Genomic DNA, 57,671 nt, shown 5'->3' on the forward strand with positions numbered 1-57,671 from the left:
AATTGTGAATTGGTATTATCCCTTAGGTGATTTGCGAAAAGGCAATTACCCATCTTGTTGCTGTAGTGGGCAAGATGCCCACACTACAACAATTTTCGGTACATTATTTCCTGGAAATCTCCTTAACAAAGTTCCTGGTTTGTGGTACTGGGGTGCAAAAGATTATCTGCTTCACAAAAACCAATGTCACATTAGCAAGCGGGAAAACATAAACTTATAACACGGATGACGAAAACGCTTCTCAAATAAACAAACTTGCATATATAAACCCAGACAAAAGGCTATTTTGACATCCTGCAATTAACTGCAACTAACTGCAACCGGAACTGAAAATATGACACCAGCAGAGTCAGCCACAGCCCAATCACTCGAACAGCAGTTTACAGAGTTAAACGATAACAACAAACTGATAGTTCTACGTCATTTTTATCGCTTGCGCTTGCGACAGTATAGATTACTCGGAAAATACGAACCAGATGATATTCTCAATGAGGCAATATCACGTTTAGATAAAGCAGTTAAATTGGGTAAGATAATTTATAATGTATTGCCTTGGTTACGTCAAACGGGATTAAATATTATTAATGAGTGGAGTCGAGAGCATCATAAATACCGACTAATAGATAGTCCCAAATTAGATTTAGAATCGATTTTATCCAGTGAAGAGAATCATTATGAGCATGATGATTGTGAACTCTATATGCAATTATATCAAGCACTACAACTTTTGGATATAGATGACAGAAGACTCGTGATATTACGTTTTTACAAGCAGTTGTCATGGCAAGATATTGTTAAGAGGTTAGCAGAAAAAAATATTCACCTCTCAGAAACGACACTGCGTAAAAGGGGTTCACGAGCATTAGCGACATTGCGAAAAATTTTTCAGGAGCAAATTCTACGATATTAGGATGTTGTTGATAACAGATAAATTGGTATCTGAGCGAACTAGTAAATTCTATATGCGTAGACTGATAGATAATTTTTGAGAACGAGTAATAATTGGGTTGGGAATATAGCGAAAAATTTGAGGTCTATTGGGAAAATTGTGGTACTGTGTAAATACCATTTTTTGCATGTCTCCCAACATTTACAACCTGAAAAATTATCGAATTTAATAGTGAATATTCATATTTTGAAATTATCTCAACTGAGAAGTAGAAAATCACTGAAAATTAATCATAAAATTCAAAAAAATAATCCAATAATTCAAATAATTCACACTAATTATAAGGTGAGATTGGGAATATTCTTCTAAGTTTCAATTTAATACTCAAGAAGGTGAAGATGTAGTTGAGATAGGAGTAGTTAAACTAGTCTGACTTTCTAATAGTTTTTCAGTTGCATTCACAATAATTTGAGCTACACCTGTAAAAAAAGCCTTGTCTATATTTGTCAGTTTGTCGCCAGGTTGATGATAGTGAGGGTTGCGTAAATTAGCTGTATCGGTAATGAGAACTGCACCTATTCCTTGATACCAAAAAGGCGCATGATCACTACGAAGTGTATCGGGAGTAAATATTCCCTTCAGTGGTATGGGTACAGTTAAAACCGTAGGTAAATTTGTTGTTTGAGTAGCTTTGGAATTAGAGTTTTGCCAGTGAGAATTTGGAAATGAATTGATTTGAAATGAACTTAAAAGAGGTAAATGCTCAGTGTCTCCAATTACCGCAATAAAATCACCTTTATTACTAGGAGGTTGAATGGGTAAACCGGTTGGGTAATTCTGACATCCAGGATTGTGACAAGTAAAACCCAGCATATCTAGAATAATAACCCCACGTAAATCCTTGAGGTGGGATTTTTGAGCCACAAAAGCTCGACTTCCCAATAATCCTGTTTCTTCTTGATCAAATAAAGCCAGTTTAAGAGTGCGGGGAGTAGTTCGCGAGCCGAACAGCTTCGCTATTTCCAGTACAACAGCCACACCAGTACCATTATCATCTGCACCAGGCGATCGCACAACGGTGTCATAATGCGCTCCAATGAGAATGGCTCCAGCTTTTTTGTCACTTCCCAAACGTTCGGCAACAATATTAATCCCCCCAGGAAAGGATTCTTGCTGGGGCTGAAAGCCATATTTTTTGAGTTCGCTAGTAATATAATTGCGGGAACGGAGACGTTCAGTATTGGTGTAGCGCTGAAAATTTAGCTTTTGAATATGAGCTAATAAACGTTCACGGGAAACCTGGGGAGTAGTTACAGGAACTGCTAATTTTTGTGGTGTCGAAGAACTAGAAGCACTCGAAGAATTGCTAGGATTGTTGACTCTAATTGTCTCAGTCGCAGGTTGTAAAGGCTGTTCAAAAAAACTCTTGCCACCAACAATACATAAGGCTACCAAGATAAATAAAAATAACCAAAGCAATTTTTTCATATCACCTGCTTTTGACTTCATCCCCGAACTTTTTTCATAACTTTTACACATTGTCTTTTGACAGAAGTAAAGAAATCACTTAAAGTTCCCATTAGTATTCATGCTGGTATTTCCCAATACTTCCCAAAATTCATGATCTAATAATTTCTATTCCCCACTCAGCACCCATAACTCATTACCTATGACTCTCAATAATGCTTGATTTTTGGTTGATTGCAACACTGGGATTTTTAGGAAGCTTTGGACACTGTATTGGTATGTGTGGTCCTTTGACTGCGGCTTTTTCCCTATCAGGAAATAAACAAAATTGGCAACAACAATTGCAGTTTCATTTATTGCTAAATTTTGGCAGACTACTTAGTTATACTCTAGTTGGTGCTGCGATTGGGGCAATCGGTTCTGTCTTAGTGGCTAGTGGGCAAATTGCTGGTGTAGGTAGTGAATTACGCCGTTGGATGGCAATTATTACGGGTTTGTTGTTAATTTGGTTTGGTTTACGACAAATTAATCCTGAGTTATTACCTCGTGTACCATTTTTACATCCTTTTTTACAAGGTAGTTTGCATAATCGCCTCAATGCCAGGATGATTAAGTGGTCGTTTAAATCTACATGGTGGACACCGGCGTTACTGGGGGTGACATGGGGCTTCATGCCTTGTGGGTTTTTATATGTAGCTCAAATCAAAGCTGCGGAAACTGGTAATTTATTCCAGGGCGGGTTGACAGTGCTGGCATTTGGTTTGGGAACCTTACCAATGATGTTGGGGGTAGGAGTTTCGACTTCGTTTTTGAGTCAAGATAAACGCAGTCAGTTGTTTCGTTTGGGTGGCTGGGTGACGCTGGTAATTGGGGCTATTTCCCTGTTGCGAACTGGCGACACAATGGTTGATTATACAGGTCATGGAGCATTATTCTGTTTAATTTTAGCTTTGATTGCTCGTCCGATTAGTGACTTTTATGCTGCACCTTTACGTTATCGTCGGGCTTTGGGTGTAGGTGCTTATGTACTAGCGATCGCTCATACTCTGCATATGATGGAACATTCATTACAATGGAATTTACAGGCATTTTGGTTTTTGCCGTTAGAGTTTCAATGGGGAATAGTTGCTGGTGGGGTGGCGTTGCTATTGATGACTCCGGCGACGCTGACTAGTTTTGATTCGCTCCAAAAAAAATTAGGTCAATCTTGGCGAAGAATTCATTTATTAACGATTCCGGCTTTAATTTTGACTGCTATTCATGCGGTTGTGATTGGTTCCCATTATTTGGGCGCACTGCAAACCACTTGGTGGAATCAATTTGCTGCGGGTTTATTGGGGATAGTAGTGATGGGGGTTTTGTTGTTGCGATCGCGAAATCCCCAATAATCAGCAATTATATTTCCTAGATGAGATGCAAATTATTAATTCCCGCAATCCCGCAATATTAAATAATACAATGAAAAATATTTTTTACCCTTTACTATTTTCATTAATTCTGACTTCCCCTGCATTTGCCCACAAAGTCCAAGTCGCTGACGATGTTGGAGCAACACTGCATATTGAACCTAATGATAATCCCCGTGCTGGTGAAGTTGCAGAAGTTTGGTTTGCTCTGACTCGTAAAGGCGGAAAAGTAATTCCGCTTGGGGAATGCAATTGCCAACTTGCTGTGTATGCTCAACCCCATAAACCTGGAGCAACAGCATTATTACAACCGAGTTTAAAAGCTATTGCGGCGGAAAAGTATCGAGGTATTCCGGGTGCAGATATTATTTTTCCTCAGCCTGGCGCTTATTTGTTGCAGCTAAATGGGAAACCTGGCAAAGATGGGGATTTTAAACCTTTTGAATTGAAGTTTGCTGTCACTGTGGCGGCGGGAAGTTCTCAAGTCAATTCCGGTGCAGTTAAAAGCCCTAGTCCGGGATTGGCAGTGCAATCTGCAAATGTCAAAAGTGATAATTCACGCTTTTCACCCACTATTCTAGTTGTTGCTTTGATATTAGCGATCGCTACAATTTTGGTGATCAGTTTTAGGTGGAGAAAGCGAAATTAATTTGGGGGAAAGGAGGGAAATAATGGGGAAATTGATTCTTTTGATGTTATAATAATTTTAAAGTTGAAATTTATTATAATCGGGCATAAACTAAATTTTTAAAATAAGCTACATCCCATTATATTAAAAACTAAGTTAATTATCCAACACAATCCGGCAATTTCTTCAAATAACCGAAAAATTTTTACAAAAAAATACAATAACAGCTTCAACAAAGAAGTTCAGAATTCAGGAACAGAAAGTAATCATTTATCTGGACAAAAGCTTTTCAGATATCTTAGATAAATCCTGAATTCTGAATCCTGAATCCTGTTATTTATGTCTTTTTTGATGCCAAGACCAAGCGTGAGTAAGTATATTTTCGAGGTCAGGATATTGAGGTTCCCAACCTAAAATTTGTCGAGCTTTATCGCCGCTACCAATCAATGCAGGCGGGTCTCCGAGACGGCGATCGCCTTCAATAACTTTGATTTCTTTGCCAGTAACTTTTTTAGCTGTATCAATTACTTCTCTTACGGAGAAACCATTACCATTACCCAAATTAAACACAGCACTATCGCCACCTTTTAACAAATATTCCAATCCTAAAACGTGGGCATCCGCCAAATCGCTAACGTGAATATAGTCGCGAATGCAAGTACCATCAGGAGTAGGGTAATCAGTACCAAAAACCGCAACCGATTCACGCTTACCCAAAGCAGTTTGCAAAACCAAGGGAATGAGATGAGTCTCCGGGTTGTGGTCTTCACCTAAATTACCATTTGGGTCAGCACCTGCGGCATTAAAATAACGAAAACGTACCGATTTTAAACCATAAGCAACATCAAAATCAGAGAGAATCCGCTCAACCATTAACTTAGTGGCACCGTAGGGATTAATCGGATTTTGGGGATGATCTTCCGGAATAGGAACTTGAGTGGGAACACCATAAGTTGCACAAGTTGACGAAAATACAAAATTTTTAATTGATGCAGCTTCCATCGCCTCCAGCAAAGTCAGCGTACCAATGACATTATTACGGTAATATTTTGCCGGGTCACTTACCGACTCACCTACGTATGCATATGCCGAAAAATGCATCACCGCAGCAAACTGTCTGCTGGTAAAAAGCTGATCAAGTAAGGCACGGTCATTAGTGTCACCCACTACTAACTCCACCTGTAAAACCTGCTCAACCAAGTCACGGTGTCCGTACACCAAGTTATCAAGTATTACCACCTCATAACCCGCTTTTTGCAAAGCAAGTACCGTATGGGAACCAATGTATCCAGCTCCCCCTGTAACAAGAATGGTAGGCTTTCCAGACGACATAGTTTTTCCTTTAATGTTGACGACACTGTAATTAATCTAATTTACCTAATGAAAAATACCGAATGAGAAAATTACAAAATACGGGCGAAGTTATAAAATATGCTCTAAAATCACTACGATGGTAGTCTTTGTGTGTGGGTGTGAGGAGTATTTGCAGTCATGTATAAGTCCTATTACAATTTGACGGTAATATAAATCAACTGCCCAAAACCTATTGGCTGACCGCAATAGCAGATTTGAGAGAGAATCTTATGTTTGTAATGTTAAGCCGGGTACTACTGTGGCTGCTTCTCGGTACTATCATTTTTTCCTTGTTCCAGAAGTTCTATCCTTCTGGAAGTTTTGTCGGGAGACTGATTTTAGCAGTTCTATTAATTGTTCTGGTACTGTCATTCTTTAATCCTGGTGGTTCAGCAACAGTCGTTTCTCCAATCTGGCAAGTGGTATCATTCCCACTCAAGCCATTGGGAGCATCAATTTTATTGATGATTGTTGCTGCACAAAGGATGAAGGGAGGGGGAATTGACAAACCAGGGGGATATTTACTGGGTTGGGCTTTGACAATTTTGTTAATCGCGAGTACCCCAGCATTTGCTTACTTCTTGGTTAATCCTCGTTTAACTGCAATGATTCCAGAAGGACAACCAAAGCAAACTTTAATCGCATTAACATCTCCTGGCGATATTGCTGGTATATCTCTCAGTAGTATTCGCAGCGATGTTCCTACTTTCTTGATGCAGACAACACCTGCGGATATTGCCCGCCGTGGAAGGGTAGCGCTGGAGGATTTTGTTCCGAATGCACAAACTTTGTCGCAAACCACATCCGCTTGGGAAGCTTATCTTAACCAAGTGAACATTTTTCTGCGCGGTCGATAATTTCCATTATCGTCCTCAAATATCCAAATTTAATACCCAATTAGATTTTTACTTACAGCCACGCCTTCGTGGCTTGTTTTGTTTAGCGATCGCATTTAATCTAATCTTGTTGTTTGTAGATATTTTTGTATATATTTTTGTATATATTTTTGTATATATTTTGGTCTTGCTAACTCATAAAAATCAAAATTAAAACCAAAATCAAATCTAATATCAAGTCCGGCTAATCAGTTGTTATTAATTTTTCTTTGCGTCCCCCCGTCTCCAAATCTCCGCGTCGGTTTTATCGTGAGTCAGAGTTGAAACTCCCACAACTATATTATTTATAATCAGTAGAATCGGGACTAAAACTAGTACAAACTCCAAAGGGGAAGTAGCGAAACTGCTGCAATGGCAACATCAAAAAGACTGGCAAAACTGGGTGCTTACCTGCTTCCGCATTGGCGCGAAGCAACTCTAGGAATTATGGCATTGTTAACTGTAAATGGTTTGGGTGTTTACATCCCTCTATTGATACGTTCCGCAGTTGACAAGCTCTCTGGAGGATTTACGATTAACCAAGTGCTAAATTATGTCGTACCAATTGCTTGTTTAACCTCGGCAATGTGGTTAATTCGCATGGCTTCGCGGATTTGGTTATTTGGTGTCGGTCGTCAGGTAGAATTTGACCTGAAGCAAAAAATCTTTGAACATTTGCTGACATTAGAGCCTGCTTATTTTGCAATTAACCGAGCCGGTGATTTAATTAGTCGAGCCACAAGTGATGTTGATAGTATTCGCCGCTTACTCGGATTTGCTGTCTTAAGTTTGGTTAATACCATATTTGCTTACATGCTGACATTACCAGTAATGTTAAGTATTAGCTTGGATTTAACTTTGGCATCCTTGGCAATATATCCTTTTATGTTTTTACTGGTACATCTGTATAGTGATAAGCTGCGTAACGAACAAGCGAAAGTCCAGCAGAAAATTTCAGATATCAGTGAACTCATCCAAGAAGATATCAGCGGTATTTCCTTAATCAAAATTTACGCCCAAGAAGACAATGAACGTCGGGCTTTTGCACAAAAAAATAAAAATTTACTCGCAGCTAATTTACAACTTGCCAAAAGTCGTAATACTCTATTTCCCCTAATTGGGGGTTTAGCTAGCATTAGTTCGCTGATAATTATTTGGTTAGGTGCAAATCGGATTGCAGATGGTAGTCTTACCGTCGGCAACTTTGTCACCCTCTTAATCTACGTCGAAAGATTAGTCTTTCCCACCGCACTATTAGGATTTACAATTACCGCTTACCAACGGGGAGAAGTAAGTATAGATAGGATTGAAGCCATTCTGTCAACCAAACCCCAAATTGTTAACTTACCCGACGCAGTTCATCTCAACCTCCCACAAGTCCAAGGAAAAATCCAAGCCAAGCTTTTCAGCTTTAGCTATCCCGGTAGCCAAACACTAGCCTTAGACGACTTAAGTTTCACCATTGAAGCCGGAGAAAACATTGCGATTGTCGGGGCGATTGGTTCAGGAAAAACAACCCTAGCAAACTCCTTACCGCGACTTTTAGATATTGCCCCAGGACAGATATTTCTCGATGGTGTAGATATTACCAAAATTGCCTTAGAAGACTTGCGAAGTGCGATCGCCTATGTACCCCAGGATAGCTTTTTATTCAGCACCACGATCAAAAATAATATCCGTTATGGTGATCCAATTGCAGAATTTCCAGAAGTAGAAAATGCCGCAAAAATTGCCCAAATCCACCCGGAAATCAGCAATTTTCCTCAGCAATATGAAACCATTGTTGGCGAAAGAGGAATCACCCTTTCGGGAGGACAAAGACAGCGTACAGCCTTAGCCCGTGCCATGCTCATCGATGCCCCAGTCTTAATTTTGGATGATGCCCTTTCCAGTGTCGATAATCAAACTGCTACGGCTATTTTAAATAATCTCTCAGGAGGAACACGGAAAAAGACAGTAATTTTTATCACCCATCAACTCGCCGCCGCCGCCGCAGGCGATCGCATTTTTGTGATGGATAAAGGGCGCATTGTCCAGATTGGTACCCATATGGAACTAGTCCAACAACCGGGGTTATATCGGACACTATGGAGTCAGCATCAGGTGGAGGAATTGTTAAAATAAGTCCCGTTGTTCAACAACAGCAACTAAAGATTGCAAGTCAAATTTGTCATCTTCTCCGCTCAAACAAATACCCGCACTAATTACTGTCAAATCATCTTTAGAAATAGCACTGGTATGATATTCTCCATCACCAGTTATCCATTCTATTACCCAATGGTCTTGGCGATCGCGAAATTCCCGCAATTCACCACCACCCAATTTTAAGGCAGCCCGCAAGCGGTTTTCATCACGTGTTTGTTGATGCAAGGCATCAAATTCTTGAGCTTTTTGGGAAACAAGATGGTAAACAGTTCGCATTTCTGGGGTAATACCTGGGAAATGTAATTGTTTGGGTAAAATTGCCCGTTTGATATTAGCCTTTAATTGTTCTACCACAAATGGATCAGAACGGCGATCGCACTCATCAAACCACCATGTCGCTCCATCAGTTCGAGCAATAATGACATCAAACCGAGTTCCATCGCTAACTAAATTTACTGCCACAGGTTTACAAATACCGTAACGCTGTTTCATATCAGCTTCATTGATGGGATATGCGAGCCAAGTTTGTCCCTGTAATACATGGGCTAGTCGCAATTTCAATGGTTGAAAATGCTGTAAATATTCACCAATCTGGGGTAAGCTGGCTTCCTCAACAACAACTGCTGTTTGTATGTCTACAGGTTGAAATATTCCCCATCCCTGAAAATTAAGCGGTTTGGGTGTGAAGGTGTAAATCATGCCCGACATTCGCGTGCGAACCTTTCCCCCAGCTACACATGGTGCGACAAATTGAGTCTGTGGTAGCTGTTTTTCTTGGTTTGCTAGTTCATTTAATAGTTTGCGAATGTTAGTCATGAAATTCGTAATTAGTTCATGGTTAAGACTGAACAATCCTGGTTTCTGATTCAGTCAGTACGCTCATACTTGACTTTTGACTCCGAGAAGCCGGGTTTCCCCTAAATCCCAGGATTGTTGAGCTTAATTGTCTCTTGATTATTTATTGGTTGTTTCAATCATATACTGGTCATAACTACAATTGTACTACAAATATTTTTTGTAGTACACATATCTGTTGATGTCGCGAATATGTTATTCAGTTAATTTAGAAGATAATGGTGGACTACTTCTTGTTTTTAGAACAGTTTGTAGATTGGTCTTGGACAACATTAGTCACGTTATTAATTTTGATGCGATTGCGATTGCCAATATTTGTAGCGTTGATTGCGGTATTGGTTGCATTTCCTTGAGTTTGGTTGCTGGGAGCTTGACACAACAGCTTTCTTGCTCTTCTTCCTTGTGATTGAATCACGTAGGTTCTGTTGATAATACGAATTCTGTTACCTTTACCAACATTAGTGGCGTTGATATTGGTATTCTCGGTGTTTCCCTGTATTTGTTCGCCTGCAAACGCCGTAGGTGCAATTGCCATTGCCGCCAGTAAACCGAGAATCAAAGATTTCTTGAACATTTTGACATTCCTCGTTAGTTGTATTTTCTTCGACAAGCTAAATCCAGTTGCAGACTATCAAATCTGTATATGTACATAACTACACTCATTATTTTTACTTAACCGGATTTAATTAAAATATTTTAGTTAAATAACTTGAGTGCTGGCAGTACCAAAAAAACCTCTGAAAGTCAATGTTGCCGTGCCATTAACTCAAAGGGAAAATGTTGTGGTTGTAACAACTTGAGCTACAGAATGGGATGGGGTGATTCCAGATGAACTGAGTTCAATTATCTTTATTCTGTTGACATTTGGGCATGTAATGTCATATCCGCTTAAATACTGCTCATGAAGACTGACACAGAAACTTAGAGACGCGGGGACGCGGAGAACTTTGATCGTAAGTGATTAGACGGATATGATGTGAGTTTTGCAGAAGCTAGTATCTTGAGTAGCTTGCACAGTTGTGCGATCGCATAGATATAGCAGTAATAAATACAATATTTATGCACTATAAACTTAGTATTAATACTTAAATAAAGTAAATGTGCAAATGGCTGTAAATTCCCTAGGTTCAGTAATTAATGGGAAGATTTTTCCATCACAATTCGATGTAGTTCAGCCTCTTTCTGTACAAAAAATAACCAGGCAACAGGGAAAAAAGTCATGTAGCGATTATAAATTTCTAGTCCAACCAACTCTAATGCTCTTGCTTGATTTTCAACCAACCGTTCATACCATGCCCTTATAGTTGGCTTATAGTCGTGGATTGAGTCATGAGTAATCCGAAAACCAACACTTTCTGCCGCCTCAATATGATGACGATGAATGACTAACAGAGAACCTGGGAAAAACAGTTGCAATAATATTGCAGAAGCTGGGTAAGGTTCACGCTCGAAGGAAAAAAATTGATGTACTGCTAGCCCTTGTGGAGCGAGAGCATCATATATTTTCTGATATAACTGTTGTAACTCCTTTGGTCTGACATGTTCCAAGGCTCCAATCGAAAGGATGCGATCATAAAGTGCATTCTCAAATGGAGCAGTAATAAAGTTAGTCAGGGAAACATTAAGACCTAATTTTTCCCTAGCATATGTTAGCTGTTCTTTTGATAACGTAAATCCAGTTAACTCACCCCAATGACCTGCATCTTGAAGATATCTCAGCATTGCACCCCAACCACATCCCAAATCCAAAATTTTCTCACTACCACTAATATTCAACAGAGAAAGTAGGTATTTAGCCTTGTTCTCTTGTGCTTCTTCCAAGGTTTCTGTATCGCTGAGAAATTCAGCACAAGTATAAAACCTGTACTTAGTATCTAGGAATAAGCCGTAAAACTCATTTGAGATATCGTAATGAGCTTCAATCCCATTAGCATGATCTTGTGCAAGCATAGAATCCAGATATGCCTTTCGTCTGGAGCTTGGAGGATAAGCTCTCACTAACGACTCAAACCAAGACGATTTTTGATCATTCCAAAACTTCCAGTTTTCTGCCGCTTCTAAAGGAATGGGTGAATGAATTCTGGCATTCGCGATCGCATATAGTGGACCTTGAACGACCATATTTGAGGCAAACTGAAATAATCTGTTGAGATTATTCATTCTGTTTATCCGTGGTTGGGATACTCAACCAGTGTTAAAAGAAATTAATCAACTATTGATCTCACACTAACATGTCTCTGAATGAAGCACTATGGCTGAGATTATTTTGCTTTTAGGGGTATGTTAAATCAACCTTGAGAAAAAGAGCGATCGCCTAAACTCAAGTAAACTCTTTCCATCTTATAACTATTGTTGATGCCGAAGATAATCCTGAATTATCAGGAAAGAACTATTTGCTTGCTGCACATTTTTGTAAATTATTCAATCTGGCTTTTGCTTGTTGCATTTCATTCAATGCACCTAACTCTTTGTATATAATCACAGCTTTCTGATAATCTTGTTTTGCAGCCTGTTTATCACCTAATGAACAATTGACAACGGCACGATTCATATAAGCAACAGGAGATTCAGCAGGCATATTTATCACTTTTGTATAATCCTGAATAGCTGCTTGATAATTTTTGAGGTAAGTCAAGGCATTACCTCGTCCAATATATACATCAATATTGTGAGGTTGAGTTTTCATTACTTGTGTAAAGTCATGCACCGCTCCTTGATAATCACCTTTGTCAAACTTAATCTCTGCTTGGGCAAAAGTTTTATTAGCGGCATGATTTGCAGCAATTCTCACAAAAATTGCTATTGATGCAGCACTAGCCATTATCAGAGCGATCGCACTAATTTTCACAGCACAATTATATCCGATTGCAAAAATGTTTCTAATATCTTTTGTTGTTTTTTTGGAAATCACTGATTGTTCAATTTTAATAATATCTTCATTCTTTAATCCTAAATATTGTTGAATTAGCTGTAAATTTCTACGGTCTTCATTTGCTAATCTCTTTTTATTTTTCAAGAAATGAATTAATTCTTGTTTATATTGTTGTAACTTATAGCTATATTCTTGCTTGGCTTGAGTAATAATTTCTTGTTCAATTAATTGAGAGTCAGCATCTTTGATTGCTAAATATTTTTTGATATCGTTTAAATTATTGACTGCTTGACTACTTAGTGGAAATTCTTGTTGAATAGTAGAGGAAACACTAGACTTATACTCTTGCAATCGTTCCTGATATGTTCTGATTTCTTCAACTACTGCTTCTATGCCGCGAAATATATCTTTAAAGGCAGCATCATGACTTTGCCAACTTTGAACGGGCATCCCATTTTTTGGTAGAGGGGTAAAGTTGCCTAATAAATTTTGCCAACCTTGAATCCGATCTAAAAGTATGGGGATGGCGACAATTTCCCCAAGTTCATGTTTTTCTTTTAATTTAATTATTTCGCTATTCCAATCAACTTGATTTTGAATTAAAGTTAAAAAATCGCCACTAACCAACAGCACAATAATATCGGCAGTATGCAATTGATGAAAATTTTCGTAGGGCGCAAAATTGCTGAGATTTTTGCCATTTTCAGAAGCTAGTGATTTTTTGTGTTGTTCAGGTTTTGGATGCTGATACCAATAAACAACTACATTTTTGTTTTGCAGTGTTTCTAATTGCTTTGCTAAAAGTTGCTTTAATTGCTCATCTTGATGGGAAGGAGAATAAGCAACAAAAATCTTAATAGTTTTAAGCGATTCTGGCATTAGGAACATAGTAAGACAATAACCCTGGTTGTTAAGGTAATATTTGATTTGATGCAGTGCCAATAAACTGAGAGTCTTTTTCAAGGAATCTTGATGTGCTTTCACCCACCTTCTGATAATAAAAAGTGATAGAAATATTGCAGCAAGAACATCCACACTACAGTTTTGCCGTTCCTATTTCATGATTTAATACTTATTCTCTAAGCATACTTCAGATAAATTTCTTACTTTGACAATTACCAAAAATTACTGTTGAATGCAATATATTTAGTAGCTATTAATACACGAAAATATCAAAAATTTAGAATTATAGGCGTATTTCTTGTTAAAACTTTAATATATAATGCTCAACCTCGTCCATATCTTTGCGTCAGTTGAATCCAACTTTTGAGGACAAAATCTCTTGTAATTTTGCCACCATTTCTGCTCTTGCTGATACTTCCAACTTCCGAAACATCCGTTTCAATGCCTGTTTAACAGAATTTTGGGTAATCCAAAGTTTTTCGCCAATTTCACTATTTGTTAACCCTTGCGCCACCAATTCCGCAATTTCTAATTCGCGGGGAGTTAACCGACTTGCCAAAGCCGAATTATTTAATGTGACTTTTGATTTTGCCCGTAATGATGCCAACTTTGCTGACAGATGTAAACACAAAGCACTCAAATCAGCCAAATCGTTAGCTGTAAAAGCCGGATTACCAGTAGCGCGGGCTAAATTTAACGTACCAACGAGACAACCATCAGCCACAATTGGACCACTCATCACATGGGCATGGTCATCTCTTGTACAGAAATCCTTCCAATCCCCCCCCGGTAAGATTAATTGTTCATGGGCGGGTGCGTGCCGCTCAACGACGTACTTACCAACAGGATTACCCCGCAAGCAAACCTCTGGGATATCGGCAAAACCTTGAGCATTTACCCTAACTTGCGGTTGCTCATCAAAAAGGTAAATCCCCCAGCGTTGTACGTCAAAATGTTCGCCAACCGTTTCCATGATGGCGATTTGCAATTCTCGTTCGGTTGTGGAAGATGCGATCGCACCTAAAACTTTTTGCAGGGAATTTGCCATATGTGTACCCAGTTGGGGTCTAGGCTAGGTGAGTCAATTACTTCTATCCTAATAACAGAAGCAAGTAAAAAGCTAACATAAACAACGGTCTATAGGAGAATGACATGACAGCAACACAAGTATCTGCTCAGGAACTATTTCGTGCTGCCTACGAAAATCGCTATACCTGGGATCAAGATTTTCCTGGTTACACTGCGGATATTACTTATAAATATGATGGCAAAGAATACCAAGGACAGGTAAAAATTAGTGCCAATTTGAAGGCGGAAGTGCTGGGTGTCACCGACGAAGAAGCACAAAAAGCTATCCACGGGCAAGCTTGGGAAATCGCAGTTCACCGCGTCCGTCGCACTTTTGAACAAACCCACGGTGAAAACAGTTTCCGTTATGGTGCTACTGATGCTGATGGTGCTGTGGAAATCCTCATGGGTGGAAAAGCTGAAGGCGACAAATATAAACTTCGCAACAATGAAGTCAGCTTGGTTCACCGTCATATTCATGGTGTAGTTGTCACAATCAACACCTTCAGTAGCCATCAAACAGGTGAAGGTTATTTATCTCACACCTATGACTCTGTGTATCATGACCCCAAAACAGGTGAGCAAAAGGGTGGGAAGAGTGATTTTGTGGACGAATATGAAAAAGTAGGTAAATACTATATCCTCAATCGTCGCGAAATTACTACTGATGTTGATGGTAAACCTTCCGTTCAAGAGTTTATTTTCTCGAACATTAAATTAATCGAAAATTAGGTAATTGGGGATGGGAATTGTTTCCTGTCCCCTACTCAAATTAAAGCGGGCGTTGTGTGGGTACACCGACTGCACGGGGGTATTGGGCGGGGGTTGATGCAATTTTGCGTATGTGCAGGCAGTGACGAATGCTATGAGTTAGGGGTGTGGCAAATTGATCGATACATTCTATTTCACCACCCAATTCGGGTACGGCATTTGCCAAAGCGGTGTTCTCCTCATCTCTCCAAGTTCCCCGATAAATAATTGCCAAACCACCTTTTTTGATTAAAGGTAAGGCGTATTCAGCGCAAACTGTCGCAGAAGAAACAGCACGTATTAAAGCTATATTGTACTGCTGACGGTGCGATCGCAATTGTCCAATTTCTTCTGCCCTCCCAACAATGGTTTTCGCATTATCTAACTTGAGTTCTGTTAGTACTTGATCAATAAAAGTAATTTTTTTCTGAGTAGAATCGAGTAAATCAACTGTACTGTTGGCAATAGTAACTGCCGCAGGAATACCAGGAATACCGGCACCAGTACCAATATCAATTATTTTTAGGGCAGAAGATGCTAAGGCATCTTCTGCTTTTTTGTTTAACAAAACTTTAAATCCCCGTACAGAGTCCCATAAATGCTTTTCCCAAAACTCATAAGCTTCAGTAATACGGGTGAGGTTCAGTTTTTGATTCCCGGCGAGAATTAATTCGTAAAGTTGCTGAAATAATGCTTGCTCTGTGGTACTAGGTTGCCAATTCAAAGTATCTTGCCAGATATCCAGCATTTCTGGCAATACAGGAGAAGTTAATTCGTCCACTGAGTTGGAAATTGCTACAAATCTATCGTTCTCAGTTGTCACTGGGCTTAATTTCTAAAATATTTAACAAATGATTACTTAATAGATAACACGAATTATATCTGAGAGATTCACAAACTTTACCATTATTTTGCTACGACCAAAAGAAAATTCCGTATCTTTTCGCAGGTGAGATCAGATAACTTGCTCATAAATTAGAAGAACAGCAACAGAGAGCTTACTCAGAAATATCTTAAAAAAAACTCTATTTTGTTTTTGCAAATAGACATTTAAAGTCCTCTTGCTTGTATTCACTTATCACATTTTTAAACAAAATTTAGGAGATTTTGGACATGTCTAAAGTGTTGAAATTATTTATGGCAAGTGCAGTTCTTTTCGCTTCGGCTTTACCTGCGAGCGCAGCACAAACTACTGCTTACAGTCATGCTAATCCCGGTGGATATGGTGTATCTAAAGTTAGTAATGGTACATTAGTGAGCCAAGCTACTTATCTTCGAGTTTGTATTAGCAGTGGTTACCTCAATGTACGTGGGAATGCAGGGACAAGTTATGGTTCTATCGCCACACTCAGGAACAATGTTCGGGTACGCTACTTCGACTATGCAACGGGTGATGATGGTTATACATGGTATTTAGTTGGATTTGGCAGGGGTCGTGGTTGGGTACGTGCTGACTATTTGTGCAGTTCATGATCCCTCAGACTTTGGTACCACAAACTGAGACAATTTGAGAGAGATAGCGTTCATTTAAATTAATCATCAAAGCGACTTTTACCATTGGGGGTAAAGTCGTTTTTTATTAGTAATTTGGTAGAAAATATAGCAAATACTCCTCTCAATTTGCTATCAATAATTGGGGATATTAAAAGGGAGCATTCCAATTTTGCAAAAATACAATTTAACGAAGCGATATAAACTACAGTTCTGTAAATAACTGTGCTAATACGACATTAGAAAATAAAAAACCTTCTGGATCAGTCAACCGCAATCTTTGGTCTCTCATCTCGACCCAACCTTCGCTAAAATATGGCTGTAAAATCTTTAATATCTCCCTTTCCTTCTCTTCGCCAAATCCCTGTTTTATCTTCTCTAAACTTACCCCCTCCGCTAACCGTAATCCCAGCATTAACGTATCTAATAACTCCTCATCTGCTGGTGTGGCATCGCAATCAACAACAGCACCCGCTTCCACCCAAGCATAATATTCCTTAGTCTTACGAGGACGGCTAAACCGCTTACCATCAATATAACTGGCAGCACCCATCCCAAAACCGTAGTAAGGTCGATTTTCCCAATAAACTCGATTATGGCGACATTGATGACCTGTTTTGGCGTAATTAGAAATTTCGTAATGTGTGTACCCAGCACTAGTTAAAATTTGTTGTGCCATGCGATACATATCAACCGTCATTTCATCACTAGGTAAGGGCTGATCCCCTGGCTTGTAATAACGCCCGAAAGCTGTTCCTGGCTCAATAGTCAGGTCATATATTGATATATGTGTTGGCAATAAAGCGATCGCTTTCTTTAACGAATCTTGCCACATTTCTAGACTTTGTTTCGGTAAACCGGAAATTAAATCTAAACTAAATTCCGGCATATTGACTTGGCGAATCAGCTGTGCTGCGGAGTAAATATCTGCAACATGATGAGAACGACCACATATTTGCAATAATTCTTCTTGAAAAGCCTGAACTCCAAAACTAACCCTTGTCACCCCAGCATGACGATAGCCTTGGATATGTCCGAAATCAAAGGTTCCTGGATCCATTTCCATCGAAATTTCTGCATTCGCCGCAATCCCAAACCCCATTTCTAAAGCTGAGATAATCCGGTGTAATTGTTCTGTCGAGAGAAGCGAAGGAGTTCCACCACCAAAAAAAATTGTCGTTAAAGGTGGATGATGTGTTGGTGTAGGACTCCCAGAGGAACTAGCTGTGGCGATCGCAATTTCGTGACATAATACTTCAACATAATGGGCAATCACACTAGATGTTTCCCCACGCTTACTATCACCTACAACTGAAATTGGGAAATCACAATAAAAACACCGTCTCCGGCAAAATGGGATATGCACATAAGCGGAAGTTGGAGGATTAATCATTCAGAAAATAAATAAAACTTAAGTTCACAATTGTTTATCTACAAGATAATGAAAAGCTAAAGAATATAAAGAATATAGCTCTTTAGTTATAATGTTTGCAGATACAGACATATTTCAATGCCCAATAAGTAGATAGAGTGTCAGTAAAGGTGACAAAAATGACCCCATAATCGTCATTTTCAGTTAGCCAAATAGTTTCACCTCTATTTGTGCAACTAACAAAACTAAACTAGACTAAATTTAGATAAATATTTATGAAATATTTCCACCTCTAATCTGCCAATGATATAAAAAGCACTCAATATTATTGATAAATTACGGTTGCAGGAAACCAATAGATACCATGCTAGATGCCATTATTATATTCTCATTCATCCTGGCAGCTGCGGGGGTAGGGTTTTTCAGTACCGACTTACTTCCGGAAGGGACACTAAGTCGAGTATCGAATCTGGAGGCTTTACGCTTTGTTGTTGCTGCATTTGCCGCTATTATTGGCGGTGCGTTCGGACTCAGAATTCAAACAGGGTATCGACGACTGGAAGCCCAAGTCCGTGAAATGCCAGTTGAAGCCATTGTAACTCGTGCGATCGGTCTTATTGTTGGCTTGTTGCTTGCCAACTTGATGCTGGCACCTCTATTCTTACTTCCCATCCCCTCTGACTTTAGTTTCATTAAACCCCTGGTTGCAGTCGTTGGTAGCATTGTACTGGCGTACACTGGGATGAACCTCGCTGATACCCACGGACGTGGTTTGATGCGTTTCATTAATCCTACTAGCACTGTCGAATCAATGTTGGTTGAGGGAACTATTAAACCAGCTAGCACCAAAGTTTTAGATACTAGTTGCATCATTGACGGACGAATTGAAACGCTTCTAGAAACTGGATTTTTGGAAGGACAAATCATAGTACCCCAATTTGTCTTGCAGGAGTTACAGCAAGTCGCAGATGCTAGCAAAGATCAAAAACGGGTACGGGGAAGGCGGGGACTGGAAATACTCAATCGGATTAAAGAAACTTATTCCGAACGAATTATTATTAATCAATCCGATTATGATGATATCGCCACAGTTGACGCTAAATTGGTAAGATTCGCCCAAGATATTAACGGGACACTGTTAACAAATGATTACAATTTGTCTAAGGTTGCCAGCGTTCAAAAAGTACCAGTGTTGAATGTAAATGACTTGGTGAATGCAGTACGCCCCACTTACTTACCGGGCGATAATATTGATATTAAGATACTCAAGGAAGGTAAAGAACCGAGCCAAGGTATTGGTTATCTTGATGATGGCACAATGGTTGTTGTCGAAGAAGGTAGCGGTTATGTCGGTGGTGAAGTTCGAGTTGTTGTCACCAGTGCTTTACAGACTTCCGCAGGTAGAATGATTTTTGCGAAACCTCAAGCATCTGCTTTTGCTTAAGTTTTTTCTCAGGAAAATGATAGCGTCATCAATCGTTTTTAAACCGATGTAGTTCAACTACGTCGGTTAATTTATTGGCGTATTCGGATTTGCTCACTTGATGTTACAAGGGTTGTATCCATATGGACTTGATCACAATTTTAGGACTAGTAGCTGCGACTTTGACTACATTTTCCTTTGTGCCACAAATGCTAAAAACATGGCAAAGAAAATCAGCACAAGATGTTTCTTTTCTGATGCTTATCACCTTTAATTCGGGCATTTTTCTGTGGTTAATTTATGGTATTTCTCTCAATGCCTTACCGATTATTCTCGCTAATGCGATTACTTTGTTGTTTAATCTCATAATTCTTTGGCTAAAAATTAAATATAAATAAAAATCCGTAAACTGACATCTTGCACCTTGGGCGAGTTAAAAATAAATTTAACTCAGTATTCTGCGATTACTCAACTACGCTCCCGTCCGCCAGGGATTGTAAATCCCTGTCTCACAGATAAAGTCCATTCAAATGGACTACAAATAACACATAAATAGTGAGACTAATCAATCACTATAAATATGATGATTTACGTATTTACTTGTAAGGCGCAAGATTTAAGTAAACCTTTCTCCAAAATCTGGCAACACATAAAATAAGTCTCCGCGTCACCATCTGTTAATTGCTTTTGGAGAATTGGTATTACTTCGCACTCACCGAAAAAACCCATTCTTGCAAAAGTGGATTTACTTGATGAGGAACTTCATCATGTGGACAATGTCCAGCTTTGAGAAAATGCTCGGTTAATTGAGGATAATATTTGCGAAATTGCTGTGAACGTTCCGATGCATTTATCCACGGGTCTGCTTCTCCCCATAGTAACAACAACGGACAAGTTAATTGCTTTAACAAGACATCAACTTTTTCCCCTTGAGGTTTACTAGTAAATAAGGAAGCAAACACATCAAATGCACCTTCATCTTCAGATGGACGATGGATATCTTCAATTAATTGTTCGCTAATAGCGCTTTTATCTAAATAAACTTTTTCGAGGGTTTTTTTAATTACCCAACGCTGACGCATGTATTGAAAAAGAATAAACTGTGCTAACTGCTGTTTAAAAATCCACTTCACAACATCACCCAATAATTTCTGCAATAGCTCGGTTTGCTGGGGTGGTTGAATCTCACTTTGAATTCCTTCTGGTTCCGCAGTCGAATCCACTTCGCTAAATGGTCCAGCACTATTCAGTAATACTAACCCCGCAGCTGCATCGGGGCACTGTGCCGCCAGACACAAACTCGCATACCCTCCCAAAGAATTACCAACTAATACAGCCTTTTCACCAACGACTTGGGTAATAAAATCATGCAACTGATCCCGCCACAGATTACCACCATATTCTATTTTTGGTTTTTGCGATCGCCCGTAACCCAATAAGTCGATGGCATAGACTTCAAAGTCTTTTGATAACCCAGAAATATTTTTGCGCCAATGATCGGTAGATGCACCAAATCCATGTACCAAAAGCAATGGTGGACGGTGGGGATGTTTTTCTCCTGCCTTGACGTAGTGAACGTTATATCCACGCCATTGCCAATATTGACCAGGTACTGAGGTTGTGGGATGAGTTGTAGTTGCCTGCATGGTTTACACAAGATTCCAAACAAATGTTAATAAGAAGATATGTTAAGTATCCCTTAATAATTGTAAGGTAGGTGCTGAATATAGGGTGCAGGCAATAAGTACGGTTTTCCCCTTGTGATAAATATAAGGATGTATGAGATACACCCTTGATTTTTGGAATTAGGAAAAGGCAAGTTAGTGGTTTACCGAAGCAACTTTGTGGGGATAAAAATCTCCGCGTTAACCTCAACCAGTGAATTTTAACTTGGCGAACCACTGCTGTATATTTTCTTGCCTTTCCCCTAAACTAAAACTGCCAAAGTTTCAGGCTGCCGCGATTACCCGGTACAGCGATCGCAGCAATAGAATTACGTGCTGGAGAGAGTTCTAGCAAACTCCAATCTAAGGCATTTTTGATTTTGGCTGGTTCGTTATGACTGAGAATGACTTCGATTTGTTGGAGTTGAGAAATACCTGCGCCAGTGGCTTTGAGATAGGCTTCTTTGCAAGTCCAATAGCGGAAAAAGACTTCTTGTTTTTGGTTGGGAGGAAGCGACTTCATGGCAGCATATTCATTGGGGGAGAAAAACTGCTGTGCTAAAGTCACAACATCTGTGATTGGACGAATATACTCCAAATCTATCCCGATTGGACGATTTAAGCATACGGCACATAATGCCATACTTTGACAGTGGGATAGGTTAAACCACAAATTACTGGAACTAAATTTTTCGGCTAGAACTGGTTTACCAAAAGCTTCATAGGAAAACTGCAACTCCTGCGGTAACACATGCAAATATTTGCTCAATATTGTCCGGAGTATACCGCGACCGACGATAAAACGCTGCCGATGCTGTTGGAAGTATAAGCGATCGGCTCTAGCAAGTTCGTCATCGGAAAGTAAACTGACAAACTGCTGTAATTGAGACTCTGGTCTATCTAAGTCTAGCCGCCAAACATGAATTTCATCTTTTAGCAGCTTTAATTCTGCTGGCGCAGCTAGCCATTGGGAATTGCTATCTGTCACTAAGTTACGCAGTTTTGAATTTTGCATCTCTATTTTAGATTATTGACTCCCGCAGTAATTGTTAATTGTTACTAGTTAATAGTGAATTATCTATTGGAGCTTAAATCAGGTATTACCTATTAAGTACCAAGCCAAGCATCAACCATTACCCATGACTCTATTAACCATTACCCACTACCCATGAAATGAACACTTAACAACCATCACTACTCACCAACCACAAATTCAGATAAATTGCCGAAATCAGCAAACTTTCCTATGGCAATATCTGCTATTCATCTCGGACGCTTGAAAATGTTGGGCAATTTAAACATACAGAATTCAGATATTTTTCTGTATATCTACAGTTACAAAAATGCCAAATTAATAATTTGCAAACTCTGACTAATATAGGTAAAAGTAACTGTTAAATACCCATATTAATCTTGTTGAATACAGAGATTGCAAGATTTTACGCTTCCTTACGTCCTCAGAAGACTGGAGTAACTACAACCATCAAGTTATTACTAACCTCGCAGATAGAAGGAAATAGTTATCCAATAGCAATAGCACTTTTAATTTCCTATTGTAATTCTTTCTGGCAATAAGTAAACACCAAAAAAATTATAAAAATATGAAATAAAAAATATATATTGAGCAGATTTATGTAGGTAGTTTATACATTTTTATGAGAAAATATTTTTCATCAAGAAATAATTGTGGTTATTGATAAATACGACTCAGAATAATTTCATCAATTTATAATTCTGGAATAAAAACAGACATCATATTTCTACACGCCAACTATGAATTATATGGATATTGTCTTTTGTTTGCTAGATATATCATGTATGAAAAATGCATAAATCATGACGCAATTACTCCTGTCTCATGTTGAGATTATGAATAGTGCATCGCCAGTTATGTCTTGAGAAATTTTTCAGTTTAGATGGTGATAGAGCGTACATAAGTAGCAAAAATGCTGTATTTTAAACCATCATTGGAACTTCTCTCTCAAGAGCAGTATTTTGATTTTGTGCGATCGCATGGAGTTATGTTATGAAAATGCCTCAGAAAATAGCCTTTACCAAGTATTTCGTTGCCGTCCTCAGTCTTATGCTTGTAGGAGGTATCTCACAGCAAGCATTTGCGGAAACGGTAATGGCAAAGATAAAACGCACTGGAGTGCTAACTGCTGGTACCAGCAAAGACGCAATTCCATTTGCTTATACTGATAAAAAAGGTCAATCAGCTGGTTACTCTGTAGACATGTTGGTGTTAATTAAAGAGCAACTAGAAAAAGAACTTGGTAGAAAAATTCAACTGAAACTAGTCAACCTTCCCCCAGAAGAACGCATCCCCAAGATTTTGCAGCGCCAAGTTGATATTGTTTGCGATGCAAGTAGTTTTACTTGGGAACGGGATAAACAAGTTGATTTTTCAGTTAGTTATGGTGTTACAGGTACGCAAATGTTGGTGAAGAAGGAGAGCAACCTGGGAACAGCAGAATCTCTACTCGGTAAACGGATTGGGGTTTTGTCACAAACCACAAACGAAAGGGCAATCCGCCGGGTACAACCTAAAGCAAAACTAGTATATTTTAAAAACCGTAAGGAAGGATACATAGCTTTACAACAAGGAAAGATTGACGCTTTTGCATCCGACGGCATCCTGGCTGAAGGTTGGTTACAGTCGGAGAAAAATCATGATGCTTTCAAAATAGTACCCGATCGCCCGTTTTCGCGAGAAGGTATTGCATGTATGCTACCGGAAAACAATTCTAAATTTCTGAACTCTGTGAACTATGCTTTGATTGCTTTTATGCAGGGATTCATCAATGGTAATAGTCGCAATGTGGCAATTTTCGATCGTCACTTCGGTGCAAAAGGTACTGTTTTTCTCAATCAAGACTTGCGGGATTTAGCAATTGAGACAATGCAGTTGATGATTGAGTCTCATGAGGAAATCCCTGCTGGGAAATAGGAGAAGCCTAAATCTCACTGACTTGGTGTGTCAAATTTATGACTGCTGATAATATCTGGGCTTGTTGAAGAAGTCACGGATATTAGGCAGTCTGGGAACCTAGTTGATTGGCTAGATGTCTTGGTTGAAATTGAAAATTATAATCAAGCTGCATGGGGTTAACAATGACGCAACATTTTCAGAGGCTAAATCTAAAGCTAAATCTACTAATTTTATTAACGCTTTTTAGTATAACTAATCTTCTTTTTTTATATCCAAATTTAGCATCTAATTTAACGTCTAAGCTGAATGATAATAGTGGAAAAAATCAAAATAAATCTTTAACAAATACAACTTTGAATTATCAGAAAATTTCAACAAAGTTATATAGAATTACTCAAAACGGAAAATATGGATTTATTAACCAAAATGGTCAAATTATTATCCCTGCACAGTTTGATTTAGCATGGTCTTTTGTAGATGGATTGGCGCAGGTAAAAGTTGGTAATAAATATGGTTATATTGACACTACAGGAAAGAGAGTAATTACCCCAAAATATCCTTTGTCTTATGCTTTTGCTAATGGTTTAGCCTTAGTAATGATTGATAATAAATATGGTTTTATTAACTCATTTGGTAAAGTAGTTATTCCACCAAGGTTTGATGGAGCTTTGGCTTTTAAAAATGGCTTGGCAGCAGTTCAAATTCAGGAAAAATGGGGCTACATCGATTACTTAGGGAAAATAGTTATCCAGCCACAGTTTGCAGCAGCCTTACATTTTTATGAGGGACTTGCTGCCGTGCAAATTAATGACAAATGGGGATATATTAATGTTGATGGCAAAGTAGTCATTTTGCCTAAATTTGAAAGTACATTCAGATTTTCTCAAGGATTAGCGGCAGTCCAAATTGGTGATAAATATGGTTTTATCAATCAGTTGGGTAAATTTGTCATTAAGCCAAATTTTGATGATGCAGAGGACTTTGTCGAGGGTTTGGCGGCAGTACAAATTAGGGAAAAATGGGGCTTTATCAATACCAATGGAGAAATGGTAATTCCAGCACAATATAATCGGACTATGAGTTTTTCCCAAGGATTAGCGGCTGTGAAGGTAAATGCTAAATATGGTTTTATCGATAAAACTGGAAAAATGATGATTCCGCCACAGTTTGATTTGACTTTGGGTTTTCAGGATGATTTAGCATTAGTATATGCTGTTGGTGGTGCGGGTTATATTGATAGAAGGGGAAAATATATTTGGAATCCCACAAATTAGGAATCATATAAAAATAAGTAGTGCAAGCGTCTCGCTTGCTATTTTCCAAAGGTGGGCAAGACTTCGACATGAGCGCGGCTCGACTGAAGGCTGCTCATACTACTTGTTCAATTTATTCTTACACGAATAGTTAGACATGACTGTATTTCATAGTTGGCAACAAATAGCTATTATCAATGAAGCAAATTCGGTAATTTATTCACCCAAGGTTTCACCATTTCCAGTTGGGCGGCAAGACTAATTAAAGTCGATTCCGCAGCAGCTTTGCCAACAAATTGGACACTCATTGGTAAACCTAATTGATCAAAACCGACTGGTAAAGCAATCGCCGGCAGTCCTGTTGCATTGGCTAAGGCACAGGGTGCAATCCATTGAATAATATTTTCAAATATATCTTCTGGGCTTAAATGAGACCACTCGCCCACACGAATCGGAGAATGCAGATATACTGGTAATAACAACAGATCAAAATCATTAAAAAAGTTAGCGATTTGTCGCGATAAAATTTGCATTTGGGCAACTGCCTTGACGTATTCAGTAGCAGTTATATTTTTTGAGATTAACCAACGATTCATTGGTTGCAGACTTTCTAAAGGTACATCCGATGCTGCAATTCCAGTTCGCCAAATGGTTTGAAATGGTTCGACTAAACCCCGAATATCAGGACATTTTTCCGTGGTTGTATGTCCCAATTCTTGCAGTAATTGGACTGTTTGTAATACAGCTTGTTGGGAAGTTGTATCTGCGATCGCGATCGCCTGAATACTAGTAGCATAAGCTACTCTTAGCCTACCGGGTTTTTGCCGACTTGCCGAGAGAAATGATAATTCTGGTTTCGGCAATGTGTAAGTATCACCTGGTATATTCCCCGACATGACATCCAGAAGTGCCGCAGCATCAGCCACAGTCCGGGCGATCGGTCCATTTGTCGCCAGTCCCCCAAAGCGATCGCCTGCGGGTGCTGGGGAGATTCTACCGCGTGCTGGTTTGATGCCAAATAAGCCGCAACAGGCAGCAGGTACACGTATTGAGCCACCACCATCGGATGCTTGAGCAATGGGAGACATGCCTGCTGCTACCGCCGCCGCCGCTCCTCCACTGGAACCACCGGAGGTATATTCTGGATTCCACGGGTTTCGGGAGGGAGGGAAACAAGTTGGTTCTGTGTAGGGGAAAGAACCTAGTTCTGATGTAGCAGTTTTACCAAGAATAATAAATCCGGCTTCGCGAATTTTAGTGACAACGACATCTTCATACTCAGGGATATACTTAACTAAGGCTGCTGTTCCATAGCTACAGGGGACACCGAGAACGGGATTTAAATCTTTGATGGAAATGGGTACACCAAAAAAAGGTGGTAATTCTGTCGGATTTGTTGCCAGTAGTGCAGTTTTGGCTTTTGCGTCGTTTATGGCTTGCTCGGCGGCAACGGTAAAATAAGCGCCGAATTGGGGATTGAGATGGGATATCCGTTCTAAGTATAATTCTACTAAATCTAACGGCGAAATCTCGCGATCGCGAATTAATTCTGCCAATTTCAAGGCTGGGGTAAAAGCTAAATCAAATGCATTCATTGTTACTTTATAGTCACGAGCAAGCCCTGGTGACTTTACTTAAAAAATATACTGACTTGTGTAAGACTCCTATTTTATGCCAAGTTGATTATTTGCAAACCTATACTCAATAGGAATTTTTGAGTGATATTTGCGTACAGTAAAGTATCATATCATGTCTGGATACGGAGATAGGGAGACGCGGAGATGGGGAGATGGGGAGACGCGGAGATGGGGAGATACGGAGATAGGGAGACGCGGAGATGGGGAGATGGGGAGATAAGGAGATGGGGAGATAAGGAGATGGGGAGATAAGGAGACAGTTTAATCGTCAGTGATTAACAGACTTAATATTGCTAACAAGGGCGGAAATAAAGCTACCATCTAAAAATGGTTGAAAAGCTGATAAAATTCTCTTTCTTTTGCCTTCTTACAAAGTTAGACGTGACGAAAGCCGACACCGTCTACTTTGCGCTTTTGCCTTGTGCCTCCTGCCTTTTTACTTTCTTTTCACTATTGTCGCAATAGGCGTAATCCGTTTAATGTAACTAATATTGTCGAACCTTCATGTCCAATCACTCCAATTGGTAAAGTTAAATTGGTAGCGAAGTTGGCGATTAGTAAAACAACGATAAAACTAAGAGCAAAGGTAATATTTTGCTTGATAATTTTTAAAGTGCGATCGCCTAATTTTATTGCTGTGGTAATTTTAGCCAAATTGTCTGACATTAGGACTATATCTGCTGTTTCCAAAGCGATATCGTTGCCAGCAATACCCATGGCAATGCCGACTGTTGCGGTAGCTAGTGCGGGCGCATCGTTAATGCCATCACCAACCATTGTCACGTTGCCATATTCTTTTTTCAACTGTTTAATAATGCTAACTTTATCTTCCGGCAATAATTCGGCATAAACTTCTGTAATTCCTAACTTTTGAGCAATATTTTGGGCAGCGAGTTGATTATCCCCTGTTAGCATAATCACTTTTTGTATCCCCATTTTTTGCAATTTTTGGATTAAAAATCTAGCTTCTTCACGAATGCTATCTGCAACTGTAATTAATCCTAATATTTTTCCGGCTTGGGCTACCCAAATGATAGTTTTTTCGCTGGCTGCTAATTCTTGACTTAATTGAATTAAGGATTGAGGAATTTCGCCCACTTCCTGCTGAATCAAACCAGTTTTTCCCAAGATAATTTTTTGATTGTCGATTTCCGCAGTAATCCCAAATCCAGCTAAGGCTTGAACATTATTAGCTGTGGGTAATGTCAGATTGCGGATTTCGGCAAAATTGACTACTGCTTTCCCAATGGGATGTTCAGAAAATAATTCCACTGCGGCGGCGATTTGCAAAACTTGAATTTCCGAACAACCAGATACAGGGATAATCTCAACCACTTCCGGCTTCCCTGTAGTCAGAGTACCAGTTTTATCAAATGCGATCGCATTTACTTTCCCTATTCTTTCCAAATGGGAACCACTTTTGAATAAAATTCCTTGTCTAGCACCATTGGCAATTCCCGATAGCAATGTTGGCATGATTGCAGCCATGAGAGCGCAGGGAGATGCCACAACGAGAAAAATGAGAGCTTTGTAAATCGTCGTTTCCCAATCCCAATTTAAAATAAACGGCGGTAAAGTTGCCAAAATTACGCCAACAAACACAATCACCTTCGCATAACTCCGCTCAAACCTTTCCAAAAATAACTGTGATGGCGGTGCTTCGGTTTGTGCTTGCAAAACCTGTTTCACAATCCTCTGAATTAAACTAGATTCGGGTGGTTGATGTACCCGCAATTTCAAGGCTCCATTCCCATTAATTGTCCCACCAAAAACTTCATCACCAATTGTTTTTTCTATAGGTAAAGATTCACCTGTAATTGCGGATTGATTAATGCTACTAAATCCATCAGTAATAATACAGTCACAAGGAATCATTTCTCCAGGTTTGACAATTACCAGTGAACCAACCAGTAATTTATTAATACTAACTTCTCGTTCTTCCCCACATACCAATATCCTCGCCGTATCGGGGGTAAGACTCATCAAACTGCGAATTGCATTTTCAGTGCGTTGCATTGCATAACCCTCCAATGCACCACTAACCGCAAAAATGAGAATTAACACTCCACCATCAACAATTAAATAATATTCCCGTCGCCACAAACCCAAAATAGCAGCACCCAGAGCCGCAACAATCATTAATAAATCAACATCAAGCTCCTTTTCTTCCCAGAGTGTTGTCAACCCTTCCTTAGCGCTCCCATATCCACCAATCACATAAGCAACCGGAAGTAAAAACAAAGCCAGGGAAATCCAATTTAAGTGCAGCGCCAACCAACCCACAACCACAAAGATGGCACATACAATAGCCGCAATAGCGTCGGGATGTTCTTGAAGTAGGGTTTTGAGTTGGGTTTTATAGTTCCTAGTTGATGCCAATGGTAAATCCATAGAAGTCAATCATCTCAACTTCTTCAGCCTAAACCTTAACATCAATGTTAATGTCAATCTATTAAGTACATAGTGACAATTAAAACTAATCAAGTGACTGTAGGGGAAAAATCACGTTCTCTCCCAAAGAATACCCAAAAAAATATCCAAAATTTTTAACTCCCTTGAATATGTAATTGTTTTTTGTGCATTCCTTCCCGTATCCATTGGTATGAAACAATATTTAATAACAAACCAATCAAAAATAAAATCAACATCAAAGTAATTTGTGACCAAATAATTGGTTTGACATTTAAATCCATAGCTAAGTGAATGAAATTCATCACAGAATAGATAATAGTCAAGCAAAAGTGAGTAAATCTGTAGCTTCGGGAATTAGTAAAGTTAGTGGCAATAATTGCCAAGATTGGCAGAACAAAAAAAAGTAACATTAACCACAAAATAGATGATATATCCTTGAAATCATGAGCATGTAAATTAGGATGAGCAACGCTTAAACCGTGGAATAGTGGCATTAAACCTAATTGAGTATGGAACAAAGTTCCCAAGAGAAAAACATTCCACAGCGAGGTAATTTTTTGCTGATAGTTGTTAGACATATTCAAAACCTTCTTTGATACAAAATTTTATAAAAAATGTTGCTTTTCCTGTTGATATTCTTGGTAGAAATAAATGATTGTATAGGCAATAATGCCGAAAATAGGAACTAAAGCGAAGAAAAACCTCAGGCGTGGAAATATAACACCAATTCCAGAGATTAAACCAGCAAGCTTGAACTCATAACCTCATCAACAGAGCGTCTCGGCGTTGGTTTTACTTCCACACCAAAACCCAAACGCAAAATAATTTGTGGATAGGCACAACAATCGAGCAACTGGCTTAATTGACTGCGTAATTCTGGTACTTGAATTGGCTGATTTAAAAAAGATGTAGATAACCCAACTACTTGTCCCCGCAGCAATACCCGTTCTAATGCTTGTCCGATTGCTAACCAGTCACTAGGTGTATCTGTTTCAGTCGCTAAAACGATAATTGCCGGAGAATTTTCTAGTAATTTGCGACTATGTTCGGCAACAGAATCACCCATATTAATATTTCGTAAAACAAGAGCAAATAAGGGAGTCGTAAAATCAAAGTATTCGTCTATACCATGAGCGTAGACAGGAATACCATCATGACTCTTACTATTACTAGGACGCATCCATGTAGCTAATTCACTGCGGTAATTTGCATCAGCCATTTGTAAATGGTCGGCTTCTGCAACTAAGTCAGTAATAGTACGACGAACTGTGCCGTTTTTGACTACATGTAAATATCCACCCTCTTGTGAAGCATCTTTCTGTAACCATTTGAAAAATGTTTCTGGAATATCCCAATCTTGGTAATCATGTCTGTTGGTATGTCGCCGGGGAATTGCCCGGAATAGCAAATCGTCATCAGTGCTAGGTTGTAGATGCTCGCCTAATTCGATACAAGCTAATAAATCAGGTTTTTCGGGTTCTGGAAAAGTGGTGATTTTTTCCATGTAACCAAAATGACGTATAGCCATACGTAAGTTAAATAAAGCAGCACCACAACTAATAATTAGCTCTCGCCCTTGGGGATCAGCAATTGGTAACAGACGAGTTCTGTCAGCATAGAGATAAATGGCATTAGCAGTAATTTGGAAACGCCAGGGTTGAGTATTATGACTAGAAGGTGCAAGTATGGCATAGTTCAGAAGAAACTTCAGTTTTGCTGCTGTGGTTGCTGTTTGTGGAAAATCTTTTGCTTTTACATCCCAAATACCATTGATTTCAGTCATTACAGTCACCTCTGGAATTAGTTATCAGTGAGCGATCGCAACTTCAAAACACAAATTTAAAATGAGGTTGTTTCTAATTTTTCTACTTCTTCTGCTTTGACAATATTTTTTCCTTGTACAGTCAGAACAGAACAAGGTGCATGGTGCAAAACATAATTGCTCACACTACCCAAGAAAAATTCATTTAAACCACTACGACCACGACGACCAATAATTATTAAATCAGCGTTCCAATTACTCGCAAGTTCACAAATTGTTCTGCCTGGATCGCCTAAATTTTGGGTTATTTCTGTAGGGACTCCCAATTTATTAGCTTCATCGCCAAGCATATTTAAATACTTCAATCCTTCCTCTTTTAATTCTTCCCATACTCCCATGTAATATTCAATATTATTGGCATTAAAAGTGGGATAGTAGCTGCTCGAATAAGCTCCAGATGAAGTCAGATAAGATTCATCAAATGGAGATAAAACATGAACCAACATTAAATTTGCATTTGTCTCTTTGGCTAAATTTACTGCTTCATCAAATACTTTTGTACTCACTGGAGAGTTATCAACTGCAACTAAGATTTTGTGAAACATAATTATTACCTCTGTTATTTTTTATGTATTATGTAGAGGCATTAAATTGAAGATTTATTTAGCTTTAATTAATGTCTCTACAATTATTGGCGTTACTAGCGATCGAGTTGAAGAGAGACGAATTTTAAATCAACTCTAACTCCTAATTCTCCTCTGCTGCGGCAATCTCTAACAACGTCTTCAACACAGAATCAGGGTTAAGACTAATAGAATCAATACCTTCTTGAACAAGGAAACGGGCAAATTCTGGATAGTCGCTAGGTGCTTGTCCACAAATACCAATTTTACGTCCATATTCTTTGGCGGTGTGAATAGCTTGAGCAATAGTGCGTTTGACAGCTTCATCACGTTCGTCGAATAAATGTGCAACTAATTCTGAATCTCGATCCAATCCTAAAGTCAATTGAGTCAAATCATTAGAACCAATTGAAAAACCATCAAAAACTTCGCTAAATTTATCTGCAAGTTGCACATTACTCGGCAATTCACACATGACATAAACTTCTAAATTATTCTCTCCCCTCACTAATCCATGTTTTGCCATTTCTGCGAGGACTCGTTTACCTTCTTGGGGGGTTCGACAAAATGGCACCATTAAAATGACATTAGTTAAACCCATATCATCACGGACTTTTTTCATCGCTTGACATTCTAAAGCAAAGCCTTCACGATATCTTTCATCGTAGTAACGTGATGCACCTCGCCAGCCAATCATTGGGTTTTCTTCGGTTGGTTCAAATTGTTTTCCGCCCAAGAGATTGGCATATTCATTACTCTTGAAATCACTGAGACGGACAATTACTGGTTTGGGATAAAATGCGGCGGCAATTGTGCTAATACCTTGGGCAAGTTTATCGACAAAAAACTCAGTTTTATCTTCGTATTGTGGTGTTAATTCGGCAATTTTGTATTTCGCAAGTTCGTCTTCTAACTCGTCAAAATGTATTAACGCTAAGGGATGGGCTTTAATATGATTAGCAATAATAAACTCCATTCTTGCCAATCCCACACCATCATTAGGCATTGCACTTAAACCAAATGCTTCTTCAGGATTACCCACATTCATCATGATTTTTGTGCGGGTGCGGGGCAGTTTTTCTAAGGGAATTTCTTGCACTTCATAATCTAACAATCCACGATAGATATTGCCAGTTTCCCCTTCTGCACAAGATACTGTAATCTCATCCCCAGTTTTAATTAATTTGGTCGCATTTCCACAACCAACTATTGCCGGAATACCCATTTCTCTAGCGATAATTGCCGCATGACAGACACGACCTCCCGTATTTGTCACAATTGCGCTCGCTCTTTTCATAATAGGTTCCCAGTCCGGGTCTGTACGGTTAGTTACTAATACTTCTCCCGGTTGAAATTGGTTAATTTGATGCACATCTAAAATTACTCTGGCTTTGCCATGTCCAATCATTTCTCCCACCGCGCGTCCAGAGATGATTACGTCACTTTTAGCTTTTAAGTGATAGGAACGCAACAGATTTTTGGCTTTTTGCGACTGTACTGTTTCCGGTCGGGCTTGAACAATAAATAATTGATTACTAATCCCATCTTTTGCCCATTCAATATCCATAGGAGTATGAATACCACGCACTTGAGAATAGTGTTCCTCAATTAAACAAGTCCAACGTGCCAATTCAATAATTTCCGCATCAGTAAGGGCAAATAAAGTGCGATCGCACTCTGGAACCGTGACATTTTTAGTTTGTTTAGAACCTCCCATGTCATAAATCATTTTGATTTCTTTGGTTCCCAAACGTTTACTTAAAATTGGGCTATATCCCTGTTTTAATGTAGGTTTAAAGACCAAATATTCATCAGGATTGACTGCACCCTGAACAACATTTTCACCCAAACCGTAGGCAGCAGTAATCAATGCCGCATCTTTAAATCCTGTCTCGGTATCAATGGAGAACATCACACCCGATGCTGCTAAATCGGATCGCACCATTTTTTGGACACCGACGGAAAGGGCAATACTAAAATGGTCGAACCCTTTGATTTGACGGTAGGAAATTGCCCGGTCTGTAAAAATTGATGCAAAACATTTATGACAAGCTTCGAGAACTCCTGGTAAACCGTGGACATTGAGGTAAGTTTCTTGTTGTCCAGCAAAACTAGCATCTGGTAAATCTTCCGCCGTAGCGCTGGAACGAACTGCGACATCAGTGTCAGTTCCATATTCCTCACACAATTGTTTGTATGCTTGAGTGATGGCATCTTCCAATGGCTGTGGAAATGGGGTTTGCAACATTAATGATCGGGCTTTTTGACCCCGTTGACGCAAATTATCCATGTTTTCCACATCTAAATCGGCAAACACTTCCCGGAGTTGCTTTTCTAAACCAGCAGCTTCAATAAAGTAGCGATAAGCACGAGCAGTTGTAGCAAAACCAGTGGGAACTCGTACACCCTTAGGTGTTAACTGCTGAATCATTTCTCCCAGTGAAGCGTTTTTACCACCGACAAGGGGAATATCTACAATCCCGACTGCTGCAAATGGTAGTACCAACGCTTGTTCTCTTGCATCCTGGTTGATTTGTGGATTTACGAATGTTTCCAGCATGGGAAAAATTTCCTTCTACGGATTGAGTGACTGCTGCTTAAGAGAGGTTTTGATTTTGATCTGGCGCTCTTAAGTCTCACACTTTTGTTATACGCAGATAATTTGAGGAAATTGTGAGGATACTATTCTCGTTCTGGTCGAATACTTCGGTATTTGTCAGCGCGAATGTCAGCAATTACACTGTAGATATGATGCTCGACTGCCCCTAAAGTTTTCAGGAGATGCGCCCCCAGTTCCAAGGCTGCTTCAAATTCCGGTTGGACGACTTCCTTCGCCCCCATTTGCGTCAGTACATCTATTTCGTGATTATGGTGCGATCGCGCGATAATATCTAATTTTGGTGCAATTCTTAATGCTCTTTGCAAAAGTAAGCGAGCGCTAGCAGGATCGGGTAGTGCAATGGTTAAAGCTTTTGCGGTTTCTAAATAGCTTTTTTCTAGGACTAATTCGGAATCTGCATCACCAAAAATATAGGGAATTTCTTGTATTCTCAATCTTTGAATTGCAGCTTCACTATTTTCGATGACTAAAATTGGATATCCTTGATTTTGGAGAATTTTGACGATGATTTGCCCGACTCTGCCATAACCAGCAACTACTACATGACCACTCATATTTTCGGGGATGGATAGTAGTTTTGGTTCGGTAAAATTCCGCAAATATTTGTTCAGAAAATCTATGTCGTTTAATTTGTTGATTAAGTGAGGAGCAATATTTAGACAGATGGGAGTAAGTACAAGGGTAATTGCGGTTGTTCCCAATAGTAGTAAATAGGTTTTTTCGGGAATTAACCCGTCCTGTAAACCTTCTAAAGCCAAGACAAAGGAGAATTCTCCAATTTGATTAATACCTAGACAAGTAATCATTGCCGTTTTCAATGAATAGCCAAACCTCAGAATTATCGGCAAGATGATAATTGCTTTCCCGAACATTACTAATGTTACTAAACCGAGAATTACACCAAAGTTTTGCATTAAAATGGCTGGATTTATCAGCATACCAATTGATGCAAAAAAAAGACAGGAAAAAGTATCTCTTAAAGGTAAAATTTTGGCTAGTGCATGGTCTGAATAGTCAATCTCGGAAATCATTAAACCGGCGACAAATGCACCCATTTCAATTGATAAACTCAGATAATTGGTGATTAAGGCAACGCCTAAACAGATAGCAATTACCGTGATGAGAAATAATTCTGTATTTTCAGTTGCCGCAACCTGCTTAATTAAGTTAGGTACAATCCAGCGACCAAATACTAGAGCAAATATGAGAAAAACCAAAACTTTTAATAATGCAATACTTATGGCTAAAAGAAGAGTTTTCGGTTCTTTCAGAGCGGGTAAAAATGCCAGCATCAATCCCAATGCTAAATCTTGAGCTATCAGAATTGCGAGCATTACTTGACCGTGGATTGTATTTGTTTCTCCCCGCTCTGCCAAACTTTTAAGGACAACCGCCGTTGAAGATAGGGAAAGGGTTAATCCTAAAAAACTACCTTGAATTATGCCATTAACCCACCCTAACAGAATAGTCACAATGGCAACCACAGCAGCAGTCAAACCAATTTGTAACAAACTACCTTTGAAGGCAATATCTTTAACCCGCTTGAGTTCTGCTAAAGAAAATTCGACTCCAAGTGCAAATAATAAAAAAGCTACACCAATCGTCGCCAGAGATTGAATTCGGGTAATATCGTTGAGAAGCTTGAAACCGAAAGGTCCAATCATCATGCCACTGAGTATATAACCAAGCAAAACGGGTTGACGCGATTTGGTAGCTAAATATCCTCCAAAAGCTGATGTTCCCAAAACAGTGGTAAAATCCCCAATTAAGCCATACTCTGCTGACATTTTTTTAGTTTGATAAATTAGTCATCTTTACTTTAAATCAAAGCTTCTACATTTTGCCGCAAAGTATATATTTTGAATCTGGGAAAACAAAGATATACAAAAGATATAAAAAGGTTCAACTATGGAAATACGGTTTGATTTAACGTGAACACAAGATTGAATATTTAGTTTATCAACGGTCTTCTATTCGTGCTTATCCACACTACAATTCGAGAATTGACAAATTGTTCTAAATGCACAAAAACGACAATGATGACCAGGATTTGGGGGGAAAATACTACTAAATTTTTGAGCTTGTTTATGAAAAAGATACATATCTTGCTGATGTTTTTGAGCAATATCAGCTAGCTCAGTTTCAACATGATCTAGTTCACTATTAGAAATAACAATTAACTCTGATTTTTTACCTAATTCTAAATTATAAAAAGATGCGACAGCTTGATATTCAGGATATAGATAACGAACTGCTAGCAAGTAGACTAAAGCTTGGCGTAAGTCGAATGGAGACTTCCCAGTTTTAAAATCTAAAATGTGTAAAGTACGTACATGGGACATTGATGTAAATGTCACATCCTGTTCGATGAAAATACAATCCATCGAAGCATACAAGCGAAAATTATAATTTTCTTTTTCAATCGCGATCGCTTTGGGAAAACCTTCATCACCCCGCGTCAATAGTAAAATCCGTTTATCGGAAAGCATTGGGGATGAGTGGTAGTTCCTCAAAATTTGCAGCACTCGTTGTTGAACTTCTTCGCTGTTTTCCCTTAACTTTAATAACTCTGCAACTTTTTCTACCCCATTATCTGCTTTCAACAGCCTAGGATTGTAATGAAACTCGTATACTCCTTTTTGTGCCAACAACCCAATGCGTTGTGATGCACTCACATTTTTGAGCAGCGCTTGCACTTGTGGTTCGTGTTGACGCGCCTTAATAAATCCCCTTCGCATCTGGCAATGCCAGCGTTGTTGTGCTGCTGCTGGGGTGACTAAACTCCAAAGATGATAACTGGCGAATGGTCGCTCAGGGGTTGACATTGTTCCGGGTTAGTGGTATTGAATACGAGTTTTAAAATTATCTGAAAATTAGCCGAGTTTAAAGATATTGACAAAATCCAGCATCAAGGGAATGAAATTTGATGCAGATTAAAACTAGATAAGTATTTATACTCTGAACTATTTGTTTTTGGCTGGTAATTTGGGATTTTCAAAGGACAAATTGGGAAAAAACATCACTCCTGAATCGTTTAAACAGCTCACCACTACGCATTAATTAAAAAGTTCCAATTCAACCATGCACGGTATATATGGGGATTAGTTTTACTACAACAGTAAAACCTTGTTTTAATAGCTATTTTATACAGCTTATACTGGTGAGAGCTTAATTGTGGTTACTTCTTATACTCAAATTTGAGTTGAAAGCACCAGAGAATGGAAATTCTATGACTCCAGAATTTACTGAATACTCAGCTATATATATTGTGACAAATGTAAAAGATATATTTGGATACCAATTTTCCACTTCTCAAACTGGCTTCAATATTTGATTTGTCGATATATTACTCTACATTCTTGTTTTGTCAGCTATTACTAGTATGGTATCTGCTGATTTTGAAGCTAAAATCTCTAATAGAGAATTCTCAAAAATTTACAAAAAGTTAAATATCTTAATAAAAATGAAAACGATCGCGAGCCTATTGACATCACTAGTTATAGCTTTTTGGGTAGTGGTAATTGCGATTATCGCGATGAAAAATGGTGAACCAGTATCTTTAAGGTTTCTCTCTTACCAATCAATCCAAATACCCTTTGGTTTTATTTTGGCGTTGAGTGTGGGTATTGGGATAATTAGCACGACTATTTTAAAAACTCTGGGGAATATTGTCGGTTCGGGAGAGAATAATTCCCAATTAGATGAGGAGCCAGAATTTTTCTCTGAAGATGATTTTTAAGCTTTTTAAGCTGTAATCAGGCTTTATTTTTTCCCGCTACCAGAATGCAGCCAATCACAAACAGCGTCAAAGTGACATAACTAAATACAGTTAACCATTCCAGCGAGCGATCGTAAAGCATCATCAAAATCCTGTTTTCAAGTTATTGCCAGTTGTGTTCGATTGTGGTGGTTCAGATTTCCTGAGAATGATTCCGCAAGGCTTATTTTGTCTCCATCCAATTATCACCAGCATGGGCTTCAACTAATAAAGGCACTCGCAGGCTGACTGCATTTTCCATTACCGACTTAATTTTTACTCGTAATTCTTCCCATTCTTGGGGTGGAACCTCAAAAACTAATTCGTCATGGACTTGTAACAATAATCTTGCTTGGTAATTTTGCAAAACTTCTTGCATTCGCACCATAGCAATTTTGATAATATCAGCACTAGAACCCTGAATTGGTGCATTAGCAGCCGCACGAAGTAAGCCAGAGTCGTAAGCACCAAGATTTTTTAGTTTCGTCAAATCAATATCTTCGGGATTAGTACCTTTTAACTTTCTGAGACTTTCACCTGTAAAATCAAAATAGCGACGACGACCTAAAATTGTTTCGACATATCCATTTGTAATCGCTTGCTTTTTCACAGTTTCCAAATATTCAAAAACTCTGGGATAGCGTGTATAAAAACGCTTAATAAACTGATTTGCTAAAGTTTTATCAACACCAGTGGAACGTGAAAACTTCAAGAAACCCATACCATAGATTACGCCAAAATTAATTGTTTTTGCAACCCGGCGATCGCTATCAGAAATATCATCTTTTTCAAACATTAATCTGGCGGTGACTGTATGAATATCTTCGTTGTTTTGATAGGCTTCGAGCAAAATTGGTTCTTCACTTAAATGTGCCAAAATCCGCAATTCTATTTGTGAATAATCGGCAGCTACCATTAACCATCCAGATTCGGGTAGAAATGCTTTGCGAATTTGGCGGCTAAATGCAGTCCGAATGGGAATATTTTGTAAATTGGGGTTCGATGAGGATAAACGTCCAGTTGATGTTGCGGTTTGATTAAAATCTGTATGCACACGCTGAGTATCTGGACGTACTAATTTTGGCAATGCATCGACATAGGTAGATTTTAATTTGGAAAGGGTGCGATATTCTGTAATTGCGTCAATAATTCCAGTTTTATCAACTTCACCTAAACGTTCTAGAGTGCCTGCATCTGTAGAGTATCCAGTTTGAATTTTGCGGGAATATTTAGTGCTTAAACCCAGCTTTTCAAACAGTATTTGACTCAGTTTTTTCGGTGAACCTAAATTAAATTTCTCGTCAGCAATTTCATAAACTTGCTGTTCATATTTAGCTAAATCAGTTTCTAGGATTTGGGAAAGTTCCTTGAGGTAAGCAGTATCGATACGGATTCCTAGATATTCCATCTCGGCTAAAACAGGTTCGAGTGGTTGTTCAACTTCCAAAAGGAGTTTTAAGGAAATCGCATTTTTTTCCAGTTCTTCACGCAGTTTAACGACTAATTGAAATGTTGCATGAACCTGCAAGCAACAGTAATAAGCAACTTTGTGAATATCAATATCACCAATAGTTTTACCTTTGGGAACTAAATCTTGATAACTAGTTAAAAATATACCCAAATATCGTTCAGTAATTGCATTTAAATTATGGCTATAATCGGGATTTAAAATATAACTAGCTAGCATGGGATCAAATACAACCCCAGCGAGATTAACTCCTTGACATTTAAAAATCAAACGGTCAAATTTTGCATTTTGGAAAGTTTTGGGATATTTATCACTTTCCAATATTGGTTTGAGTTTTGCTAGTGTTGTGGCTAAATCTAAATTTTCCCCTTGGCTATGATTCAGAGGAATATAAGCAACTTCATCCGCTTTTGTACCCCAGCAACAACCAATACCTACTAACTGAGCATCACGAGGTTCTAAATCACTAGTTTCTGTATCCCAAGCGACTGGTATTTGCGGGTTCGTGTGTTCTTTTAATATTTTAATTAAGTCATTTAATTTTGCTTCATTATCAATAATACGTGGTTGAATATTAGCTGTAGATTGGTGTTGTTGTGATGCATCGCTATCTTCTGCACTCCAAAACCATAAATCAAAATCGTTACTGGAATTGAGAGGAGAAACAACATTATTCGAGCTTTGAGTAGTTTGATTAGCTGTATTAGCAGAGGAAATATAGGAAATATCAGTTGTAGCAACACCACCAAGACGTTCTTGAATTTGATTGATTTTGCCAAGAAACGAATTAAATTCTAATTTTTCGAGAATGGGTGTGAGGTTATTTGTATCAAAACCTTTTAATCGACAATCTTCAAGATTTACTTCCAGAGGTACATCTTGAACAATAGTCGCCAAATAACGAGATTTTTCTGCATCTTCTTTGCCATCTGTCAATTTTTTCAAAGTTGCGCCTTTCATCTCACTTAATGAAGCGTAAATTCGATCAAGGGAACCATAGGTATTTAACAGTTGAACTGCGGTTTTATCGCCAATTCCCTTCACACCAGGAATATTATCAGAACTGTCACCACAAAGGGCTTTATAGTCAATAACTTGCGAAGGCAAAACTCCCAGCTTTTCCTTAACTTCCGCTTCTCCAAACTCCGGTAAACCAGAAGTCGATCGCTGTAATGATTCTTTACTTAAATAGAGAACCTTGATATCTTTTTCTGTGTCAACTAATTGAAATAAATCTCTATCTCCAGTGAGAATTTTCACCCGATAACCAGCATTTGTAGCCCTTTGTGACAAGGTTCCCAAAATATCATCTGCTTCATAACCTGGAGCCGTCAACACTTTGAGATTAAGTGCATCTAATAATTCCTGTAAATTCTGCAAATCGGGAATAAAGTCCTCAGGGGTTCCCGGACGATCGCCTTTATAGGTATCATCAGCTTCATGGCGGAAAGTAGGTAAACCCAAATCAAAGGCAATGGCGATATTGCTGGGTTGTTCCTTGGCGATTACCTCCAACAGCGATTTGAGAAAGCCAAAACAAACACTGGTGGGGATACCAGACTTGGTACGCAAGCCTTTGTCACGTCCCTTCGCGAAAGCAAAATAAGAACGAAATGCCAGCGAATGTCCATCAATCAGAATGAACGTTGGTTTTTGTGGGGTAGAAGATGCAGAAGTCAACAGATTTTAGGCTTGTTTGTGTATCGGACATCCCTTATTGTATCTAGTAGGCTGCCATTAGGAACATTAAAAAAGTAGAGATGACAATGTGCGATCGTAAGTAGGTCGGTGTTAAAAATTGTCGTTATGACAAGGCAGAAGGCAGAGGGCAGAAGGCAGAAGGGAAGAGGGTTTTATACCAATTCACAATTCGCAATTCGCAATTCGCAATGCTTCCTTCGGAAGAGCTTCGCTAACGCAATTAAAAAACTTAGATGCAGCAAAGCTTTCAGGATTTACATCTGTATCAGATTTTTCGTGAAATGGTATTAGGTAACTTTACTTTTCGTTATATACTACTCTGCGAGCAGCCGCTCCGCGTCTACAGTTTATTTGCACAGTTCTACTTATCTCTACCATTAAATTTAGCTAAATTGATTTTTGACAATTGTATTTAGAGATATTTGCTGAGATTCCAATTATCATTTCAGTAAATATTTAAAGTTCCGTTTTTCGTATCAGTATTAACTCGTAAAAATTGATAATTGGACTATGGGGAAATCAAGAGTTGTTATCCTTTTTTTATCCCTGTATCCCCGCGTCTCTTATCCCCTCTCTCCCCGGATATCCTATTTCCCTGATAACCTCATACTGGGACTTAATTTTAAATGGGGCAGCAATTTATGCAGGCAGAGAACGCTAGTACATCAACCAACGAGATCAAACTTTTAGTAGTTGATATTGATGGCACGATCGCCGGACACTCGAATAGAGTTAGTGAAAAAGTGAAAAAAGCGATCGCTCAAGCACAGGCAAAAGGGGTACAAGTGGCTGTAGCAACAGGGAGAATGTATCGTTCGGCTTTACGCTTCCACCAGGAAATCGGTTCAACACTTCCTTTAATCGCTTATCAAGGTGCTTGGATTCAACACCCAACGACGAACAAAATCCACCGTCATCTCACAGTCAAGCGGGAAACAGCCCAGCAATTACTTGATTATTTTGAGCAACCCGAATTTAAAGATGTGCTATCGGTACATTTCTATATCAATGACGAACTGTACGTGCGCGAACTGACACGGGAAAGTAAAATCTATGCAAAACGTTCTAATATAAATGCCATTCCAGTCGGCGATTTGCGCCAAACTCTCGACAATGAACCAACTAAAGTTTTAGCTTTGTGTGATGATGCTGATGTTATTAATAGATTGTTGGGAAATCTACGTCGTCAATATACTCCCGCAGAACTGTACCTGACAACTTCAGTGGCGACGTTCTTTGAAGCCACCAATCCCTTTGTGAATAAGGGTACAGCAGTCCGCTACCTGGCTGAAGAAATACTCGAACTGCAACCAGGCAATGTCATGACTATTGGCGATAATTTTAATGATCTCGAAATGCTACAATACGCTGGTATTGGTGTCGCCATGGGTGATGCGCCTGATGGGGTGAAGGCGATCGCTCAATGGATTGCTCCCAGTGTCGAACAAAACGGAGCCGCAGCTGCGATCGAAAAATTTATTCTTAGTTAATTATTATTCTCTTGGGTATTGTTGATGGCTGGAAATTGTCAGGTTAGTAAATAAAGTTTCATACTAACCATTCAGTGACTACTAATAAAAAATCAGAAAGGACACCGACGACTGGCCGTGTTTCGTCTCGGTGCCCTTGCTGGTTCGCTCCTCACACACCAGTAAATATATCTTGACTACCTCATTCAGTCAAGACTTGTTACAAAAGTTTTGATTATCTTAAGTATTGAACTGTTAGCTGACAAAAACCCTTATAATTCCCGCAGCGCGGAAACACCCAACTTATTTTCTAGCAAAAACTGCAATATCACTTGAGTCACCAGCACTAATCCTAGTCTGGCAAGTGCAAGTTCCGGCGAATTAATTTTTACTTCACCCCAAATACGGCAACTGCGCCAAAAATCCTCAAATACTTTACTTATAGATATAGCTGCTTTCTGCCAATGCCCCATATCACTATGATTAATATCTGCTAAATCATCCAAGACAGTTACAAGTTCGCCGATTAAACAACGGGACAAGACATCAGTGCAACGAAATTTGTCATCGCTAACCCCATCTTTAATTAACCAAGGTATCTGCAAATTTCGATCAATTTGGATTAATCCTTGGCGTTGAGCTAATCCCAACAAAGAGCAACAACGGGCATGAGCGTACTGAACCAAAAAAACAGAGTCAGTGGTAGGAAGTATTGGAGAAGTTATTGAGGTCTCAAAAAAACTTGCTTGCTCTCCGGCAAACTCAACTAGACTTTGCAAACAGGTCGCGACAATTGTATCCGCAACTTGAATCCGAATCCATGCCGGGACTAACACCTCGACTCGAAAGCTTTTGTCACAATTCCTTAAAAAATGAGAAGCAATTTGATTCGCAATCTCTGAAGCGTCCCACTGCTGAGACTTTGCGAGTTTGAGAGCAATTCCCGAAATATACAAAACTTTACTTTTATCTCTACTTTGATAAACAAAATTTTCTTTTGCAGGAATGTATAAGTTTTTTGCATACCCAGCATAAATACTTAGTGACTCCTGTAAATAACTATTTACTAGCCGTCTAATAGCTGTGTATTTGCTAACTAGTAACATTTGATTCACATAGTACACGGATGACAATAGCCTTGAGTACCAAAGTTCCTATTTTTATGTCATCTACCTTTCGACATAACTTTAATTTTGAGGGAGAAAAATAAGAATTCCATGAAATTTAATAAATAATGGGTAAAATTCATTACCTTCATTGTACAGTAGAAATATAGCAAAAAGAGTAGAAACTAATTTCTACCCTTAAACATGGCTGGCACGTTAGGTGTTAAGCCTGTAAGTGCCACACAAAGACACTCCTTGCACCTTTTTTTTGACGTCTTTGTCTTCAGCCAAACGCTCTTTGTTACCTATGCAATCTCCATCCTCCTTTTCAGAGGCATCACGTCCTTTTTTAACTTGGCAACGTATTCTTGACTGGGCTCAAGAACACTATCGCTGCCGCACCTTCAGCAAAGATGAGCGCATTCCAGCTAGACCTGGATTGTTGTACTTAGTGCAAAGGGGTGCTATCCGCATGGTAGGAACCGCTCAAGTCAGTGCTACAGCCAGTCAGCTAACGTCCCGTCGTATCAATCGAACTCCTGAAGAAGCTTTCTTAGGATTTGTTGGTGCAGGTCAACCGTTTGAAATTGTTGCTCAGTCCCCTTTCACACTCCAAGCTTACGCGCATGTTGACCAAACTGCCGTCTTGTGGATGTATTGGCATGATTTGGACAACTGGCCCCATTTCCGCCGCGAAGTAATGGATGCTTTCAGGTATCAACACCAACGTAAGTTGCTGTGGTTGAGTGCTTTAGGGCAACGGCGCACAATTGACCGACTCTTGGGCTTCCTGACTTTATTGATTGAGGAATATGGCGAGCCAGCAATGAGTGAAACTGATCCCGATGTAATTCGTGGTTACTGTTTGCCATTCCCTCTCACCCATGCCCAAATTGGTAGTGCGATTGGTTCAACTCGTGTCACCGTGACTCGTTTAATGGGTAAACTGCGTCAACGTGGTTTAATCTTGACTCAAGGTGATAATCTGATTTGCTTGCCTGCTGAGTCGATTAATCGAGCTAGCTAGGAAATTCTTGACAGCACGGAGATAAAACTTCCGTGCTGGAGTGTAGCTCAACTGGTTAGATAGCGCTGTAGGAGGGTTGATACATACTCTCCTCAACGCTGCTAAAGTTAAGTATTCTTGTGTATTTATCTATCACCGAATTTTCACAAATCCAGCTTGGGAAATTAATTCCTGTCCTTGCTGTGTCAGCAGTAAGTTAGTGTATGCATCGCCAGCCTGTTGCTCGATTTGCCCGTTCTGTTTGACCACCACAAACAGATTACGGGTAATTGGGTATGTACCAGATTGAAATGCCTCAATGTTTAACTTGTTGCGTTTACCAGGGCATTCAGATGGGAGAATGAATGGCTCTTGGTAGGGGGCAACATATTTACCAGGCGATCGCCCCAAAGGTAAGGGTCTAATTGAACATTGGGGAATGACTTCCGGGGCAGAAGCAAAATAAATACTACCGGGATTCTCGGAAACTTTTTTGAGAGCTTGGGTAGTAGTGGAAATAAATTCCACATTCGGAGCAAATTTTTCACCACCCAAGATATCCTGGATGAATAGTTCGACGGTTCCGCCATCTTCAATTCGCCGGGAATAAGCTTGAATGGGAATATCAGAACCGCCCACTTCTTTCCAGTTCTTGATTTTTCCTGTGTAAATTGATTTTAATTGTTCTACCGTTAAGCCGGGAATGTTGAGATTAGGGTTAACTGCGGCTGCTAATCCATCGATCGCCACAGGAATTTGTTTGAGGTCAAAGCCTCTTTGTTTAGCACGGGTTATCTCTAGGTCTGTTATTGGTCGAGAAGATTGGGCAAATGCCAGTTGACCGTCAATTAAAGATTGTATGCCTATGCTAGAACCTGCTTTGGCATTGTTGGGCTGTACGTATCGCAGTCTATATTCTGGTCGATCTTTTTGGATAATTGAGTCTACTACCAGTCGAATTGGTGCCCAAGATGTACTACCTCCGTAATTAAATAGTCCTGTTGGCACATTTTGGACACTAGTTAAAGTTGTACCCGTGGCAGTTGTTTCGGTTGTAGGGGCACTGCTGGGTGAGTAATTGGTACTTGACTGAGAATTCTGGGATTGAGAATTAGTCGCTCGCTCCGAATTCGAGCCACTAAAATTTTGACTAAACCACCAAAAGCCACCTGCAATTAATGCAATTGTAATTAGCAGTGACATGATTAAGATTGGTGTTTCATTTTTTTGCGACATAATAATTACCGAATTCTCACAAATCCCGACTTAGAAATTAATTCTTGACCTTGGTCGGTCAGTAATAATCGAGCATAGGCTTCGCCAGCCTGTTGGTCAATTTGACTATTTTCCTTCACAATTACGAATAATCTGCGAGTTATTGGGTATTGACCGGATTGAAAGGCTGCTTGATTGAGTTGATTGACTTTTTGCGGACACTGATTTCTGGGTACTAATGGCTCTTGATAGGGGACAACGGCTTCACCAGGCTTACGCCCGATCGCTATGGTTTTTACAGTACATTGGGGCACAATTTCTGGCGCGGATGCGTAATAAATACTACCTACATTTGTGGCGACTTGTCTTAATGCTGTGGTTGTGGTGGGAGTAAATTGCACCTGACTACCAAATTTTTCTTTGTCTAATACATTCTGATAAAAAAATTCAACAGTGCCCCCGTCTTCTAAACGACGTGAATAAGCCTTAATTGCTAAATTACTGCCACCAACTTCTTGCCAGTTGGTAATTTTTCCGGTGTAAATTTTTTTGATTTGTTGGATAGTTAAACTGGAAATATTTAAATCGGGATGAACTGCGATCGCAATTCCATCAATAGCAACTGGTATTTCTTTGAGGGTAAACCCTTTTTGTTGGGCAATTTGGTATTCTTCTGGCTCTAGTGCCCGCGAAGATTGGGCAAAGGCAAGCTGGTTATCCAGTAGCATTTTAATTCCCGTTCCCGAACCCGGCGCTCTCGATATTGGGTCAGTATAGCTGAGTTGGAATTTGGGCAAAACTGTTTTGATTGCAGAATCCACTTCTTTACGAATTGGTGCCCAAGTTGTACTCCCACCATACCGAAAAAGACCGCTAGGTACGTTTTGCACTTGTGCTAGGGTTTCTTCGCTAGGTTGAGAAGATTGCTGCGATGAATTAGTGGTTGTAGAGACAAATTTAACGTTGCTATTGCCAGCTAACCAAAAATAAACACCACCTACCAATCCCAATGTAATTAATAGTGCCAAAAATAAAACTGCTGCTTCATTCTTCTGAGCCATATGAGAGTGATAAACCCTTGAAGTTATGATTAATGATTAATTAAGAGCGAGTTAAAGAAGTAAAGATAGTAGCCGATAAATTAAACGGAATAAGGAAGTTAAAGCAATGGAACCTAAACCAGATGCAACCGATAAAATTATGATTGTTTGGATGCCCAGATTGGCTTGTAATACTGGGACAAAATAAATTATGGCAAAAGTAATAGCTGGGATAATGATTAAATCAAAACGTTCAATCCAACGTCGAGTTTGAGCATAGATTAATATGCTTAAAATAACACCAGAGATAAATAGAGCAACTATTTGAGACTTTATCAGACCAGAGAGAGCGATCGCAATCATTCCTGCTTGAAAGCCACTAAATCCGGCTCCTGTCAATATCTCGATTGTAGAGAATTGTTGCACCGATGTTGTTTGCTGGTGAACGGGTGACGGATTATTAACTGGATTATTAATTTGAGTTGCTTTGATTTGTTTGGAACTTGATGGAGATTTGCCTAAATTTTGCAATGCATTCAAAACTTCTTTCGCGGATTGAAAGCGTTTGTTAGCTGCGCTTTGTAGCATTTTATTCAATATTTTGGCAAGAAAGGGACTAACATTAGTGTGATTTTGCCATTGCCACTGATTGCTAAACCCATCAAATAATTCGGCTGCACTCTTATTGGTTAATAAAATAATAATAGTGACAGCTAAAGCATATAAATCACTGGAAGGAAAAACCTGTCCGCCGGAAATTTGCTCTGGTGGAGCAAATCCTTGGGAGTAAATGCCTGTTGAACCGGCAAAAGCTGTAGGTGACTTGGTCACTTGTTTAACAGCACCAAAATCTAGTAAGTACAATTTAGCGTTTTTGTCACACATGATATTCGAGGGTTTAATATCACGGTGAATAATGTCTTTACAGTGAACAAAATCAAGAATATGCAGAATTTCCCGCATAACTTGTACAGCTTCGGCTTCAGAAAAAGCACCTCTTTGTGCTAATTCCTGTTCCAGATTTAAACCGTCAATATATTCTTGAACTAAATAGAAAAATTGTTCTTGTTGTCCGGGAGCGGAACCCTCAACAATGACTGGGAAATAAGCAAATAAATCTGGTATTTGGTCGTGTTGGTTGCCAATTGCTTCTAAAACTGTAGCCTCACGTTCAAATAATTCGAGTGCTGTTCGCAGCTGTTTTTCAGTGAGATTACCTGCGGGTAAAAACTGTTTGACTACGCATTGACGCATCACAGGAGTATAGCGATCGCGCGCTAAAAATGCGGCTCCAAAACCTCCTCTTCCTAATTGTTTAGTGGGGATGTAGCGACCAGCTAAAATTAATGGCATTCCGCAAGTTGTACAAAATTTTTGCTGTACAGTTCGTAGCGTTGCCGTATTATCAAGGTCGGTAAAGTAGTTTTGTGGTCGAGGACATTGGGGACGAGTGCAGTAAACTTCCATATTTAGTCATTAGTCATTAATTTAGTGGTCATTAGTCATTGGTTATTATTCATTACTTAATTAGTTATTAGTCATATGTTACAGATACAGAACAAATGACAAAATCCCAAAAGCAAAATGATACAGGACAAATGACAAATGACAACAAACGACTAAACTCTAATCTTCGTGAGAGGTGGATAATTCAGCCTCTACTGTATCAACTGTAGTAGTTACAACTACTTCCCGGCGCGATGTTTTCAATAGCTCCTGATTCCAACCGGGAGTGGCAAATTGGGGTAAAATTTCTTGACTAAATGCTTCAGCAGCTTTGGAGCGATAACGATTGGGGTTAAAAATTAACCATAAAGTCCGCTTGACAACCACACCCTCGATAGTAGCGCAATTCAGTACCCCCATTTGCAATTCCTTTGTTATTGCCGATGTCGATACAAACGCTGCACCCAAGCCTGATTGGACGGCATTTTTAATTGCTTCAATGGAGTTTAATTCCATTTCAATCCGCAAGCGTCGAGTATCGATATCACAACGTGATAATACTTGATCGATGACTTTACGAATTGTCGATTGGGAATCTAAGGCAATGAATTGAAGTTTGTATAAATCATCTTTTTGGATTTTTTCCAACTTCGCAAAAGGATGATTTACGGGTAGAATCAGTGCCAGTTCGTCTTCGGCATAGGAAATAATTTCTAGAGATTCTGCCAGTTCCCCCGGTATCTCACCCCCAATAATGGCTAAATCTACTTGTCCGTTGGCGACACCCCAGGCAGTGCGACGGGTTGAGTGGACATGTAACTGGACTGCAACATCGGCGTATTTTTGCCTAAACAGACCAATCATACGTGGTAAAAGATAAGTACCAGTAGTTTGGGAAGCTCCAACGATGAGAGTACCACCTTGGAGATTTTGCAAATCTTCGATCGCCCGACAAGTTTCTTGGCACAAACTGAGAATTTTTTCGCCGTAGCTGAGGAGTAAATGCCCAGCTTCGGTTAATTGGGCACGTCTGCCGCCACGGTCAAATAAAGGAACATCAAGTTGCCGCTCTAAATTTTGCACTTGCAAACTGACGGCAGGTTGCGAGACGTAGAGACTATCGGCGGCTCGCTTGAAGCTCCCTTCTGCGGCGATCGCTTTGAGGATACGTAACTGATCTAGAGTAAAAGGAAGGTCAGACATAAGGCTCAACACACTAACGAGAAAGGAGCAGCATTTGAGGTGCAAAGTGTAGGTATCAGTTTTATCTGGTAGAACACTTATTACATCCTCAGTTTGGAGACTTTACACAGAGAATGACAGTACCATAACATCTTGACTAAAGCCAGCCTCACCTTAGCCTTCAGGAACACCTAGCTGAGGGTAGGATTCCATATGTGACGGCAAACATGGGGTTATTAATCATGAATCTTTTCACTACTTTAGTGGTATTGGTTGTACAAGAATTAAGTTTTCTTTAGAAAAATTCACCTATGTCTTTGATGCTACCAACTTGGTTGACTCCCAGTCATTTTTTCATGCTGGGATTACAAATATTATTTGCGATCGCTCACAGTGGGGGTGCTGCACTGCGTCCTTGGGCAGAAAAATACATTGGCGCAAGGCTATATCGCATTATCTTTGCCTTAGTCAGCTTGCCATTGGCTGTCATCTTGATTATTTACTTTTTCAATCACCGTTATGATGGTTTGCAACTTTGGCAAGTCCAAGGACTAGTGGGGGTGCAAACTTTTGTTTGGGTGCTGTCAGCAATTTCGTTTTTATTTTTGTATCCTGCTACCTTCAATCTACTAGAAATCGCCGCCATTCAAAAGCCCCAAGTTCATCTCTACGAAACTGGGATAATTCGCATTACCCGACATCCACAAATGGTCGGACAAATTATGTGGTGTATTGCTCATACTCTATGGCTGGGGACAACATTTACTTTAGTCACATCATTCGGTTTAATTTTGCACCATCTGTTTGGGGTTTGGCATGGGGATAGAAGATTACTCGCCCGCTATGGCGAAGCCTTTGCATCTGTCCAGCAGCGTACCAGTATAATTCCCTTCCTGGCAGTTATTGATGGTCGTCAGTCCCTCAAATGGCAAGAATTTCTCCGTCCTGCCTATTTTGGCGTGACTGCATTTGTTTTGTTATTGTGGTGGTTGCACCCTCTACTCATGCAGTCAACCAGTAAAATACAATTATGAATCTGACACAAATAAGCTTGACAACTGTTACTGAAAGTAGGTTGACCGCAATTTCTTTTCAGCAATTGCAGCAGAATCAATGTAGGATGAATTGAAGTAGCTATCAGTCAGGGATCGCTTTCAGTTTGTTTGCTTGGTTGCTTTTAACTGAAAACAACCACTACAGATTGGTTGGGAATCAGCCGAAAATACAATTATCTATAGGATTTCCCGTAGGCGATCGCGCTACTTCCGGTAAATAACAACAGTTTGTAGATTAGAAAACCAATAGAGTTAAAATAAGCAAATTCTTCCCATTCATGAAATTGGTTATCGAAAACTGTATTTATTTACCTAACATTATTTCTGCTGATAGCTACTTTGATATAAAAACCCTATAAGTCTCAGAGGCATCATGGTGTTGTCGGTTAGTGAGCGGACATTTACTCAAGAAGTTTTAGAATCTCCTGTTCCTGTTTTAGTGAATTTTGAAGCGCCTTGGTGCGGTTTGTGTCGCATCATCCATCCGTTACTATTACAGTTTAAAATCCAATGTCAAGAAGATATCAAACTAGTCCGAATTAATGCTGATGATAATTTCAAATTATCCAATAATTATCGACTCACATCTCTACCAACTTTGCTTCTGATTGAAAATGGTCATGTCCGCCAAAGACTAGAAGGATTTCGCGGGCGAGATGACTTGTTATTAGCTTTAGAAGCAATTAAAACTTCCTACATCAAATATCCCCGGAGATATAACCAGCCAATACTTACAAATGTAGAATAATTGCTGGACAGCATATGCAGGTGCCACCAAAAATGTATCCGGTTTCCTTGCATTTATCCTAGACTCTGAGAGTAGGAATAGATATTTTTATCCAGTGTTCTTTGCATCATATCCAAACCGTAGAACTACGACTGCTCGTATCATATCTATACTGTACATAGCATGTTTATCTCTGCGGTTTCCTAATCAACTCAAACATAATAAATGAATTTAGTAGTCTCTAAATATTTGTGTAAATTCTCACTGGAATTCACAGAACACTAGACTGGAAAATGTTCTAAATAATAATTTTATTTTCATTTCCAGTCAGCAGAAACTAGTAATTAATAATGAAAAGTATTAGCAATTACTTAGAGAAAGATGATAGAGATGCCATACCAAGCGGCAAATCATGAGTTAAGTTTGAAATAGATTGATGAATCATTTGTGATTTCTGAGGCAAGTTTTGAGTGTGCCGAAGCCTTTTCTAATGGGAAACAACAAGTTGCGTCTTGATGCTGTACAGGACTCAACATTTCCGGTTTTCGTGCAGCGTCCCATCAGGGTAGCAACGTCAGGTTACTTTGCACTCAAGGCTACGCAAAAGCGAGACAGCAAAGCCGCTACAGGATACAGTACAAAATCTGGTTCAGAATCTAAAAGCAAGCTTAACGACTCCACACGAAACTGTTCGGGTGGGGTATTTTATGCTAGAAGGTGTGTGTCACAATTATTAACAGTTCCGACAACTTAATCAAGAAATCTATAAAGTAGGCGTCAGTGATGGAAGTAATCTATCAGTATGCCTGGCTAATTCCGGTACTCCCACTGCTTGGGGCAATGCTGGTCGGGCTAGGATTAATCTCATTGAATCAGGTGACAAATCGCCTGCGACAGCTTAATGCCGCATTAATCATCTCGCTGATGGGCATGGCGATGGGACTATCGATCGCCATATTGTGGAGCCAAATTCAAGGACACCCATCCTACACCCATATCTTTGAATGGGCTTCAGCAGGTAATTTTCACCTCAACATGGGCTACACGATTGACCATCTGACAGCCATGATGTTGGTCGTTGTCACCACTGTAGCTTTTTTGGTAATGATATATACCGATGGCTACATGTCACATGACCCAGGTTATGTGCGATTTTATTCTTACCTCAGCTTATTCGGTTCATCGATGTTGGGGTTGGTAATTAGCCCAAACCTAGTCCAGATTTATATTTTCTGGGAACTAGTGGGTATGTGTTCTTACTTGCTGGTTGGTTTTTGGTACGATCGCAAAGCGGCAGCCGATGCCTGCCAAAAGGCTTTTGTCACTAACCGTGTTGGTGACTTTGGTTTGCTTTTAGGGATTTTGGGGCTATTTTGGGCGACAGGAAGTTTCGAGTTTGATGTCATGGGCAGCAGACTCGCGGAACTGGTACAAAATGGTTCGGTCAGCAATTTTCTCGCTATTCTGCTGGCAATTTTAGTCTTCCTGGGTCCAGTCGCTAAATCGGCACAATTTCCCCTCCATGTCTGGCTTCCAGATGCGATGGAAGGTCCAACACCGATTTCTGCTCTCATCCACGCCGCCACAATGGTTGCAGCAGGTGTATTCCTCGTAGCGCGGATGTATCCAGTATTTGAACATGTACCCGCAGCAATGAATGTGATTGCCTACACGGGTGCATTTACAGCGTTTTTGGGAGCGACGATCGCGATTACCCAGAACGATATCAAGAAAGGCTTGGCTTACTCCACCATCTCCCAACTTGGCTACATGGTGATGGCGATGGGAGTAGGTGCATATAGTGCTGGACTTTTCCACCTGATGACCCATGCTTACTTCAAAGCGATGTTGTTCTTAGGTTCGGGTTCGGTAATCCACGGTATGGAAGGTGTTGTCGGTCACAATCCTGCCCTGGCACAGGATATGCGATTAATGGGTGGATTACGGAAATACATGCCAGTTACAGGTTTTACATTCCTAATTGGTTGTTTGGCGATTTCCGGTATCCCTCCGTTTGCTGGTTTCTGGTCGAAGGATGAAATTCTGGGTGCGGCATTTGCAGCTAACCCGTTATTGTGGTTTGTTGGCTATGCAACTGCTGGGATCACCGCATTTTATATGTTCCGTATGTATTTCTCCACCTTTGAGGGGGGATTCCGGGGTACAGATAAGAAAATCATTGAGAAACTGGAGAAAGCGGCAACCATTTTAGTTGCAGGGGAAGCGCCCGCACCTAACTTTGGTCCTGGAGCCATGAAGCAGGGGGAATTAGCGGCTACAGGTGGCGGACATCACGATGATCATCACCACAGCAGCGAACCCCACGAGTCGCCTTGGACAATGACGCTACCTTTGGCTGTGTTGGCGATTCCTTCGATTTTGATTGGTTTGGTGGGTACGCCCTTTGCCAACTACTTCGAGGAATTTATTTACTCCCCCAACGAAACCTTGGCGGAAGTAATGGAAAAAACTGCCGAATTTGACATTAATGAGTTTTATGTCATGGCGGGTAGTTCGGTGGGTATTTCCTTAATTGGGATTACTCTGGCTTCCTTGATGTACTTGATGAAGAAAATTGACCCCAGTGCGATCGCATCTCAAATCAAACCACTATACGAACTTTCCCTCAATAAGTGGTATTTCGACGATATTTATCACAAAGTCTTTGTTTTGGGCTTGCGCCGTCTCGCTCGTCAAGTTATGGAAGTTGACTTCCGTGTTGTTGATGGTGCTGTTAACCTGACTGGTTTCTTTACCCTCGTCAGTGGTGAAGGCTTGAAATATATCGAAAATGGTCGCGCTCAGTTCTATGCCTTGATTGTCTTTGGTGCAGTTTTAGCGTTAGTGATTATCTTTGGTGTCACTTGATTCAGTGTTTTTCTGCCCAAAAAAAATAAATTTAAGCTTGCTTCAGCAGGCTTTTTTTATTACTTGATATTCCAGAAGGCGATCGCCAGCAAATCAGTTCCTTCAAGCAGTTGAGCAAAACTAGGAAAATATTTCTGGGGCAAGATGTATTTTCCTGCAAAAAGTTAACAATAATTAACTAAACTCCGAAGTAAAACTCCAACTACCTTCACATATTTTTATTTTTATTAAATCAACCTAATAAACAAGACCAAAACGGTAAAAAACTGCTAGTAAATAGCTAGTGGATGATAGCCGAACTTCATTATTCGTTACTAAAATAATTTCCGATGAATACAGCTAATTTTCCGTGGCTGACAACGATAATTCTCCTGCCCATTGTGGCATCGTTAATAGTACCCATCATCCCGGATAAAGACGGCAAAACGGTGCGTTGGTTCGCTTTAATAGTCGGACTCATTGATTTTGCACTCATAGTTTGCGCGTTTTACACCGGATATGACTTTGCCAATCCAGATTTACAGTTGTTTGAAAGCTACCCTTGGGTGCCGCAACTGGGTTTAAATTGGTCGGTAGGGGCAGATGGTTTATCAATGCCTCTGATTGTTTTGACTGGATTCATTACAACGCTGGCAATTTTAGCAGCTTGGCCCGTGACACTGAAGCCAAAACTCTTCTATTTCTTGATTTTGGCGATGTACGGCGGACAAATTGCCGTTTTTGCAGTCCAGGACATGTTGTTGTTTTTCCTTGTCTGGGAACTCGAACTTGTACCTGTTTACTTTTTGCTATCGATTTGGGGCGGTAAAAAACGTCAGTACGCAGCCACCAAGTTTATTTTGTATACAGCAGGTGGCTCGTTGTTTATCCTGCTGGGCGCATTGACAATGGGCTTCTATGGCAATACTGTCACATTTGATATGCAGGCGATCGCTGTTAAAGATATTGCCCTGAACCTGCAATTATTACTCTATGGTGGGTTTTTGATTGCCTACGCAGTTAAATTACCCATTATTCCCCTCCACACCTGGCTACCTGATGCCCATGGTGAAGCAACAGCCCCTGTCCACATGTTGCTGGCTGGTATTCTCCTGAAAATGGGTGGATATGCCTTAATTCGCATGAATGCTCAAATGCTTCCCGATGCTCATGCTTATTTTGCGCCGGTGCTGGTGATATTGGGGGTAGTAAATATCATCTATGCCGCATTAACATCATTTGCCCAGCGTAATCTCAAACGCAAAATTGCCTACTCATCAATCTCCCACATGGGATTTGTCACCATTGGTATTGCTTCCTTCACCGATTTGGGATTGAGTGGGGCAGTATTACAAATGGTATCCCACGGTTTAATTGGAGCCAGCTTGTTCTTCCTGGTTGGGGCAACGTACGATCGCACCCACACCCTGATGTTAGATGAAATGGGTGGTGTCGGTAAGCGAATGCAAAAGATTTTTGCGATGTTTACCACCTGTTCGATGGCATCGTTAGCATTACCGGGGATGAGCGGTTTCGTCGCCGAGTTGATGATATTTGTGGGCTTTGCCACTAGCGATGCTTATAGTCCGACATTTAAAGTCATTGTCGTCTTTTTAATGGCGATCGGTGTTATTCTCACACCAATTTACTTGTTATCAATGCTCCGGGAAATTTTCTACGGGCAAGAAAACGAAGAATTAGTTGCCCATCAAGCACTCATTGATGCTGAACCTCGCGAAGTCTTCATTATTGCTTGTCTGTTAATCCCCATCATTGGTATTGGTTTATATCCAAAAATCTTGACTCAAGTGTACGATTCCACTACCGTACAACTCACAGCGAGATTGCGGGATTCTGTACCAACGATTGCGGCGAAAAATGCCAGTCATACTTTGTCTTTGAGTGCGCCAGTGATTGGTGTTAAGTAGTTCCCAAATTAGTTACATAGAACTGTAGACGCGGTAGATATCTATCGCGTCTTTAATTTTATTTTCTAGATGTCGCCGTCTCAATTCCAATGATTGTATCGCTGGCTACAGACTTTATCCAATACCATATTTCTAGTAACCAATAATACTTTTTTAGAAAATCTTAATAATGCCTCTGCCTAAATGGCAACATCTCCTACTTGTACTTAGTTATCTTCAGTTATTAGTCAAGCGATTTTGGGATTTACTTTCGGGTTGTGAATTGGAATCAGTGTTTTTATGGCTAGCAACTGTAAAAGAAATTGAGTTCCAATTCAATGAAGATGGGATTAGGGTGAATCTACTGTACTTGGTAATATATGTCACAAATTCAGCGATTACCTATCTAAAATCATGCAGATTACGGACTGATTCTGGTGTATTTTGATCTGGAATAACTGCCCTTGGTAGTTGAAAAAGTGACACTTAGAGCTAGAAATATCCAGCGATCGCAATCTGCACTGAATTACACATATAATCTAGCTGTAATCTAGACTAGGTTTAGATGTTACTTGCCATTTACAACCGCACAGGAAACTACAAAACTCTATTGCTCAATAGTAGAAAACCGTTTAATGTTGCGATAGTTTGCCTAAATGTATCCTTAGCAACAGATGAGTGTGAATTATTGTGCTATTTGTAGCTTTTCCGCGCTTGACAAGTATTCATTCTGAGTTAGTCTTAAAGCGGATTCAAATAAAGTCAACTCAGCATCTACCCCGACAGAGAAAGCATAAAGATAAACTTAAAGCTTAAACATCCTGTCCGATATATTGAGTCGTTAAAGTGAATTGTTTGATACGGCAACAAAAATCCCTATAGACTACTTTAAGCAAGTAGTTAGCTGGGGAAATCCGAAATCTCTAGAATTTGTACTGTTTAGTTTACAATACCAGTTCATGAGAGAATCTAAAGAAAATCTAAAGTACACCGTTTGCATGTGGTGTGAGGAGGACATAAGTGTTTCTGAGATTAGCCCAACAACATAGACAATTCGTTCAAGACCTAGTCATGAACTTGCAAGCACTGGCAATAGTGCTGGAACGTCGCGGATATCCTGCCTCTTGTTATACCTGTGGCGACCAAATGAATAGTGCTTCATTTATGGTGAGTCTGGGGGAAAATCACTTAATTCGTTTCTTGGTATCCGATTATGGGATTACCTGGACAGAAATGCGTGATGATCGCGAATTAATGAAATTAGAGGGAGCAGAAGCTGTAAATCAGTTACAAGAACTAGCTAATATCGTTAAACATTCGATGCAAGTTAGTAGTGGTAACAAAG

46 protein-coding genes (1 of these 46 cut by a window edge) are annotated in these 57,671 nt (G+C 39.6%); 21 read left to right on the top strand and 25 right to left on the bottom strand.

Translation table 11 applies throughout. From position 1 onward, the window contains the following. Together VB733_RS13960 and VB733_RS13965 are read left to right on the top strand one after the other, a co-directional pair. The coding region (locus VB733_RS13960; RefSeq protein WP_323340665.1) for a hypothetical protein at positions 1-220 on the top strand (220 nt) is incomplete at its 5' end. Between the two features lie 114 nt (positions 221-334). Continuing rightward, positions 335-910 carry a sigma-70 family RNA polymerase sigma factor gene (locus tag VB733_RS13965; RefSeq protein WP_323340666.1) on the top strand — a complete coding sequence of 192 codons (576 nt, stop codon included), beginning with the start codon at positions 335-337 and terminating at the stop codon, positions 908-910. A 363-nt stretch (positions 911-1,273) separates the two neighbouring features. Here VB733_RS13965 and VB733_RS13970 read toward each other — a convergent pair whose 3' ends face one another. Beyond that, positions 1,274-2,377, bottom strand: coding sequence for a M28 family peptidase (locus tag VB733_RS13970; RefSeq protein WP_323340667.1), 1,104 nt, complete (start codon positions 2,375-2,377; stop codon positions 1,274-1,276). Between the two features lie 194 nt (positions 2,378-2,571). Between VB733_RS13970 and VB733_RS13975 the strand changes: the two genes are divergently transcribed. After that, a complete protein-coding gene (locus VB733_RS13975) occupies positions 2,572-3,744 on the top strand; it encodes a sulfite exporter TauE/SafE family protein (RefSeq protein ID WP_323340668.1) in 1,173 nt (390 codons plus the stop codon). A gap of 70 nt (positions 3,745-3,814) precedes the next feature. After that, positions 3,815-4,411: a hypothetical protein gene (locus VB733_RS13980; RefSeq protein ID WP_323340669.1), complete on the top strand. Its 597-nt coding sequence runs from the start codon at positions 3,815-3,817 to the stop codon at positions 4,409-4,411. 312 nt (positions 4,412-4,723) lie between these two features. Here the strand turns inward: VB733_RS13980 and galE are convergent, their stop codons facing one another. Further along, the gene (galE, locus tag VB733_RS13985; RefSeq protein ID WP_323340670.1) at positions 4,724-5,722 is read right to left on the bottom strand and encodes a UDP-glucose 4-epimerase GalE; all 999 of its coding nucleotides are present in this window, start codon (positions 5,720-5,722) and stop codon (positions 4,724-4,726) included. A gap of 251 nt (positions 5,723-5,973) precedes the next feature. Between galE and VB733_RS13990 the strand changes: the two genes are divergently transcribed. Both VB733_RS13990 and VB733_RS13995 read left to right on the top strand, forming a co-directional pair. Continuing rightward, positions 5,974-6,600, top strand: a complete 627-nt coding sequence (locus VB733_RS13990; protein ID WP_323340671.1) for a hypothetical protein — start codon at positions 5,974-5,976, stop codon at positions 6,598-6,600. 390 nt (positions 6,601-6,990) lie between these two features. Continuing rightward, the gene (locus VB733_RS13995; RefSeq protein ID WP_323340672.1) at positions 6,991-8,742 is read left to right on the top strand and encodes an ABC transporter ATP-binding protein; all 1,752 of its coding nucleotides are present in this window, start codon (positions 6,991-6,993) and stop codon (positions 8,740-8,742) included. Here the strand turns inward: VB733_RS13995 and VB733_RS14000 are convergent. From VB733_RS14000 to VB733_RS14020, 5 genes are all read right to left on the bottom strand, one after another. Then, a complete protein-coding gene (locus VB733_RS14000) occupies positions 8,734-9,579 on the bottom strand; it encodes a hypothetical protein (RefSeq protein WP_323340673.1) in 846 nt (281 codons plus the stop codon). The genes VB733_RS13995 and VB733_RS14000 overlap by 9 nt on opposite strands. A gap of 265 nt (positions 9,580-9,844) precedes the next feature. Beyond that, positions 9,845-10,192 (bottom strand): hypothetical protein, encoded by a 348-nt coding sequence (locus VB733_RS14005; RefSeq protein ID WP_323340674.1) that lies wholly within the window; start codon positions 10,190-10,192, stop codon positions 9,845-9,847. A gap of 560 nt (positions 10,193-10,752) precedes the next feature. Continuing rightward, positions 10,753-11,778 (bottom strand): SAM-dependent methyltransferase, encoded by a 1,026-nt coding sequence (locus VB733_RS14010; protein WP_323340675.1) that lies wholly within the window; start codon positions 11,776-11,778, stop codon positions 10,753-10,755. Positions 11,779-12,007: 229 nt separating this feature from the next. Continuing rightward, on the bottom strand, positions 12,008-13,369 hold the full coding sequence (locus VB733_RS14015) for a tetratricopeptide repeat protein (protein WP_323340676.1): 1,362 nt from the start codon (positions 13,367-13,369) through the stop codon (positions 12,008-12,010). A 370-nt stretch (positions 13,370-13,739) separates the two neighbouring features. Continuing rightward, on the bottom strand, positions 13,740-14,441 hold the full coding sequence (locus tag VB733_RS14020) for a LuxR C-terminal-related transcriptional regulator (protein ID WP_323340677.1): 702 nt from the start codon (positions 14,439-14,441) through the stop codon (positions 13,740-13,742). A 104-nt stretch (positions 14,442-14,545) separates the two neighbouring features. Here VB733_RS14020 and VB733_RS14025 point away from each other — a divergent pair, with 104 nt between their 5' ends. After that, positions 14,546-15,193: a DUF3386 domain-containing protein gene (locus tag VB733_RS14025; RefSeq protein WP_096615816.1), complete on the top strand. Its 648-nt coding sequence runs from the start codon at positions 14,546-14,548 to the stop codon at positions 15,191-15,193. Positions 15,194-15,233: 40 nt separating this feature from the next. Here the strand turns inward: VB733_RS14025 and rsmG are convergent, their stop codons facing one another. Beyond that, positions 15,234-15,959 (bottom strand): 16S rRNA (guanine(527)-N(7))-methyltransferase RsmG, encoded by a 726-nt coding sequence (gene rsmG / locus VB733_RS14030; RefSeq protein ID WP_323340747.1) that lies wholly within the window; start codon positions 15,957-15,959, stop codon positions 15,234-15,236. Positions 15,960-16,324: 365 nt separating this feature from the next. Here rsmG and VB733_RS14035 point away from each other — a divergent pair, with 365 nt between their 5' ends. After that, complete coding sequence (locus VB733_RS14035) at positions 16,325-16,684, top strand: SH3 domain-containing protein (RefSeq protein WP_323340678.1); 360 nt, start codon at positions 16,325-16,327, stop codon at positions 16,682-16,684. A gap of 223 nt (positions 16,685-16,907) precedes the next feature. Here the strand turns inward: VB733_RS14035 and hemW are convergent, their stop codons facing one another. Further along, positions 16,908-18,095, bottom strand: coding sequence for a radical SAM family heme chaperone HemW (hemW, locus tag VB733_RS14040; RefSeq protein WP_323340679.1), 1,188 nt, complete (start codon positions 18,093-18,095; stop codon positions 16,908-16,910). 343 nt (positions 18,096-18,438) lie between these two features. Here hemW and VB733_RS14045 point away from each other — a divergent pair, with 343 nt between their 5' ends. Both VB733_RS14045 and VB733_RS14050 read left to right on the top strand, forming a co-directional pair. Further along, complete coding sequence (locus tag VB733_RS14045) at positions 18,439-19,518, top strand: PIN/TRAM domain-containing protein (protein WP_323340680.1); 1,080 nt, start codon at positions 18,439-18,441, stop codon at positions 19,516-19,518. Positions 19,519-19,640: 122 nt separating this feature from the next. Next, positions 19,641-19,895, top strand: a complete 255-nt coding sequence (locus VB733_RS14050; protein ID WP_323340681.1) for a SemiSWEET transporter — start codon at positions 19,641-19,643, stop codon at positions 19,893-19,895. A 303-nt stretch (positions 19,896-20,198) separates the two neighbouring features. Here VB733_RS14050 and VB733_RS14055 read toward each other — a convergent pair whose 3' ends face one another. Together VB733_RS14055 and hetI are read right to left on the bottom strand one after the other, a co-directional pair. Continuing rightward, complete coding sequence (locus tag VB733_RS14055) at positions 20,199-21,143, bottom strand: alpha/beta fold hydrolase (protein ID WP_323340682.1); 945 nt, start codon at positions 21,141-21,143, stop codon at positions 20,199-20,201. Between the two features lie 286 nt (positions 21,144-21,429). Next, the gene (hetI, locus tag VB733_RS14060; RefSeq protein WP_323340683.1) at positions 21,430-22,176 is read right to left on the bottom strand and encodes a 4'-phosphopantetheinyl transferase HetI; all 747 of its coding nucleotides are present in this window, start codon (positions 22,174-22,176) and stop codon (positions 21,430-21,432) included. 1,068 nt (positions 22,177-23,244) lie between these two features. Here hetI and VB733_RS14065 point away from each other — a divergent pair. Then, positions 23,245-24,111, top strand: a complete 867-nt coding sequence (locus tag VB733_RS14065; protein WP_323340748.1) for an amino acid ABC transporter substrate-binding protein — start codon at positions 23,245-23,247, stop codon at positions 24,109-24,111. A gap of 335 nt (positions 24,112-24,446) precedes the next feature. Next, positions 24,447-25,367 carry a WG repeat-containing protein gene (locus VB733_RS14070; protein WP_323340684.1) on the top strand — a complete coding sequence of 307 codons (921 nt, stop codon included), beginning with the start codon at positions 24,447-24,449 and terminating at the stop codon, positions 25,365-25,367. 173 nt (positions 25,368-25,540) lie between these two features. On the opposite strand, the gene VB733_RS14075 is transcribed toward VB733_RS14070, so the two are convergent. The 8 genes from VB733_RS14075 to VB733_RS14110 form a co-directional block, all read right to left on the bottom strand. After that, positions 25,541-26,941: an amidase gene (locus VB733_RS14075; protein WP_323340685.1), complete on the bottom strand. Its 1,401-nt coding sequence runs from the start codon at positions 26,939-26,941 to the stop codon at positions 25,541-25,543. A 492-nt stretch (positions 26,942-27,433) separates the two neighbouring features. Next, a complete protein-coding gene (locus tag VB733_RS14080) occupies positions 27,434-29,374 on the bottom strand; it encodes a heavy metal translocating P-type ATPase (RefSeq protein WP_323340686.1) in 1,941 nt (646 codons plus the stop codon). A gap of 155 nt (positions 29,375-29,529) precedes the next feature. Then, entirely contained in the window at positions 29,530-29,973 is a 444-nt protein-coding gene (locus VB733_RS14085) for a hypothetical protein (protein ID WP_323340687.1), read from the bottom strand. 158 nt (positions 29,974-30,131) lie between these two features. Beyond that, positions 30,132-31,178, bottom strand: a complete 1,047-nt coding sequence (locus VB733_RS14090; RefSeq protein ID WP_323340688.1) for an Acg family FMN-binding oxidoreductase — start codon at positions 31,176-31,178, stop codon at positions 30,132-30,134. A 56-nt stretch (positions 31,179-31,234) separates the two neighbouring features. Continuing rightward, positions 31,235-31,762 (bottom strand): universal stress protein, encoded by a 528-nt coding sequence (locus VB733_RS14095; RefSeq protein WP_323340689.1) that lies wholly within the window; start codon positions 31,760-31,762, stop codon positions 31,235-31,237. Between the two features lie 142 nt (positions 31,763-31,904). Next, a complete protein-coding gene (ppsA, locus tag VB733_RS14100; protein ID WP_323340690.1) occupies positions 31,905-34,340 on the bottom strand; it encodes a phosphoenolpyruvate synthase in 2,436 nt (811 codons plus the stop codon). Between the two features lie 122 nt (positions 34,341-34,462). Further along, a complete protein-coding gene (locus VB733_RS14105) occupies positions 34,463-36,187 on the bottom strand; it encodes a cation:proton antiporter (RefSeq protein WP_323340691.1) in 1,725 nt (574 codons plus the stop codon). Between the two features lie 183 nt (positions 36,188-36,370). Beyond that, entirely contained in the window at positions 36,371-37,225 is an 855-nt protein-coding gene (locus VB733_RS14110; protein WP_323340692.1) for a PD-(D/E)XK nuclease family protein, read from the bottom strand. Positions 37,226-37,863: 638 nt separating this feature from the next. On the opposite strand from VB733_RS14110, the gene VB733_RS14115 reads away from it, so the two are divergent. Beyond that, positions 37,864-38,139: a DUF1049 domain-containing protein gene (locus VB733_RS14115; RefSeq protein ID WP_323340693.1), complete on the top strand. Its 276-nt coding sequence runs from the start codon at positions 37,864-37,866 to the stop codon at positions 38,137-38,139. A gap of 202 nt (positions 38,140-38,341) precedes the next feature. Here VB733_RS14115 and polA read toward each other — a convergent pair whose 3' ends face one another. Next, a complete protein-coding gene (gene polA / locus VB733_RS14120) occupies positions 38,342-41,305 on the bottom strand; it encodes a DNA polymerase I (RefSeq protein WP_323340694.1) in 2,964 nt (987 codons plus the stop codon). 662 nt (positions 41,306-41,967) lie between these two features. Here polA and VB733_RS14125 point away from each other — a divergent pair. Next, the gene (locus VB733_RS14125) at positions 41,968-42,816 is read left to right on the top strand and encodes a Cof-type HAD-IIB family hydrolase (RefSeq protein ID WP_323340695.1); all 849 of its coding nucleotides are present in this window, start codon (positions 41,968-41,970) and stop codon (positions 42,814-42,816) included. Between the two features lie 251 nt (positions 42,817-43,067). Here the strand turns inward: VB733_RS14125 and VB733_RS14130 are convergent, their stop codons facing one another. Further along, entirely contained in the window at positions 43,068-43,901 is an 834-nt protein-coding gene (locus tag VB733_RS14130) for a DALR anticodon-binding domain-containing protein (protein ID WP_323340696.1), read from the bottom strand. Between the two features lie 307 nt (positions 43,902-44,208). On the opposite strand from VB733_RS14130, the gene VB733_RS14135 reads away from it, so the two are divergent. Next, positions 44,209-44,928 (top strand): Crp/Fnr family transcriptional regulator, encoded by a 720-nt coding sequence (locus VB733_RS14135; protein ID WP_015114387.1) that lies wholly within the window; start codon positions 44,209-44,211, stop codon positions 44,926-44,928. Between the two features lie 132 nt (positions 44,929-45,060). Here the strand turns inward: VB733_RS14135 and VB733_RS14140 are convergent, their stop codons facing one another. From VB733_RS14140 to VB733_RS14155, 4 genes are all read right to left on the bottom strand, one after another. Beyond that, positions 45,061-46,143, bottom strand: coding sequence for a PstS family phosphate ABC transporter substrate-binding protein (locus VB733_RS14140; protein ID WP_323340697.1), 1,083 nt, complete (start codon positions 46,141-46,143; stop codon positions 45,061-45,063). Positions 46,144-46,148: 5 nt separating this feature from the next. After that, on the bottom strand, positions 46,149-47,183 hold the full coding sequence (locus VB733_RS14145) for a PstS family phosphate ABC transporter substrate-binding protein (protein ID WP_323340698.1): 1,035 nt from the start codon (positions 47,181-47,183) through the stop codon (positions 46,149-46,151). 51 nt (positions 47,184-47,234) lie between these two features. Continuing rightward, positions 47,235-48,629, bottom strand: coding sequence for a serine/threonine-protein kinase (locus VB733_RS14150; protein WP_323340699.1), 1,395 nt, complete (start codon positions 48,627-48,629; stop codon positions 47,235-47,237). A 159-nt stretch (positions 48,630-48,788) separates the two neighbouring features. After that, entirely contained in the window at positions 48,789-49,811 is a 1,023-nt protein-coding gene (locus VB733_RS14155) for a LysR family transcriptional regulator (RefSeq protein ID WP_323340700.1), read from the bottom strand. Positions 49,812-50,107: 296 nt separating this feature from the next. Here VB733_RS14155 and VB733_RS14160 point away from each other — a divergent pair, with 296 nt between their 5' ends. The 6 genes from VB733_RS14160 to VB733_RS14185 all read left to right on the top strand — a co-directional run. Then, positions 50,108-50,824: an NnrU family protein gene (locus VB733_RS14160; RefSeq protein WP_323340749.1), complete on the top strand. Its 717-nt coding sequence runs from the start codon at positions 50,108-50,110 to the stop codon at positions 50,822-50,824. A gap of 394 nt (positions 50,825-51,218) precedes the next feature. Next, entirely contained in the window at positions 51,219-51,593 is a 375-nt protein-coding gene (locus tag VB733_RS14165) for a thioredoxin family protein (RefSeq protein ID WP_323340701.1), read from the top strand. A 451-nt stretch (positions 51,594-52,044) separates the two neighbouring features. Then, positions 52,045-52,326, top strand: a complete 282-nt coding sequence (locus VB733_RS14170; protein ID WP_323340702.1) for a hypothetical protein — start codon at positions 52,045-52,047, stop codon at positions 52,324-52,326. Positions 52,327-52,355: 29 nt separating this feature from the next. Continuing rightward, positions 52,356-54,440 (top strand): NAD(P)H-quinone oxidoreductase subunit 5, encoded by a 2,085-nt coding sequence (locus VB733_RS14175; protein WP_323340703.1) that lies wholly within the window; start codon positions 52,356-52,358, stop codon positions 54,438-54,440. A gap of 329 nt (positions 54,441-54,769) precedes the next feature. Next, positions 54,770-56,347 carry a photosynthetic/respiratory NAD(P)H-quinone oxidoreductase subunit D1 gene (gene ndhD1 / locus VB733_RS14180; RefSeq protein ID WP_323340704.1) on the top strand — a complete coding sequence of 526 codons (1,578 nt, stop codon included), beginning with the start codon at positions 54,770-54,772 and terminating at the stop codon, positions 56,345-56,347. A 999-nt stretch (positions 56,348-57,346) separates the two neighbouring features. Next, positions 57,347-57,671, top strand: the 5' portion of a protein-coding gene (locus VB733_RS14185) for a DUF1815 family protein (RefSeq protein WP_323340705.1). Its footprint extends 20 nt past the window's final position; only the first 325 of its 345 coding nucleotides appear in the window; the start codon lies at positions 57,347-57,349; the stop codon falls past the right edge of the window.

The organism is Calothrix sp. UHCC 0171 (genome assembly GCF_034931845.1).
In the GTDB taxonomy this organism is placed as follows: Bacteria; Cyanobacteriota; Cyanobacteriia; order Cyanobacteriales; family Nostocaceae; genus Brunnivagina.

What these genes read in the sequence shown, in the direction of transcription:
- VB733_RS13965 (WP_323340666.1), top strand. Translation starts at nt 335, where the DNA reads ATGACACCAGCAGAGTCAGCCACAGCCCAATCACTCGAACAGCAGTTT.
- VB733_RS13970 (WP_323340667.1), bottom strand. Translation starts at nt 2,377, where the DNA reads ATGAAAAAATTGCTTTGGTTATTTTTATTTATCTTGGTAGCCTTATGT.
- VB733_RS13975 (WP_323340668.1), top strand. Translation starts at nt 2,572, where the DNA reads ATGCTTGATTTTTGGTTGATTGCAACACTGGGATTTTTAGGAAGCTTT.
- VB733_RS13980 (WP_323340669.1), top strand. Translation starts at nt 3,815, where the DNA reads ATGAAAAATATTTTTTACCCTTTACTATTTTCATTAATTCTGACTTCC.
- galE (WP_323340670.1), bottom strand. Translation starts at nt 5,722, where the DNA reads ATGTCGTCTGGAAAGCCTACCATTCTTGTTACAGGGGGAGCTGGATAC.
- VB733_RS13990 (WP_323340671.1), top strand. Translation starts at nt 5,974, where the DNA reads ATGTTTGTAATGTTAAGCCGGGTACTACTGTGGCTGCTTCTCGGTACT.
- VB733_RS13995 (WP_323340672.1), top strand. Translation starts at nt 6,991, where the DNA reads ATGGCAACATCAAAAAGACTGGCAAAACTGGGTGCTTACCTGCTTCCG.
- VB733_RS14000 (WP_323340673.1), bottom strand. Translation starts at nt 9,579, where the DNA reads ATGACTAACATTCGCAAACTATTAAATGAACTAGCAAACCAAGAAAAA.
- VB733_RS14005 (WP_323340674.1), bottom strand. Translation starts at nt 10,192, where the DNA reads ATGTTCAAGAAATCTTTGATTCTCGGTTTACTGGCGGCAATGGCAATT.
- VB733_RS14010 (WP_323340675.1), bottom strand. Translation starts at nt 11,778, where the DNA reads ATGAATAATCTCAACAGATTATTTCAGTTTGCCTCAAATATGGTCGTT.
- VB733_RS14015 (WP_323340676.1), bottom strand. Translation starts at nt 13,369, where the DNA reads ATGCCAGAATCGCTTAAAACTATTAAGATTTTTGTTGCTTATTCTCCT.
- VB733_RS14020 (WP_323340677.1), bottom strand. Translation starts at nt 14,441, where the DNA reads ATGGCAAATTCCCTGCAAAAAGTTTTAGGTGCGATCGCATCTTCCACA.
- VB733_RS14025 (WP_096615816.1), top strand. Translation starts at nt 14,546, where the DNA reads ATGACAGCAACACAAGTATCTGCTCAGGAACTATTTCGTGCTGCCTAC.
- rsmG (WP_323340747.1), bottom strand. Translation starts at nt 15,959, where the DNA reads ATGCTGGATATCTGGCAAGATACTTTGAATTGGCAACCTAGTACCACA.
- VB733_RS14035 (WP_323340678.1), top strand. Translation starts at nt 16,325, where the DNA reads ATGTCTAAAGTGTTGAAATTATTTATGGCAAGTGCAGTTCTTTTCGCT.
- hemW (WP_323340679.1), bottom strand. Translation starts at nt 18,095, where the DNA reads ATGATTAATCCTCCAACTTCCGCTTATGTGCATATCCCATTTTGCCGG.
- VB733_RS14045 (WP_323340680.1), top strand. Translation starts at nt 18,439, where the DNA reads ATGCTAGATGCCATTATTATATTCTCATTCATCCTGGCAGCTGCGGGG.
- VB733_RS14050 (WP_323340681.1), top strand. Translation starts at nt 19,641, where the DNA reads ATGGACTTGATCACAATTTTAGGACTAGTAGCTGCGACTTTGACTACA.
- VB733_RS14055 (WP_323340682.1), bottom strand. Translation starts at nt 21,143, where the DNA reads ATGCAGGCAACTACAACTCATCCCACAACCTCAGTACCTGGTCAATAT.
- hetI (WP_323340683.1), bottom strand. Translation starts at nt 22,176, where the DNA reads ATGCAAAATTCAAAACTGCGTAACTTAGTGACAGATAGCAATTCCCAA.
- VB733_RS14065 (WP_323340748.1), top strand. Translation starts at nt 23,245, where the DNA reads ATGCTTGTAGGAGGTATCTCACAGCAAGCATTTGCGGAAACGGTAATG.
- VB733_RS14075 (WP_323340685.1), bottom strand. Translation starts at nt 26,941, where the DNA reads ATGAATGCATTTGATTTAGCTTTTACCCCAGCCTTGAAATTGGCAGAA.
- VB733_RS14080 (WP_323340686.1), bottom strand. Translation starts at nt 29,374, where the DNA reads ATGGATTTACCATTGGCATCAACTAGGAACTATAAAACCCAACTCAAA.
- VB733_RS14085 (WP_323340687.1), bottom strand. Translation starts at nt 29,973, where the DNA reads ATGTCTAACAACTATCAGCAAAAAATTACCTCGCTGTGGAATGTTTTT.
- VB733_RS14090 (WP_323340688.1), bottom strand. Translation starts at nt 31,178, where the DNA reads ATGACTGAAATCAATGGTATTTGGGATGTAAAAGCAAAAGATTTTCCA.
- VB733_RS14095 (WP_323340689.1), bottom strand. Translation starts at nt 31,762, where the DNA reads ATGTTTCACAAAATCTTAGTTGCAGTTGATAACTCTCCAGTGAGTACA.
- ppsA (WP_323340690.1), bottom strand. Translation starts at nt 34,340, where the DNA reads ATGCTGGAAACATTCGTAAATCCACAAATCAACCAGGATGCAAGAGAA.
- VB733_RS14105 (WP_323340691.1), bottom strand. Translation starts at nt 36,187, where the DNA reads ATGTCAGCAGAGTATGGCTTAATTGGGGATTTTACCACTGTTTTGGGA.
- VB733_RS14110 (WP_323340692.1), bottom strand. Translation starts at nt 37,225, where the DNA reads ATGTCAACCCCTGAGCGACCATTCGCCAGTTATCATCTTTGGAGTTTA.
- VB733_RS14115 (WP_323340693.1), top strand. Translation starts at nt 37,864, where the DNA reads ATGAAAACGATCGCGAGCCTATTGACATCACTAGTTATAGCTTTTTGG.
- VB733_RS14125 (WP_323340695.1), top strand. Translation starts at nt 41,968, where the DNA reads ATGCAGGCAGAGAACGCTAGTACATCAACCAACGAGATCAAACTTTTA.
- VB733_RS14130 (WP_323340696.1), bottom strand. Translation starts at nt 43,901, where the DNA reads ATGTTACTAGTTAGCAAATACACAGCTATTAGACGGCTAGTAAATAGT.
- VB733_RS14135 (WP_015114387.1), top strand. Translation starts at nt 44,209, where the DNA reads ATGCAATCTCCATCCTCCTTTTCAGAGGCATCACGTCCTTTTTTAACT.
- VB733_RS14140 (WP_323340697.1), bottom strand. Translation starts at nt 46,143, where the DNA reads ATGTCGCAAAAAAATGAAACACCAATCTTAATCATGTCACTGCTAATT.
- VB733_RS14145 (WP_323340698.1), bottom strand. Translation starts at nt 47,183, where the DNA reads ATGGCTCAGAAGAATGAAGCAGCAGTTTTATTTTTGGCACTATTAATT.
- VB733_RS14150 (WP_323340699.1), bottom strand. Translation starts at nt 48,629, where the DNA reads ATGGAAGTTTACTGCACTCGTCCCCAATGTCCTCGACCACAAAACTAC.
- VB733_RS14155 (WP_323340700.1), bottom strand. Translation starts at nt 49,811, where the DNA reads ATGTCTGACCTTCCTTTTACTCTAGATCAGTTACGTATCCTCAAAGCG.
- VB733_RS14165 (WP_323340701.1), top strand. Translation starts at nt 51,219, where the DNA reads ATGGTGTTGTCGGTTAGTGAGCGGACATTTACTCAAGAAGTTTTAGAA.
- VB733_RS14175 (WP_323340703.1), top strand. Translation starts at nt 52,356, where the DNA reads ATGGAAGTAATCTATCAGTATGCCTGGCTAATTCCGGTACTCCCACTG.
- ndhD1 (WP_323340704.1), top strand. Translation starts at nt 54,770, where the DNA reads ATGAATACAGCTAATTTTCCGTGGCTGACAACGATAATTCTCCTGCCC.